At 64.7% G+C, this 41,625-nt stretch carries 36 protein-coding genes (1 of these 36 cut by a window edge); 13 read left to right on the top strand and 23 right to left on the bottom strand.

Features of this window, described 5'->3' with window-relative positions; all coding sequences use genetic code 11:
• The first annotated feature begins 280 nt into the window (after positions 1 to 280).
• Positions 281 to 1,198, top strand: coding sequence for an NADP-dependent oxidoreductase (locus GGD61_RS34025; protein WP_092259426.1), 918 nt, complete (start codon positions 281 to 283; stop codon positions 1,196 to 1,198).
• 73 nt (positions 1,199 to 1,271) lie between these two features.
• On the opposite strand, the gene GGD61_RS34020 is transcribed toward GGD61_RS34025, so the two are convergent.
• The 5 genes from GGD61_RS34020 to GGD61_RS34000 form a co-directional block, all read right to left on the bottom strand.
• Complete coding sequence (locus GGD61_RS34020; RefSeq protein WP_018315647.1) at positions 1,272 to 1,676, bottom strand: YccF domain-containing protein; 405 nt, start codon at positions 1,674 to 1,676, stop codon at positions 1,272 to 1,274.
• Positions 1,677 to 1,764: 88 nt separating this feature from the next.
• Positions 1,765 to 2,850 carry a rhomboid family intramembrane serine protease gene (locus GGD61_RS34015; RefSeq protein WP_092259429.1) on the bottom strand — a complete coding sequence of 362 codons (1,086 nt, stop codon included), beginning with the start codon at positions 2,848 to 2,850 and terminating at the stop codon, positions 1,765 to 1,767.
• Positions 2,851 to 2,937: 87 nt separating this feature from the next.
• Positions 2,938 to 3,732, bottom strand: coding sequence for an enoyl-CoA hydratase/isomerase family protein (locus tag GGD61_RS34010; protein ID WP_183231924.1), 795 nt, complete (start codon positions 3,730 to 3,732; stop codon positions 2,938 to 2,940).
• Between the two features lie 160 nt (positions 3,733 to 3,892).
• Entirely contained in the window at positions 3,893 to 5,437 is a 1,545-nt protein-coding gene (locus GGD61_RS34005; RefSeq protein WP_092259435.1) for an acyl-CoA synthetase, read from the bottom strand.
• Positions 5,438 to 5,563: 126 nt separating this feature from the next.
• Positions 5,564 to 6,373, bottom strand: coding sequence for a crotonase/enoyl-CoA hydratase family protein (locus tag GGD61_RS34000; protein ID WP_092259438.1), 810 nt, complete (start codon positions 6,371 to 6,373; stop codon positions 5,564 to 5,566).
• 116 nt (positions 6,374 to 6,489) lie between these two features.
• On the opposite strand from GGD61_RS34000, the gene GGD61_RS33995 reads away from it, so the two are divergent.
• Both GGD61_RS33995 and GGD61_RS33990 read left to right on the top strand, forming a co-directional pair.
• Positions 6,490 to 7,362: an SDR family oxidoreductase gene (locus GGD61_RS33995; protein ID WP_092259441.1), complete on the top strand. Its 873-nt coding sequence runs from the start codon at positions 6,490 to 6,492 to the stop codon at positions 7,360 to 7,362.
• 274 nt (positions 7,363 to 7,636) lie between these two features.
• The gene (locus GGD61_RS33990) at positions 7,637 to 9,214 is read left to right on the top strand and encodes a fatty acid--CoA ligase (protein WP_092259444.1); all 1,578 of its coding nucleotides are present in this window, start codon (positions 7,637 to 7,639) and stop codon (positions 9,212 to 9,214) included.
• A 150-nt stretch (positions 9,215 to 9,364) separates the two neighbouring features.
• Here GGD61_RS33990 and GGD61_RS33985 read toward each other — a convergent pair whose 3' ends face one another.
• Positions 9,365 to 10,639 carry an acyl-CoA dehydrogenase family protein gene (locus GGD61_RS33985; protein ID WP_092259447.1) on the bottom strand — a complete coding sequence of 425 codons (1,275 nt, stop codon included), beginning with the start codon at positions 10,637 to 10,639 and terminating at the stop codon, positions 9,365 to 9,367.
• Positions 10,640 to 10,852: 213 nt separating this feature from the next.
• Between GGD61_RS33985 and GGD61_RS33980 the strand changes: the two genes are divergently transcribed.
• Positions 10,853 to 11,632 (top strand): enoyl-CoA hydratase-related protein, encoded by a 780-nt coding sequence (locus GGD61_RS33980; RefSeq protein WP_092259450.1) that lies wholly within the window; start codon positions 10,853 to 10,855, stop codon positions 11,630 to 11,632.
• A 168-nt stretch (positions 11,633 to 11,800) separates the two neighbouring features.
• Here the strand turns inward: GGD61_RS33980 and GGD61_RS33975 are convergent, their stop codons facing one another.
• From GGD61_RS33975 to GGD61_RS33965, 3 genes are read right to left on the bottom strand one after another with little or no spacing between them, the layout of a single operon-like run.
• The gene (locus GGD61_RS33975) at positions 11,801 to 12,178 is read right to left on the bottom strand and encodes a DUF6285 domain-containing protein (RefSeq protein ID WP_092259453.1); all 378 of its coding nucleotides are present in this window, start codon (positions 12,176 to 12,178) and stop codon (positions 11,801 to 11,803) included.
• Positions 12,179 to 12,181: 3 nt separating this feature from the next.
• Positions 12,182 to 13,168, bottom strand: coding sequence for a phosphotransferase family protein (locus GGD61_RS33970; RefSeq protein WP_183231923.1), 987 nt, complete (start codon positions 13,166 to 13,168; stop codon positions 12,182 to 12,184).
• On the bottom strand, positions 13,165 to 13,953 hold the full coding sequence (locus GGD61_RS33965; RefSeq protein WP_038947737.1) for an enoyl-CoA hydratase/isomerase: 789 nt from the start codon (positions 13,951 to 13,953) through the stop codon (positions 13,165 to 13,167). Before GGD61_RS33965 ends, GGD61_RS33970 begins: the two co-directional genes overlap by 4 nt.
• 166 nt (positions 13,954 to 14,119) lie before the next feature.
• Between GGD61_RS33965 and GGD61_RS33960 the strand changes: the two genes are divergently transcribed.
• From GGD61_RS33960 to GGD61_RS33950, 3 genes are all read left to right on the top strand, one after another.
• Complete coding sequence (locus GGD61_RS33960) at positions 14,120 to 14,899, top strand: SDR family NAD(P)-dependent oxidoreductase (RefSeq protein WP_183231922.1); 780 nt, start codon at positions 14,120 to 14,122, stop codon at positions 14,897 to 14,899.
• A 107-nt stretch (positions 14,900 to 15,006) separates the two neighbouring features.
• The gene (locus GGD61_RS33955) at positions 15,007 to 15,387 is read left to right on the top strand and encodes a VOC family protein (RefSeq protein ID WP_092259462.1); all 381 of its coding nucleotides are present in this window, start codon (positions 15,007 to 15,009) and stop codon (positions 15,385 to 15,387) included.
• Positions 15,388 to 15,685: 298 nt separating this feature from the next.
• Positions 15,686 to 16,963 carry an acyl-CoA dehydrogenase family protein gene (locus tag GGD61_RS33950; RefSeq protein WP_028143270.1) on the top strand — a complete coding sequence of 426 codons (1,278 nt, stop codon included), beginning with the start codon at positions 15,686 to 15,688 and terminating at the stop codon, positions 16,961 to 16,963.
• 340 nt (positions 16,964 to 17,303) lie between these two features.
• On the opposite strand, the gene yghU is transcribed toward GGD61_RS33950, so the two are convergent.
• Complete coding sequence (gene yghU, locus GGD61_RS33945) at positions 17,304 to 18,185, bottom strand: glutathione-dependent disulfide-bond oxidoreductase (RefSeq protein WP_092259468.1); 882 nt, start codon at positions 18,183 to 18,185, stop codon at positions 17,304 to 17,306.
• A 316-nt stretch (positions 18,186 to 18,501) separates the two neighbouring features.
• Here yghU and GGD61_RS33940 point away from each other — a divergent pair, with 316 nt between their 5' ends.
• Both GGD61_RS33940 and GGD61_RS33935 read left to right on the top strand, forming a co-directional pair.
• On the top strand, positions 18,502 to 19,635 hold the full coding sequence (locus tag GGD61_RS33940) for a nitronate monooxygenase (RefSeq protein ID WP_018315632.1): 1,134 nt from the start codon (positions 18,502 to 18,504) through the stop codon (positions 19,633 to 19,635).
• 186 nt (positions 19,636 to 19,821) lie between these two features.
• Positions 19,822 to 21,336: an acetyl-CoA acetyltransferase gene (locus GGD61_RS33935; protein WP_183231921.1), complete on the top strand. Its 1,515-nt coding sequence runs from the start codon at positions 19,822 to 19,824 to the stop codon at positions 21,334 to 21,336.
• Positions 21,337 to 21,452: 116 nt separating this feature from the next.
• Here GGD61_RS33935 and GGD61_RS33930 read toward each other — a convergent pair whose 3' ends face one another.
• The 7 genes from GGD61_RS33930 to ltnD all read right to left on the bottom strand — a co-directional run bounded on the left by GGD61_RS33930 (position 21,453) and on the right by ltnD (position 32,767).
• Complete coding sequence (locus tag GGD61_RS33930) at positions 21,453 to 22,655, bottom strand: efflux RND transporter periplasmic adaptor subunit (protein WP_183231920.1); 1,203 nt, start codon at positions 22,653 to 22,655, stop codon at positions 21,453 to 21,455.
• Positions 22,642 to 25,821, bottom strand: a complete 3,180-nt coding sequence (locus GGD61_RS33925) for an efflux RND transporter permease subunit (protein WP_183231919.1) — start codon at positions 25,819 to 25,821, stop codon at positions 22,642 to 22,644. Before GGD61_RS33925 ends, GGD61_RS33930 begins: the two co-directional genes overlap by 14 nt.
• 168 nt (positions 25,822 to 25,989) lie before the next feature.
• Entirely contained in the window at positions 25,990 to 27,684 is a 1,695-nt protein-coding gene (locus GGD61_RS33920) for a methyl-accepting chemotaxis protein (RefSeq protein WP_092259481.1), read from the bottom strand.
• 237 nt (positions 27,685 to 27,921) lie between these two features.
• Complete coding sequence (locus GGD61_RS33915; RefSeq protein WP_092259484.1) at positions 27,922 to 29,613, bottom strand: methyl-accepting chemotaxis protein; 1,692 nt, start codon at positions 29,611 to 29,613, stop codon at positions 27,922 to 27,924.
• A 168-nt stretch (positions 29,614 to 29,781) separates the two neighbouring features.
• Entirely contained in the window at positions 29,782 to 31,056 is a 1,275-nt protein-coding gene (otnK, locus tag GGD61_RS33910; RefSeq protein WP_092259487.1) for a 3-oxo-tetronate kinase, read from the bottom strand.
• A complete protein-coding gene (gene otnI / locus GGD61_RS33905) occupies positions 31,053 to 31,835 on the bottom strand; it encodes a 2-oxo-tetronate isomerase (RefSeq protein WP_091953525.1) in 783 nt (260 codons plus the stop codon). Before otnI ends, otnK begins: the two co-directional genes overlap by 4 nt.
• A gap of 14 nt (positions 31,836 to 31,849) precedes the next feature.
• On the bottom strand, positions 31,850 to 32,767 hold the full coding sequence (gene ltnD / locus GGD61_RS33900; RefSeq protein ID WP_092259490.1) for an L-threonate dehydrogenase: 918 nt from the start codon (positions 32,765 to 32,767) through the stop codon (positions 31,850 to 31,852).
• A gap of 104 nt (positions 32,768 to 32,871) precedes the next feature.
• Here ltnD and GGD61_RS33895 point away from each other — a divergent pair, with 104 nt between their 5' ends.
• Both GGD61_RS33895 and GGD61_RS33890 read left to right on the top strand, forming a co-directional pair.
• Positions 32,872 to 33,558: an aldolase gene (locus GGD61_RS33895; RefSeq protein ID WP_177237244.1), complete on the top strand. Its 687-nt coding sequence runs from the start codon at positions 32,872 to 32,874 to the stop codon at positions 33,556 to 33,558.
• A 235-nt stretch (positions 33,559 to 33,793) separates the two neighbouring features.
• Positions 33,794 to 34,195, top strand: coding sequence for a hypothetical protein (locus GGD61_RS33890; protein WP_018315622.1), 402 nt, complete (start codon positions 33,794 to 33,796; stop codon positions 34,193 to 34,195).
• Positions 34,196 to 34,211: 16 nt separating this feature from the next.
• On the opposite strand, the gene GGD61_RS33885 is transcribed toward GGD61_RS33890, so the two are convergent.
• The 6 genes from GGD61_RS33885 to GGD61_RS33860 form a co-directional block, all read right to left on the bottom strand.
• Positions 34,212 to 34,916, bottom strand: a complete 705-nt coding sequence (locus GGD61_RS33885; protein ID WP_018315621.1) for an ABC transporter ATP-binding protein — start codon at positions 34,914 to 34,916, stop codon at positions 34,212 to 34,214.
• Positions 34,900 to 35,631: an ABC transporter ATP-binding protein gene (locus GGD61_RS33880; protein ID WP_018315620.1), complete on the bottom strand. Its 732-nt coding sequence runs from the start codon at positions 35,629 to 35,631 to the stop codon at positions 34,900 to 34,902. Before GGD61_RS33880 ends, GGD61_RS33885 begins: the two co-directional genes overlap by 17 nt.
• Positions 35,628 to 36,611, bottom strand: coding sequence for a branched-chain amino acid ABC transporter permease (locus tag GGD61_RS33875; RefSeq protein WP_018315619.1), 984 nt, complete (start codon positions 36,609 to 36,611; stop codon positions 35,628 to 35,630). The genes GGD61_RS33880 and GGD61_RS33875 overlap by 4 nt, the downstream gene beginning before the upstream one ends.
• Positions 36,611 to 37,444 carry a branched-chain amino acid ABC transporter permease gene (locus tag GGD61_RS33870; protein ID WP_244550725.1) on the bottom strand — a complete coding sequence of 278 codons (834 nt, stop codon included), beginning with the start codon at positions 37,442 to 37,444 and terminating at the stop codon, positions 36,611 to 36,613. The genes GGD61_RS33875 and GGD61_RS33870 overlap by 1 nt, the downstream gene beginning before the upstream one ends.
• Positions 37,445 to 37,640: 196 nt before the next feature.
• Complete coding sequence (locus GGD61_RS33865; RefSeq protein ID WP_092259500.1) at positions 37,641 to 38,885, bottom strand: ABC transporter substrate-binding protein; 1,245 nt, start codon at positions 38,883 to 38,885, stop codon at positions 37,641 to 37,643.
• Positions 38,886 to 38,974: 89 nt separating this feature from the next.
• Complete coding sequence (locus GGD61_RS33860) at positions 38,975 to 39,790, bottom strand: putative hydro-lyase (RefSeq protein ID WP_092259503.1); 816 nt, start codon at positions 39,788 to 39,790, stop codon at positions 38,975 to 38,977.
• A 119-nt stretch (positions 39,791 to 39,909) separates the two neighbouring features.
• Between GGD61_RS33860 and GGD61_RS33855 the strand changes: the two genes are divergently transcribed.
• A complete protein-coding gene (locus tag GGD61_RS33855; RefSeq protein WP_092259506.1) occupies positions 39,910 to 40,827 on the top strand; it encodes a LysR family transcriptional regulator in 918 nt (305 codons plus the stop codon).
• Positions 40,828 to 40,860: 33 nt separating this feature from the next.
• Positions 40,861 to 41,625: the 5' portion of a Zn-dependent hydrolase gene (locus GGD61_RS33850; RefSeq protein WP_018315614.1), read on the top strand. It continues 486 nt past the right edge of the window; 765 of the gene's 1,251 nt are visible here — the first part of the coding sequence; its start codon is at positions 40,861 to 40,863; the stop codon falls past the right edge of the window.

Raw genomic sequence — 41,625 nt, 5'->3', positions numbered from 1 at the left:
CTGTATCTGAGCCCACTGCTTGTCGTTCAGCCAGAACAGTCCTTTGCGCATCGAAGTCCCCCGTGCCGAATCAACTCGGTGCGAGGGAATCAGAAACCGCTAATTAGGTACACACCCTAGTACCACGAACGAAGCGATCCCGATCGGCAGTCTCAGTGGGAGCCCCGGTCAATGCAGACCGCGGACACTTTCACACTGTCTGGCAGTTTGTGGATAGCCGTCGCGGCTCACACTGACTGCAACCATTGGGTCAAGAGACAATGACTGAGGAGACAATCCAATGAAGGCGATCGTTGTAACGGAACAGGCCGCGGGAACGGCGGGGATGAAGCTGGTGGACCGGCCCGAGCCGCAGGCTGCGATAAACGACGTCGTGGTTCAGGTTCATGCGTCGGGATTCGTCCCGACTGAGCTGACGTGGCCTTCGACCTGGACTGATCGCCTCGATCGCGACCGAACACCATCGATCCCTGGACACGAGCTGGCCGGAGTGGTCACTGCTCTTGGCTATGGAACGACAGGGCTGGTGTTGGGACAGCGGGTGTTCGGCCTGGCGGACTGGTATCGCGACGGCACGCTGGCCGAGTATGTGGCGATCGAGGCGCGCAATCTTGCGCCGCTGCCGGGCGACGTCGAGTTCACAGTGGGGGCGAGCCTGCCGATCTCGGGGCTGACCGCATGGCAAGGGCTGTTCCAGCATGGCCGTCTCAAATCGGGGCAGAGCATCCTGGCACACGGCGCGGCCGGCGCAGTCGGGTCGATGGTGACGCAACTCGCACGAGAGGCCGGCGCCTACGTCATCGGCACCGGACGCGCCGCTGACCGTCAGATGGTGCTCGATTTGGGCGCAAACGAGTTCGTCGACCTCGACAAAGACTCCCTGCAAGACGTCGGCAAGGTCGATCTGGTGTTCGATGTCATCGGCGGTGACATACAGAAGCGGTCGGTAGAACGCATTCGAGCCGGAGGAACATTGGTGACCATCGTCGGGCCGGCCGAGGCGCGGCCCTCCGATGGATTGGCGGTCGACTTCGTCGTCGAGGCGGACCGCGCCCAACTCAGTGAGATCGTCCAGCGGGCGCGGGACGGACGACTGCGGACGAACATCGGCAAGGTCTCGACCTTCGACGATGCGGTCGCCGCCTTAAATCCGACCGGGCGACGCAAGGGAAATACGATCATTCGCGTTCGTCCCTGAGGGAGCATGCTCATTGATGTCCGCAGCGCGCAGGATGGGGTGCACTTGCGAAACCCATCCTACGAGCCACGCCTCAGGCCGGCACGATCACCTTGCCGATCGGCCACAGCGCGATGCCTGCGAGCTTGAGATGGGCCCAGGCGAAGGGGATGCCGATGATGGTGATCGCGAGCGCCAGTGCGGTCAATAAGTGGCCGAGCGCCAGCCACCAGCCGGCGAGCACGAACCAGATGATGTTGCCGATCACGCCGAGCGGCCCGGTGCCGATATCCTCGACACCGGTCACGTCGTAGCGGCTGACCGCCCGCGAGCCGAACGGCAACAGCGTGTAGACGGCGATGTTGAACGCTGCCCGCGCCCAGGGCAGGCCGATGATGGTGATCGCCATGATGACCGCGGCGATCACCCAGCCGAACGCCATCCAGGCGCCGCCGAAGAGGATCCAGAGGATGTTGAGCAGCATGGAAACGGGGGTCATGGGATGATCCGGAGGTGGATGATCCCGTGCATATAGGCATGAAATCTGTCTCTGCTAAGATGGCCCCGATGTCCGATCCCCTCCAAGCTCATAATCCGTGACGCCGGCTGCGTTCGGCGCGCAGCGATGTGCCGACAAACCCAACATCCTCGATCCCGCGCGAGATCTCCTTTGAGCAGAGCCAAAGCGTCAGCGCGGCGGCGCCGATCGCGGCCAGCCCCGAGATGACAACAGGACTAGGGCAGAATGTGGCGAGTAAGTTGTCGAGCGGGACAGACCCGGTGGGCCAGCGCGGGCTGCAAGACGATGCCAGGGCCCAACCGGACAGCATCACGGCGGCCGCGTTCACACCGGCCAAAATCGCCACGACGATCGCAAGGCCCTTCTTGACGGAGAGTGCGAGATCAATCGTCTTCACGACGGCGCAATACGCGACCACGGCGACGAGAGCCGGGACCCATCCAGAACCCCCGGCTGCGATCGCCTGGGCCTGACCGCTCCAGGCCCACAGCGCAACGACGCACCCGAGCAGTGTCAGATTGACCTTCACGGCTTCGGGAAATTTGCAGCGAAGCACCCACACATTCGCTTTCTCGATCAGGTCCAGCACTGCGCAGGCGATCAGCCCGGCCGCAAAACCACCGAGATGCACGCCCCAGTCGATCCGCGAATTGCCGAGCGCAAACGCGATGTTCAATCCGATATTGATCGCGAAGAAGTCGAACCTGACGTCGAGCTTACCGAGGATCCACAGGCAGAGCAGCGCTCCGAGGATGCCTGAGGTGGCGCCGGACGCGCCGACCGTCAAATACGGCGTCGAATGGATGCCATTGCCGATGACGGCGCCGAACACCATCGCGCACAGGTAGATGACAAGGAAATAGGCCGGCCCGACCCGCCGCTCGAGATGTGCGCCCCACAGCACCAGGCACAGCATGTTCATGGTGAGGTGGACGAAATTGACGTGCAAGAAGCCATAGGCGACGAGGCGCCAGTATTCGTGCCGCGCGATCGCGGTCGCATACATGCCGCCGTAGCGATACAGCAACTCCGCCGGCGCCGCCGGACCGCCCGCCTGGATGAAACAGAACCCCGATGCGAGGACCGTCACCGTCATCAGCACGTAGACGGCGGCATGGGGGACTTCGAAGAAACCGGCACGGTATGAGGGCATGGATGATCGCAGGGGATTGGCGTGGGAACGCCAACCTAGCCGAGCCGCTCGATGATTGCTACTCCAACGCGTACCAGACGCCCCCGGCTACCGCCCCTCGAATTTCGGCTCGCGCTTCTCCATGAACGCCTTCATGCCCTCGGCCATGTCCTGGGTTTTGAACAGCGGCAGGAGCTGGAGATAGACGTGGTGGACGTGGTCGTGGAAATTCTCGTTCAGACCCATCCGCATCATGCGCTTGGAGGCCTGCACCGCCAGCGGCGCGTTGGAGGCGATCTCACGGGCGATGGCCGTGGCGCGGGTCATCAGCTCGGCATCCGGCACGACCTCATTCGCAAGGCCCCATTCCAGGCACTCGCGCGCGCTCAGCGTGCGACCGGTGAAGATCAGCTCGGCCGCCTTGGCCCAGCCGAGCATGCGCGGCAGCAGCCATGTGCCGCCGGATTCCGGCACCACGCCGCGCTTGACGAAGGCGGCCGCGAGCTTCGAGGACTCCGCCATGATGCGGATGTCGCAGCCGAGCGCGGTGTCCATGCCATAGCCGGCCGCGCCGCCGTTGACGGCGCAGATGGTCGGCTTGTCCATCGCCTGCAACATCGTCGGCGGCGTGTTGCGCAGGTTGATCGTGGTCGGCGAGGACGCCGCGCTGAGGCCGTTGCCGTCGCGCTCCTTGCGCAGGTCGAGCCCGGCGCAGAACGCCCTGCCCTTGCCAGTGAGGATGACGACGCGGACATTCTTGTCCTCGTTGGCCTCGGTCAAAAGGCGCGCGAGGTCGTTCAGCATCGGACCGGAGATGGTGTTCATGCGCTCCGGCGCGTTCAGGGTGATGGTCGCGATGTGGTCGGCGACGGTGTAGAGGACTTCGTTGGTGGCGTCGGTCATGACAGGTGTTTCCTTGTCCCTGATCTCATAGGGTGAGCAAAGGCGCGTTTGCGCCGTGCCCACCAATCTTTCCGGATCACATTCAGAACGTGGGCACGCTTCCGCCTTCGCTCTTCGAGCTACGGCGGACCAGTCGCTTTGCCCACCCTACGGCACCGCCTCAGATCTTCCGCCCCGCCTGCTCCCAATAGGGATCGCGGAGGCGGCGCTTGAAGATCTTGCCGGAATCTTCGCGCGGCAGGCCGCTGCGGATCTCGATGTGTTTTGGAACCTTGTAATCGGCCAGATGCGCCTTCAGCGCGGCGCGGACGTCGGCGGCTGCGAGCGCGACGCCGGCTTGCGGCTCCACCACGGCCATCAGCGCCTCGCCGAATTCGGCGTCAGGGATGCCGAACACCGCGCAATCATGCACGCCGGGGACAGCGTGCAGCACCGATTCGATCTCGGCCGGGTAGATGTTGACGCCGCCCGAGATCACCATGTCGCGCTTGCGGTCGCAGATGAAGACGTAGCCGTCCTCGTCGATGTAACCGACGTCGCCTGAGGTGATGAAGCCGTCGCGGTCGATCTCCGCGCGCTTCTCCGGCTTGTTGTGATAGGTGAAATCGGCAAGCGCGGCCATGCGGGAATAGATCTCGCCGATCTCGCCGACGCCGAGCACGCGGCCGTCCTCACCGAGGAAGCGCAGCTCGGCACCGGGCGAGATTTTGCCGACCGTGCCGGGCTTCTTCAGCGCGTCCTCGGAGGTCGCGAACGTCACCGCGCTGGACTCGGTCGAGCCGTAGAATTCGTAGATCACCGGCCCCCACCATTCGATCATGGCGCGCTTGACGTCGGCCGGACATGGCGCGGCGGCGTGGATGACGTGGCGCAGCGAGGAGACGTCGTACTTCCTCCGCACCGCCTCCGGCAGCTTCATCAGGCGGATGAACATGGTCGGCACCATGAAGATGGTGTCGATCTTGTACCGCTCGATCAGCTCGAGGAACTCTTCCGCCTCGAAGCGCGGCATCAGCACCAGCGCGCCGCCGAGCTTGCCGGCGCGGATGCCGAACGAATTCGGCGCGGAATGATACAGCGGGCCCGGCAGGATCGCGCGGGCGCCGGGCTTGAGCCCATAAATCATCGCGCGCATGCGTTCGCCCGCCGCCTGCTGCTCCGGCGTCGGAGCGTTGCGGCGTACGCCCTTGGGGTGGCCTGTCGTTCCCGAGGTATAGATCATGTTCATCGGCTGCGGCACGACCGGGCCGTCATAGGGCTGGAATTGCGCGAGCCAGGATTCGAAATCAATGGCGAAATCCGGCGTCTTCAGATGATCGGGATTGATCCTGTAGCTGGACAGGATCTCCGGCGGCGTCGGCACGCTGAGCACGGTGACGCCCTCAGGGATCGCATCGCGCAGGGCATGCAGCATGTCGGCGTGCCCGATCAGCACGGACGTGCCGGTGTCGTTCAGGATGTAGGTGATCTCTTCCGGCTTGAAGTGCCAGTTGATCGGAACGCCATAGGCCCCGAGGCGCATCGCGGCGTAGGCGGCCTCCAGGAAGGCGATGTCGTTGCGCATCAGCATGCAGACGCAATCGCCTTGGCGGACACCGATCCTGGCGAGGCCGGAGGCGATGCGGTCTGCGCGGGCTCCGACCTCAGTGTGGCTGCGGCGGCGGTCGCCGGAGACGATGCCGAGGAAGTGGGACGTTTCGCTCATTGTTGTTTTTCTTCTTGCTGGAGTTGCCCCTCATGGTGAGGAGGCGCGAAGCGCCGTCTCGAACCATGAGAGCCCGTGGCCATCCCTCGAGACGCCGCTGCGCGGCTCCTCGGGATGAGGACCGAGCTAATCCGCATACTTCGCCGCGCGCTTCTCCAGATTGGAGCGCACCGCTTCGGTCTGGTTGGCGCTGCCGATCAGCTTCTGCTGCTCGACCGACTCCGCCAGCAGTGCCGGACCTGGATCGACCGAGAGATTGTTCAGCAGCCGCTTGGCCGCGCGGATCGCATCGGGGCTTTTTCCCGCGATCTCGCGCGCGACTTCGAGCGCCGCCGCGCGCGGGTCGTCGCAGATGCGCGTGGCGAGGCCGTAGGTCATCGCCTCCTGCGCGGAGAAGATGCGGCCGGTGTAAGTGAGGTCGCGCAGGATGTCGTCGCGCACGAGGCTCGCAAGGATCGGCGTGCCCGCCATGTCAGGGACGAGCCCCCATTTGATCTCCATGATCGACATCCGCGCGTCCGCGGAGAGGAAGCGCATGTCGGCGCCGAGTGACAGCTGGAAGCCGCCGCCGAAGGCGACGCCATGCACGGCCGCAATCACGGGAACCGGAAGCTGACGCCAGCCCCACACCGCCTGCTGCGGGAAGTTCGCCTGGCCGTGGGTCCGCTTGGTGAGATCGCGATTTTCGCCACCCGGAATTCCATTGCCGCCCTTCTCCTTCATGGCGGCAAAACGCCCCATGTCGAGACCGGCACAGAAGGCGCGGCCCTCGCCGGAAAGGACCACAGCGCGCACGCTCTTGTCCTTCGAAAGCCGGTCGGTTGCGGCGACAAGGGCCTCGAACATCGCCTGATCCAGCGCATTCATCTTGTCGGCGCGCACCAGGCGCACGTCGGCGACGCCTTCCGAGATCGAGATCGAGACGCGCTCTTCCATGGATCAATTCTCCCCTGGTTCTTGCCTGTTCTTGTTCAGTGCCGCTTTACAGGACGCCGGCGGCCGGATTTAGTCAATCGACCAATTAACTGACATTCCGTACGGGAGAAACAGCCATGTTCAAGGAAAATCTTCTGGCCGGACGGCGCATTCTCGTGACCGGCGGCGGCACTGGACTCGGCAAGTCGATGGCGGCCCGCTTCCTCCAGCTCGGCGCCGAGGTGCATATCTGCGGCCGGCGCAAGATCGTATGCAACGAGACCGCGACCGAGCTGATGGATCTCTATGGCGGCCGCGTCACCAGCCACGGCGTCGACATCCGCAACGCACTCGCGGTCGAGGAGATGGTGGAGACCATCTTCCGCGACGCGCCGTTGACCGACCTCATCAACAACGCCGCCGGCAATTTCATCTCGCGCAGCGAGGAGCTGTCGCCGCGCGGCTTCGACGCCGTCGCCAACATCGTCATGCACGGTACGTTCTACGTGACGCAGGCGATCGGCAAGCGCTGGATCGCGGCCAAGCAGCCCGGCAACGTGGTGTCGATTACCACGACCTGGGTGCGCAACGGCTCGCCCTACGTGGTGCCGTCGGCGATGAGCAAGTCGGCGATCCATGCCATGACGATGTCGCTCGCGGCCGAATGGGGCCGCTACGGCATCCGCCTCAACACCATCGCGCCCGGCGAGATCCCGACCGAGGGCATGAGCAAGCGCATCAAGCCGGGTGACGAGGCCGGCGCACGCACCAAGGCGATGAACCCGATGGGCCGCGTCGGCACCATGGAGGAACTGCAGAACGTCGCGGTGTTCCTGATCTCCGGCGGCTGCGACTGGATCAACGGCGAGACCATCGCCATGGATGGCGCGCAAGCGCTCGCCATGGGCGGCAATTTCTACCAGCTCCGCGACTGGAGCGACGACGACTGGAAAACCGCGCGGGAGAGCATCATGGCGCAGAACGAGAAGGACCGGGCGAAGCGGGGGTAGTTGTCTGGCGCGAATGCGGGGCATGTAAGGGGCTGACGTCTTCGCCCCACCCTCACCTGTCGTCCCCGCGAAGGCGGGGACCCATAACCACAGGGAGGAGTGTGGCGCGAGACGGTAACTCCGAGTTATCGTAAAACTTCTCCCTGTGGCTATGGATCCCGGATCTGCGCGCTTGAAGCGCGCTTGTCCGGGACGACAGCCGGGCCCCATCTTGTCTTCACCCGCGGATGACGCCAAACTCCGCGGCATAAAAACAAGACTCCACGGGAGAAACATGTCCACACAGCCATTGGCAACTCTCGCCGACATGGTGCGCGAGCGCGCCAAAAGCCGCGGCAACGCCATCGCCTATGAGTTCGAGGGCCGCACCACCAGCTTTGCCGAATTCGATGCGAGGACCAACAAGGTCGCCAACGCGCTGATTGCGATGGGCGTCAACAAGGGCGACCGCATCGCCTATCTCGGCAAGAACAGCGACCTCTATTTCGAGCTGCTGATGGGCGCGATGAAGGCCGGCGTGGTGATGGCGCCAGTGAACTGGCGGCTCGCGGGACCCGAGGTCGCCTTCATCGTCGACGATTGCAAGGCCGCGGTGCTGTTCGTCGGGCCGGAGTTCATCACTCAGGTCCGCCAGATCAGGGACCAGCTACCGGGCGTGCGCACTGTCATCACCACCGAAGGCGGCGCGCCGGAATGGCAGGATTTTCCGGCCTGGCGCGATGCGCAGAGCGGTGACGATCCCGGGGTGCCGATCGCGACGCGCGACATCGCGATCCAGCTCTACACCTCGGGCACCACGGGCAAGCCGAAGGGCGCGATGCTGAGCCACGCCAACTTCCTCAACCTGGTGCAATCAGGCAATGCCGAGGACAAGCCGGAGTGGAACCGGTGGTCGACCGACGACGTCTCGCTGGTGGCGATGCCGGTCTTCCACATCGGCGGTTCCGGCTGGGGTGTGATGGGCCTATATCACGGCGCCCGCGGCGTGATCGCGCGCGAATTCGATCCGACCAAGATTCTGGATTTCTTCGAGCAGTCGGGCATCACAAAGCTGTTCATGGTGCCGGCGGCGATGCAGTTCGTGGTGCGGCAGCCACGCGCCAGGACGGTGGACTTTTCACGATTGAAATACATGCTCTATGGCGCCTCGCCCATACCGGCGGCGCTGCTGAAGGAGTGCATCGAGGTTTTCAAATGCGGCTTCGTGCAGCTGTATGGGATGACCGAGACCACGGGCACCATCGTCGCGCTGCCGCCAGAGGATCACGTCGAGGGGCTGGAGCGGATGCGCTCGGCGGGCAAGGCGCTGCCGGGTATCGAAATCGCAATCCTCGACCTCGACGGCAAGCCGTTGCCGCCACGAGAGGTCGGCGAGATCGCGACGCGCTCGGGCTCCAACATGGCGGGCTACTGGAATTTACCGGAGGCGACCGCCGCGACGCTTCGTTCCGACGGCTGGCTGCGCACCGGCGATGCCGGCTACATGGACGAGGACGGCTATCTCTACATCCACGACCGCATCAAGGACATGATCATCTCGGGCGGCGAGAACATCTATCCCGCCGAGGTCGAGAGCGCGCTGTGCGATCATCCTGATGTCGCCGAGGCCGCGGTGATCGGCGTGCCCGACGACAAATGGGGCGAGGCGGTGAAGGCCGTCGTGGTGATGAAGCCGGGCAAAGAGGCGAGCGTCACCGACATCATCAACTTCACCCGGACGCGCATCGCCGGTTACAAGACGCCGAAGAGCGTGGAGTTCCTGCCGGCGCTGCCGCGGAATCCGAGCGGCAAGATCCTGCGGCGGCAGTTGCGCGAGCCGTATTGGGCGGGGAAGGATCGACGGGTGAATTGATCCGCGGTGCCGTAGGGTGGGCAAAGGCGCAAAGCGCCGTGCCCACCATCTCGCTCCGTATTCAAGGTGTGGTGGGCACGCTTCCGCCTACGCTCTTCGAGCTACGGCGCGACAAGTCGCTTTGCCCACCCTACGATTGCAGTGCAAGCCTCAGTGCTTCCCCGGCCCCATATAGCCGAACAGGAACCCCGCCACCTTCCGCATCTGGATCTCCTCGCTCCCCTCGGTGATGCGATACCTGCGGTGATGGCGGTAGATGTGCTCGAACGGCTTGTGGCGTGAGTAGCCCATGCCGCCATGGACCTGCATGGCGCGGTCGGCGGATTCGCAAGCGAGGCGGTTTGCCCAGTAGTTGCACATCGAGACGCGATCCGAGAGCGTGCGCTCGATCTGCTCCTCGGTGAGCTGGTCCATCTCCCAGGCGGTCTTGCGGATCAGAAGGCGCAGCATCTCGGCCTGCGTCGCAAGCTCGACCAGCGGGAACTGGATCGCCTGGTTCTCGGCGAGCGCCCGTCCGAACGGCTTGCGCTCGCGCGCGTATTTCACACTCTCGTTGATGCAATAGACGGCCGCGCCGAGCGAGCTCGCAGCTTGGCGGATACGGTTCTGATGCACGAAACACTGCGCCAGCGACAGGCCGCGGCCGACCTCGCCGAACAGCGCGTCCTCCGGTACGAACACGTCGGTAAAGCTGACGCGGGGGTGGTCGGTCGGCATGTTGAAGGTCCACATATATTCCTCGACCTTGACGCCAGGGCTCTTGGCCGGCACCAGGAAGCAGGTGATGCCGCGGGCATCGCCGTCATTACCGCCAGTGCGCGCAAACAGCGCGCAGTGGGTGGCGACGTGCATGCCCGTGGTCCACATCTTCTCGCCGTTGATGATCCAGCCCTTGACGTTGTCGCGGATCGCCGGCACCGCGCGCGTCTCCATGTGGGTGGCGTCGGAGCCGTGATGCGGCTCGGTGAGGCCGAAGGTGATGCGGTACTTGCCCCTGATCGAGCCGTCGATCATCGCCTTCTGATCGTCGCGGCCATAGCGATCGAGCATGGTGACGACGGGGAAGTTGCCGACGATGGAATGCTCGTTCTGCAGATCGTTGTGCAGGCCGAGACCTTTTGCGGCAAAATGCTCGCGGATCACCGCCATCCAGAGATTGGAGCCATCCTTGCCGCCATATTGCCTCGGCACGGGAAAGCGCAGATGGCCGGCGGCATCCGCGAGATCTTTCGCCTTGCGCAGCAAAGCCTCCCATTCATGCCGCGGCAGGCCGCCATTCTCGAAATCGGTGCGCGCCCATTCACGGCGATGATCGAAGAAGCGGATGTTGTCGTCGGCCTCTTCCAGCGGCTTGATCTCGCGTTCGATGAAACGGTCGAGCTCTCCGAGATAGGCGACGAGATCGGCTGGCAATGAGAAATCCACAGGTTCTCTCCCGGATTGATTTTATCGTTTTGCGTTAAGGCGCTAGGCGCATTTCCGCTTCGTGCGATTAAGCTGAGAAGAGCGCGTGCAAGTCAAGCAAAGCGAGGCGTGTGACGCGCGCAAGGCGCACCAGCGCAATTCGATGGTGCCCCGGCGCCGACGCGCGGTAATATGCCGGCAATATTCCTTCGGAAGAAAATGCGGGAGCGCGCGATGGAGCTGAAATTCTCAAAGGTGGAACGCAAGGGGCCGATCACGATCGTCACGCTGTCGCGTCCCGAGGTCTACAACGCGCTGCACACCGATGCGCATTTCGAGCTGCAGAAGGTGTTCGACGATTTCTCCGCGGATGCCGAGCAGTGGGTCGCGATCGTCACCGGCGCCGGCGACAAGGCGTTCTGCGCCGGCAACGATCTGAAATGGCAGGCAGCGGGAGGAAAACGCGGCTGGGACAAGGGCGGCTTTGCCGGCCTCACCGCGCGCTTCGACTGCGACAAGCCGATCATCGCCGCGGTGAACGGCGTCGCGATGGGCGGCGGCTTCGAGATCGCGCTCGCGTGCGACCTCATCATCGCCTCGGAGAATGCGACTTTCGCCCTGCCCGAGCCGCGCGTCGGCCTTGCCGCGCTCGCCGGCGGCCTGCACCGGCTGCCGCGGCAGATCGGGCTGAAGCGCGCCATGGGCATGATCCTCACCGCACGCCATGTCAGCGCCAAGGAAGGTTTTGAGCTCGGCTTCGTCAACGAGGTGGTGCCGCAGGGCGAGGCGCTGTCGGGCGCGCTGCGCTGGGCGGACATGATCACCAAGAACTCGCCGATGTCGATCCGGGCCTCCAAGCAGGCGATCCAGAAGGGGCTCGGCGTCTCGCTGGAGCAGGCGATCGAGGAGCAGCGGGACTATCCGGCGGTGAAGGCGATGGCGGCCTCGCAGGATTACATCGAGGGCCCGAAGGCGTTCTCGGAGAAGCGGCCGCCGAAATGGGTGGGGAAGTAGGACCGTCCCTCCCGTCACGACAACGGATTTCGCCAACATAACCGCTGTCATGCCCCGGCTTGACCGGGGCATCCAGCACGCCGCGGCCTCTCAGTATATCGCTGCCCTCTCTGGAATACTGGATCGCCCGGTCAAGCCGGGCGATGACAGCGGAGAATGTGGCGCTGCCTACCCGCCTCGCCCCAGCTCCCGCTTGTACGAGGCGTAGTTCGGCTGATCGACCGCCAGCTTGTCCATCGTGGTCGCCCACAGGTGCTCGGCGAGGCCCGGTGTTGCGAGGTCGAGCTCGCTCTTGGCGATGCGCTCGGCGAGCGCGTGGTTGAGATCGGCGACCGAGCCGTCGATGCCGAGCAGCGAGCGCAGGCGCTCGACCTCCGCAGCATCACTCCCCTCCTCCCGCGTCAATTGCCGCGTGACGAGATCGAGAATGTTGATAGCGACGCGCAGCTTGAAGGCCTGGTGGCCGGAGATCAGCGGGGTGATGTCGTTGCGCAAGAAATCGGCGACTGACTTGGTCAGCTCGATCGGGGTCGGTTCGTCCTGCATCGCTCAGCTCCCGCGCGGCGCCAAGAGCCGCAACAGATCGATCTCGGTCTCGCTCGCGCGGCGGCCGATCATCGCGCGTTCCATGGAATGGTCAGGCCCCTCGCGAAAGCGCTGCATCATGCCGCCGCACATGATGCCCCAGCGCAGCGTGCCCATCACTTCCCAGAATTTCACGCGCGCGGGATCGACCTGGCGGCCCGCGGCCTCATAGCCCGCGAACAGCTCCTCGCGCGAGCCAAAGCCGCCGACGGGCTTGTCGATCTCGCCGAAACGCCAGGAGTTGACGCAGACCCAGCCGAGATCCTCCATGGGATCGCCGAGATGGGCGAGCTCCCAGTCGAGCACGGCGCGGACGCCATCGCGGCCGATGATGAGATTGCCGTTGCGGAAATCGCCGTGCACCAGCGTCTCCTCGGCCGACGGACCCGGATCGTTGTCGCGCAGCCAGCGCAGCGCCAGCTCGAACACCGGCTTCGGCCAGTTCAGGCTGCGATAATCGCGCTCGAACTCGGAAATCTCCTGGGTCGCCGACCTGCTGCGCAGCTCGGGCAGCTTGTCCTTTGGCAGCCTATGAAGGCCAGCAAGAATGCCGCCGATCTGCCGCGCCAGATGCGGCCGCGCCGCCGCATATTCGTCATCGCGAAGAATCTTGCGCGCGATGGTCTCGCCCTCGACCCTTTGCATGATGAAGCCGGTGCCGAGATCATCCTCCGGCACGAGCACATGCATCACGCGCGGCGACGGCACGCCGGCCTCATAAGAGAGCTGCATCAGCTGCGCTTCAGCCGCAAGACCCGCCGCGCGCGTCGGCGCTGCGCCATAACCCTTCGGCGAGCGGCGCAGGATCGCGCCGATCCCGCCATCGGGATGCGTGATGTCGAAGCGCCAGGTTTCCTGACTGGCGCCGCCTGACAATCTGGCCGCGCCGGTGATGCCGGTCGCGCCCTTGCACCAGCGCCGGACGCTGCGTGAAAGCTCGGCTTCGATCATTTGCCTTTGAACTGCGCGGGACGCTTCTCCAGGAACGCGCCGACGCCCTCGCGGAAATCCTGGGTGTCGCCGGCCCGAAGCTGGCACTGGAATTCGAGATTGAGCTGATCCTCGAAGGAGTTTTCGGGGCTGTCCCAATAGAGCTTGCGGATCAGCGACAGCGCCACCGTCGGGCCGCTGGCAAGATCGCGCGCGAGCTTCATGGCCTCCTCCATCAGCACGCCGTCGTCATAGACGCGGTTGACGAGGCCCCATTCCAGCGCCTTCTCGGCCGGCAGCCGCTCGCCCATCAACGACAATTCGATTGAGCGCGCGCGGCCGACGAGGCGCGGCAACAGCCAGGTCGAGCCGCAATCCGGCACGAGGCCGATGCGGCGGAAAGCCTGCAGGAAGTAGGACGAACGCGCGCATAAAATCATGTCGCCGAGCAGCGCGAAGCTCATGCCGGCGCCCGCCGCCGGGCCGTTGACCGCGGTCACGATCGGGCAATGCAGATTGCGAATGCGGCGCAGGAACGGGTGAAAGCCGGTCTCCAGCGTCAGGCCGGCCTTGGTCTTCTTCGACTGGTTGTTGCGCCCTTGCAGATTGGCGCCGGTGCAGAACGCGCGGCCCGCGCCGGTCAGCACCACGCAGCGCACCTCGTCCTTCTTCTCCTCGATCGCATCGAGCGCCTCGGCGAGACCACCCAGCATGTCCACGGAGACCGCGTTCATCACCTCCTGATGGTCGAGCCTGAGGACCGCGACCGAGCCATCGAAATCGAGCGTGACGTGTTTGAACTGCATGGTTTCCTCGTGAGTTGCGGCCTGCGTCAGTTTCGCAGACCGGAATTCGTTTTGTCGGGGCGCATATTTGATTTTTGGCGCGGTCTTGTCCATGGTGATCAGAGCATAGCAAGCAATCTTGCGCGCAGCGGCTGATGCGCCGATACCCAAAAACAGGAAACGCGCCATGAACCTTTTCGACCTCTCCGGCCGCGTCGCCGTGATCACCGGCGGCAATGGCGGCATCGGCCTCGGCATTGCACAGGCGCTCGCCGGCCAGGGTTGCAACGTCTCGATCTGGGGCCGCAATGCCGACAAGAACAAGGCTGCTGCCGCGAGCATGGCGGGGCTATCAGGCAAGGTCGATGCCCGGGTCTGCGACGTTACCGATCCGGCTTCGGTCAACGCCGCGATGAAGGCGACCCTCGACATTTTCGGCCGGGTCGACGGCTGCTTCGCCAATGCCGGCATCGGCGGCGGCGGCCGGCGTTCCTTCATCGAGCGCACCGAGGAAGAATGGCGCACGATGTTTGCGACCAATCTCGACGGCGTGTTCCACGCCTTCCAGGCCGCGGCAAGACACATGACCGACCGCGCCAATGCCGGTGATCCCTTCGGCCGGCTGGTGGCAACCTCCAGCCTCGCCTCGATCTTCGGCACCGCGCGCAACGAGCATTATGCCGCGACCAAGGCCGCGATCAACGCGCTGGTGCGCGCGCTCGGCGTCGAGCTGGCGCGCCATGGCGTCACCGCGAACGCGATCCTGCCGGGCTGGATCAAGAGCGACATGACGTCGGGTCTCATGACCAACGAAAAATTCGTCGCCAACGTCATGCCCCGCATTCCGGTGCGTCGCTTCGGCGAGGCATCCGATTTCGGCGGCATCGCGGTGTATCTGATGAGCAAGGCGTCGTCGTATCATACGGCCGATACGTTCGTGATCGACGGCGGCTATACCGCGTTTTGATTTTCGTAGCCCGGATGGAGCGCAGCGCAATCCGGGACAGCCAAAAGCAAGCAAGACCCGGATTTCGCTGCGCTCCATCCGGGCTACAACATTGAGGGAATGGGCAAATGTTCTCACACATCATGATCGGCACCAACGACCTCGACAAGGCCAAGTCGTTCTACGACGACCTGCTGAGCACGCTCGAAGTGCGGCCGGCCAGGGTCGACGGCCACCGTATCTTCTACATCACCAAGACCGGCGTGTTCTCGGTGTCGAAGCCGATCAACGGCGAGCCGGCGACCTGCGCGAATGGCGGCACCATCGGCTTTGCCTGCAATTCGCCGGAGCAGGTCGATGCGTGGCACGCGGCTGGCGTCGCAGCCGGCGCAAAATCGATCGAGGATCCGCCGGGCATCCGCCAGGGCCCGGGCGGCAAACTGTATCTCGCCTATTTGCGTGACCTCGACGGCAACAAGATCTGCGCGATGCATCGGATGCCGGCGTGATCTAGCCACATCCTCGATGTCATTCCCCGCGAAAGCGGGGAATCCAGTACGCCGCGGCTTCTCGATTCAATCACTGCCGCCTCTGGGATACTGGATCGCCCGATCAAGTCGGGCGATGACAACGGAGAGTGAGGCTCGCGCCTGCCGCCTCACTCCACCCCATTCAAACAACATTTCAAACGCCCTCGCGATATTCCATCGCGTGGCATGGCTCCGCATGAAAAATGCGCGCTCGCACTTTGGCCGCGCTGCGACTATTCTTGCGCCCAGAATGATCTCAGCGTCCCCGGGAGGAACAATGACAAAACACACCTATATTCCCCGCACCACCAACTACACCCTCAATCCCGGCGACGAGCTCAACGACCTCCGGATGTCGGACCAGGTCCGGCCGCTCTACGATCACGTCAAGAAGTTCATCCGCGACACCGTCGAGCCGATGTCGATCGAGTTCGCCAAGGCCGGCGAAGGCAAGGAGGACCGCTGGAGCTTCACGCCGAAGCAGCTCGAGGTGCTGGAGAAGGCCAAGAACAAGGCCAAGCAGGAGGGCCTCTGGAACTTCTTCCTGCCCGACGACGAGACCGGCCAGGGCCTGAAGAATCTCGACTACGCCTATATCGCCTCCGAGCTCGGCAAGAGCCCGCTGGCGTCCGAGAGCATGAACTGCTCGGCGCCGGACACCGGCAACATGGAGGTGCTGGAGCGCGTCGGCACCAAGGAGCAGAAGGAGAAGTGGCTGAAGCCGCTGCTCAACGGCGAGATCCGCTCGGCCTATGTCATGACCGAGCCGAACGTCGCCTCCTCCGATGCCAAGAACATCTCGACGACGGCAAAGCTCGTCGGCGACGAATGGGTGATCAACGGCGAGAAATACTACATCTCCGGCGTCGGCGATCCCCGCTGCAAGATCCTGATCGTGATGGTGAAGACCAATCCGGACGCGGCGCCGAGCAAGCAGCAGTCGCAGATCCTGGTGCCGCGCGACACGCCCGGCGTCGAGGTGCTCGGGCCCATGTATGTGTTCGGCCAGGACCACGCCCCGCGCGGCCACATGCACATGCGCTTCAACAATGTGCGGGTGCCGAAGGAGAACATGCTGCTCGGCGAAGGCCGCGGCTTCGAGATCTCGCAGCTCCGCCTCGGACCCGGCCGCATCCATCACTGCATGCGCACCATCGGCAAGGCCGAGAAGGCGCTCGATCTGATGGTGCAGCGTGGCCTCACCCGCGAAGCCTTCGGCAAGAAGATCGCCCATCTCGGCGGCAACATGCAGATCATCGCCCAGGCGCGCTGCGAGATCGAGGCGATGCGGCTGATGGTGCTGAAGGCCGCCAAGGCGATGGACGTGCTCGGCAACAAGGAGGCCCGCGTCTGGGTCTCCATGGTCAAGGCCATGGTGCCGGAGCGCGCCTGCAAGATCATCGACCAGGCGATCCAGATGCACGGCGCCACCGGCATCTCGCACTGGACCCCGCTCGCCGAGATGTATCAGGACGTCCGCCATCTGCGCTTTGCGGACGGCCCGGACGAGGTGCACTGGATGGTGGTCGGACGCCACGAGCTGAGCATGGCGTAAAAGGTCTCTCCTCTTCCCGCTCGGGAAGAGCCGTAGGGTGGGCAAAGGCGCGCACTTCGCGCGCCGTGCCCACCGTCGCGACCTCGCAAGGAATGGTGGGCACGCTTCGCTTTGCCCACCCTACGAAGATCGTAGGGCGGATTAGCGAAGCGTAATCCGCCGAACTTTCGTGTGACGAAGATGGCGGATTACGCCTGCGGCTAATCCGCCCTACGCGCCTGGATCAGCCTTCGTAGGGTGGGCAAAGGAGCGTCAGCGACGTGCCCACCATCCCTCCATGTTGCGCTGGAAACCGTGGGCGCGCTTCGCTTTGCCCACCCTACTGCATCGGTGAGCGACGTTACGCAGTCTTCGCCGCTTCGACCTTGTCCTGCGTCTTCGTCTCGAAATCGCTCGCATCGTGCCGCTCGTGCAGCTGGCTGGCGGGATCGCCGGAGACACGGTTGACCATGCGGCCGCGTTTCACGGCGGGGCGCTGCGCGATCTGGTCGGTCCAGCGCTGCACGTTCTTGTAGTCCTGCACCGAGAGGAATTCGCCGGCGCCATAGACCAGCCCCTTGGCGAGCGCGCCGTACCAGGGCCACACCGCCATGTCGGCGATGGTATACTCCTTGCCGCCGAGATATTCGTTGTCGGCAAGGCGCCGGTCGAGCACGTCGAGCTGGCGCTTGGTCTCCATCGCGAAACGGTCGATGGCGTATTCGATCTTGAACGGCGCATAGGCGTAGAAATGGCCAAAGCCGCCGCCGAGATAGGGCGCGCTGCCCATCTGCCAGAACAGCCAGGACATCGCCTCGGTGCGGCTCTTGATGTCCTTCGGCAGGAAGGCGCCGAACTTCTCGGCGAGATAAAGCAGGATCGAGCCGGACTCGAACACCCGGATCGGCTCCGGACCGGAGCGGTCCATCAGCGCGGGGATCTTGGAGTTCGGGTTGATGTCGACGAAGCCGCTGCCGAACTGGTCGCCGTTGCCAATTCTGATCAGCCAGGCGTCGTATTCGGCCCCCTTGTGGCCGAGCGCCAGAAGCTCCTCCAGCATCACCGTGACCTTCACCCCGTTCGGCGTCGCCAGCGAATAGAGCTGGAAGGGATGCTTGCCTACCGGCAGCTCCTTGTCGTGGGTCGGACCGGCGATCGGGCGGTTGATGCTGGCGAACTGCCCGCCATTTTCCTTGTTCCAGGTCCAGACTTTGGGCGGCACGTAGGCGGGGGTATCGGTCATGCGAGGAGCTCCGGCGGAAAGATGCGCCTGCATTAATTAGCCCGCGAATGGCCGATGACAAGCCCTCCGAGTTGCATTGCCGGGCGGGGCATCTCACCGTTTCGTCATGGCAGGCTCCTCCCGTCATCCGGCCGCCCGCAGGGCGAGCTCGGAATGACGGCGTCAACTGGGACGCAGCGGCCTTCGGGTAGAGCGCGACGCCTACACACAAGATGCCTCGCCGAATCCGGCCTGTCATCGCCAGTGACGATCGGCTAGCGTCACCTTGCTTCGCGCGAAAGCAACGAGAACGCGAAGACCGCCGGGAGAGAGAGCCATGAAATCGCCGATCTGCGACATGCTGGGCATCGAGTTCCCGCTGCTGGCCTTCAGCCATTGCCGCGACGTCGTCGCCGCCGTCAGCCGCGCCGGCGGCTTCGGTGTGCTTGGTGCCACCGTGCACACGCCCGATACGCTCGAACGCGAGCTGAAATGGATCGACGATCACGTCGACGGCAAGCCCTACGGCATCGACGTGCTGATCCCCGAGAACATCTCGACCTCGGGCGAGAAGGACGTCACCTGGAAGAGCCTGGAGGCGCGCGTGCCGCAGGAGCACCGCGCCTACACGCGCGAGCTCCTGAAGAAGTACGACATCGAGCTGACGACCACGGAGGTCGCAGCCGATCAGCCGCAGCCGTTCGACGGAAAGACGGCGCTGCAATTGCTCGAGGTGTCCTTCAATCATCCGATCCGCCTGATCGCCAATGCGCTGGGCGTGCCGCCGAAGGCGATGATCGAGATGGGCAAGAAACACGGCGTGCCGGTCGCAGCGCTGGTCGGCGCCAAGGAGCACGCGCTGCGCCAGGTCGCGGCCGGCGTCGACATCCTCGTCGTGCAGGGCACCGAGGCTGGCGGGCATTGCGGCGAGGTCTCGACCATGGTGCTGGTGCCCGAGGTGATCAAGGCGATCAAGCCCATCCGCGACGTGCCGGTGCTGGCGGCCGGCGGCATCATGACGGGTCGGCAGATGGCGGCGTGCATGGCGATGGGCGCGGCCGGCGCCTGGACCGGCTCGGTGTGGCTTGCGACGGTGGAAGCCGAGACCACGGAGATCTTTCGCGAGAAGATGATCGCGGCCTCTTCCCGTGATGCAGTCCGCTCGAAAGGCCGCACCGGCAAGCCGGCGCGGCAGCTCCGCTCGGTCTGGACCGATGCCTGGGACCGCGCGCCGGACAGCCCCGGCGCACTGCCGATGCCGCTGCAGAGCATCGTCAGCCGCGATGCCTTCAATTCGATCGACCGCGCGGCGGCGAGCGGCAACGCCAAGGCGCGCGATCTCGTCAGCTATTTCGTCGGCCAGGGCGTCGGGCTCATCGACAGCGTGAAGTCGGCGGGCGCGGTGGTGCAGGAGTTCAAGGAAGATTTCGCCGAAGCCGTCGAGCACATGAATGCGCTGGTGGCGGAGTGATGGAGTGTGTAGCCCGAGTGTCGCCCGCAGCCCATCCTTCGAGGCTCGCCAAGCGCCGCAAGCGTCGCTCGGCTCGCACCTCAGGATGACGCCTCCTCCGTAGCCGTCACCCTGAGGTGGCCGCTTCTTCAGCGGCCCTCGAAGGGCGACGGCGTGCCAAGAATCTGAAACGTGAAGCAAGAAGAAATGACCAATTCCCCTACCTCCGAAGACCGCATCCCCGTCATCGTCGGCATCGGCGAGATTGTCGATCGCCCGAAAGACATCACTGACGGCCTTGAGCCGCTCGACCTGCTGGAGCAGGCACTGCGGCGCGCGGAAACAGATGCCGGCGCAAAGTTGCTCGGCGAGGTGCAGTCGCTCGACGTCGTCAACTTCCTGAGCTGGCGCTACCGCGATCCGGAGCAGCTGTTGGCGCAGCGCCTCGGCATCACGCCCGCGCATTGCTATTACGGCCCGGTCGGCGGCGAGAGCCCGATCCGCTACATCCACGAAGCCGCCAAGCGCATCGCACGCGGCGAATGCACCGTGGCCGCGGTCTGCGGTGCCGAGGCGCAGTCGACTGCAACCAAGGCGGAGCGCGCTGGCGCCAAATTGCCGTGGACGCCGTTCGCCCATGATGTCGAGGAGCCCAAGCGCGGCGCGGCATTCCAGAAGCCGCTGGCGGTGAAGCTCGGCGTGTTTCGCCCCGTCACCGTCTATCCGTTCTACGAAGCCGCCTCCTCCGCGCATTGGGGCCAGACGCCGCACGAGGCCATGGCGGAATCCGGCACGCTGTGGTCGCGCTATTCGGAAGCCGCCGCGCAAAATCCCAATGCCTGGCTGAAGCGGCGTTATGCGCCCGAGGAGATCACGACGCCGACCGCGGACAACCGGCTGATCGCGTGGCCCTACAACAAGCTGATGGTCGCCAACCCCAGCGTCAACATGGGCGGTGCGCTGCTGCTCACCAGCCTCGCCAAGGCGCGTGCGCTCGGCATCGCGGAAGACAGGCTGGTCTATCCGCTCGGCGGCGCCTCGGCGGAGGAGCCACGCGACTATCTGTTGCGCGACCAGTTCTACGAGAGCCATCCGCAGAACGCGGTGCTGAACGCGGTGATGGACCTTGCCGGCGGCGACGCCAAGAACTTCGACGCCATCGAGCTCTATAGCTGCTTCCCCTGCGTACCCAAGATGGCGCGGCGAACGCTTGGCCTTGGCGCCGACGTGCAACCGACCGTAACCGGCGGCCTCACCTTCTTCGGCGCGCCGCTCAACACCTACATGACGCATGCGGCCTGCGCGATGGTGCGGCGTGTGCGCGAGGGCGCAAAACTTGGCCTTCTCTACGGCCAGGGCGGCTTCGTTACCAAGCATCACGCGCTGGTGGTGGCGAAGGCGGGGCCGCGCCAGGCGTTGGCGCAGGAGACGAGTGTGCAGGGCGAGGCCGACCGCAACAAGCGCGCGGTGCCGGAGTTCGTGACTGAGGCAAGCGGCAAGGGCAAGGTCGAGAGCTTCACGGTGCTCTACGGCCGCGGCGGCGAGGTCGAGCATGGCGTGGTGATGCTGCGGACGGAAGATGACAGGCGCACGCTGGCGCGGATTCCGGCGGGCGATAGCGCCACGCTGGCGCATCTACTCAACATGGACCGCACGCCGGTGGGATCGCTCGGCGAGATCGCAATGGCGGCGGATGGCGTGCCGGAGTGGAAGGTTTCGTAGGGTGGGCAAGGCGGAGCGTGCCCACCGTCTTCATCTGATCAGGAAAGATTGGTGGGCACGGCGCAAGAGCGCCTTTGCCCACCCTACGAGAGCTGCGTCCGGGGCACGAGGCCGCCCTACCCCTTCGGCGCCTGCTTCTCCGACGCGGTCGTCGGCTTGCCCTTCGCACCCGCACCGACGACACGCACTGCATCGCCGTCCGACAACCCGTCCGGCGGTGCCGTGATGACGCGGTCGTCCGCGGTGATCCCCGAGGCCAGCTCGATCTCGCGGCCGAGATCGCGGGCGATGGTCACGGGTTTGAACAGCACCTTGTCGTCCGCACCGACGGTGGCAACGCGCAGGCCGCTGCTGTTGAAGATCAGCGCGCTGGCGGGGATGCTGAGCGGCGCGGAATCGCGCTGGAGGTTGAGCTTCACGCTGGCATAGCCGCCGGGCATCAGCTCGCCTGAGGAATTGTCGAGCCCGAGCTGCATGCGCGTGGTGCCGGAGGCGACGTCGACGGCCTGCGAGGACGCCTCCACCGTCGCCTGGAAAGTCCGGTTCGGATACTCGGGCAGTGTGATCGTCGCCTTGGCGCCGATCTTGATCGCCGGCACGTAATTCTGGGGCACGTTGACATAGACGCGCAGCTTGGTGATGTCGGAGATCACGAACATCGCCGGGCCCGAGCCGCCACCGGCATTGATCAACGCGCCGACATCGGTGTCGCGCGCGGTGACGACGCCGTCGAACGGCGCGGTGATCTTCTTGTAGCCAGCCAACGCTTCCAGCCGCTCGACATTGGCCTTGCCCGAATTGACGGCGGCATTCTTGTTGGAGAGATCGGCGGTGCGCTCGTCGATCTCCTGCGCCGAGACGAAGTTGGAGGCGACCAGCGTCTTGCGCCGGTTCAGCGTTGCTTCCGACAGCCTGGCGCTGGCCTGCTGGCTGGCGAGGTCGGCTCTCGCCTGGAGCAGTTGCTGATCGAGGTCCGGCGCCTCGATCTCGGCGATCACCTGCCCGGCCTTGACGCGGGCGCCGATATCGGCGCTCCAGCTCTTCAGATAGCCCGACACGCGCGCGAAGATCGGCGCGCGATAATAGGCTTCCAGCCGGCCCGGCAGATCGATGGTGGCGTTGAGCGCCTTGGCGCTGGGCTGCGCCGCCGCGACGCTGGGAACGGCCTGATCGTCGGTCCATTCCTTCAGCCTGGAGCCCTGCTCCTCGCGCGCGCGGATGCCGGTGCCGACGACGAGGCCGGCCGCGATCAGCGCCACCACGCCGAAGATGCCCAGTTTCCGGTGCGAAACCGGGGAGCGGGGGTCAGTGGGCGACATGCGGGGTCTCCAATGGGGCGGCGGCTTTGGCGCCTTGCTTTTTGTGGACCATACTGAACACCACGGGAACGAACATCAGCGTGGCGAAGGTTGCAAAGATCAGGCCGCCGATCACGGCGCGGCCGAGCGGCGCGTTCTGCTCGCCGCCCTCACCCAGCCCCAGCGCCATCGGCGCCATGCCGATGATCATGGCGAGCGCGGTCATCAGCACCGGGCGGAACCGGACGAAGCCGGCTTCGAGCGCCGCGGCGACGGGATCGCCCAGCTCCTCGTAGCGCTCGCGTGCAAAGGAGATCACCAGCACGCTGTTGGCGGTCGCAACGCCCATGCACATGATGGCGCCGGTGAGCGCCGGGACCGACAGCGTGGTCCCGGTCGCGAACAGCATCCAGACGATGCCGGCGAGCGCGGCCGGCAGCGCCGTGATGATCACGAACGGATCGGACCAGGACTGGAAGTTCACCACGATCAGGAAATAGATCAGCACGACGGCGCCGAGCAGGCCGAACAACAGGCCGGTGAAGGCGCTGTTCATGGTCTGCACCTGTCCGAGCAGCACCACGGAGGAACCCTTCGGCACCTCCTTGGCGGTATCGGCAACCACCTTGCGGATATCGGCGGAGACCGCGCCGAGATCGCGGCCCGAGGTCGTCGCAAAGATCTGCACCATCGACTGGATGTCGTATTGCGAGACAACCGCGCTCGAGCTCGAACGCTTGATGTCGGCGATGCCGCCGAGGATTGGCGACTGCGCATTGCCGGCCGCGGTGATCGGCAGCGTCTGCAGCGCGCTCAGCGAATCGATCTGGTACTGCGGCGTCTGCATCACGATCGAGTAGGACACGCCGTTCTCGGGGTTGAGATAGTAGGTCGGCGCCACCTGCGAGGAGCCGGCGAGATTGACCACGAGGCTGTTGGTGACGTCGCGCTCGGTCAGGCCGACATATTGCGCGCGGGTGCGGTCGACATCGATGTTGAAGGTCGGAGCGTTCGGCGATTGCTGGATCCGCGCATCTGCAACGCCGGGGATCCTGCGGACTTTTGCCAGCAGATTGTTGGCGTAAGCGAAATTGGCACTGAGATTGGCGCCGCGGATCTGGAGATCGATCGGCGCCGGCGCGCCGAAATTCAGGATCTGGCTGACGATGTCTGCAGGGAGGAACGCGAAGCTGACGCCGGGGAACAGCCGCGGCAATTGCTCGCGCAGCACGCGCACGTGTTCCTCGGTCGGCTTGTGGCCCTCCCTCAGCTTGATCTGGATGTCGCCGTCCTGCGGGCCGATCACGCCGGTGTTGTTGTAGGTCATGTTGATGCCGGAGATCGGCATGCCGATGTTGTCGGTCATGGTCTCGATCTCGCCGGGGATCAGCTTGCGGACCGCCTTCTGCACGTCGGCGAGCTGGTTGGCGGTCTCCTCGACACGGGTGCCGACCTGGGTGCGGACATGCATCAGGATGTTGCCGGCGTCGACCGCGGGAAAGAAATTGCGGCCGAGGAACGGCACCAGCGCGAAGGAGGCGCCGACGACACAGAGGAAGCCGATCACGAACACCGCGCGGTGCGCCAGCGCCAGCCCGAGGAAGCCATGGTAACCGCCGCGGATGCGCTCGAACCGTGCCTCGAAGCCACGCTGGAACCAGACAAAAGGATTGCGCGATTTCGGCGGCCCGCCTTCGTGATGGACATGCGCCTGCAGCAGATAGTTTGCCATGGTCGGCACCAGCGTGCGCGACAGGATGAACGACCAGATCATCGCGAACATCACGGCTTCCGCCATCGGCACGAACAGGAAGCGCGCGACGCCCGAGAGGAAGAACATCGGCACGAACACGATGCAGATGCAGAGCAGCGACACGAAGGCCGGCGTCACGATCTGGTTGGCGCCGTCGAGGATCGACTGCTCGACCGGCTTGCCCTGCTCCAGATGGTAATTGATGTTCTCGATCGTGACGGTGGCGTCGTCGACGAGGATGCCGACGGCGAGCGCGAGCCCGCCGAGCGTCATGATATTGAGCGTCTCGCCGATCGCTGACAGCATGATGATGGCGCCCAGCACCGACAGCGGGATCGACACCGCGATGATGATGGTCGAGCGCCAGCTGCCGAGGAACAACAGGATCATGACGCTGGTGAGCAGCGCCGCGATCACGCCCTCGACCGCGACGCCTTGAATCGCGCCGCGCACGAACACCGACTGGTCGCCGATGAAGCCGATCTTGAGCGCGTCCGGGAGCTGGTCCTTGACCTCGATCACCTTCTGCTTGATGCCGGCGATGATATCGAGCGTCGAGGTCGCGCCCGCCTTCAGCACCATCATCAGCACCGAGCGGTTGCCGTCGACATGGACGATGTTGGTCTGGGGCGGATTGCCGTCGCGCACGGTGGCGACGTCGCGCACATAGACCATCGCGCCGTTCACCGTCTTGATCGGAAGGTTGCCGAGCTCGTCGATCCTGAGCGGCGAGTTGTTGAGCTGGATGTTGTACTCGAACTGGCCGATCTTCTGGGTGCCGACCGGCGTGATCAGGTTCTGCGCGGCGAGCGCATTGGCGACGTCCTGGCCGGACAGGCCGCGGGCCTGCAGCGCGGTGGGATCGAGGTCGATCTGGATCTGGCGCTGCTTGCCGCCGAACGGGTACGGGATCGCCGCGCCGGGCACGGTGACCAGCGGCGTGCGGAGCTGATTGATGCCGATGTCGGCGAGGTTCTGCTCGGTGAGCCCGTCGCCCGACAGCGCCACCTGGATGATCGGGACGGTGGAGGCCGAGTAGTTCAGGATCAAGGGCGGCGTCGCGCCTGGTGGCATCTGCTTGATCAGCGTCTGCGAGATCGCGGTGACTTGCGCGTTGGCGGTACGGATGTCGACGTTGGGCTGGAAGAAGATCTTGATGATACCAAAGCCGTTATAGGAATTGGCGGTGATGTGCTCGATGTCGTTGACCGTGGTCGTCAGCGCACGCTGGAACGGCGTCGTGATGCGGCCGGACATCTGGTCGGGCGGCAGGCCGGTGTACTGCCAGACCACGCCGATCACGGGAATGCGGATGTCCGGAAAGATGTCGGTCGGGGTCCGGAGCGCCGCGAGCGGTCCGATGATCAGCAGCAGGAGTGCCAGCACGACGAACGTATAGGGCCGGCTCAGGGCAATACGGACCAGAGCAATCATGCGCCAGGCAAATCCGGGTCAAGCGAGGATACGGAATCTGCCCCCACGGCGATCCCCATTTCCCTTTACCCGAGCACCGCCGGAAACGCTAATAACCAGAACTATCCTGCATTCACTTCCCTGCTACCGCACTGCGAAATCGACATCGCAGCTATGCGGCGGCCTGTCTCAGGCGGCGCGGACGGAGTTCAGGAACTTGCCGACCTCGAACTTGAGACGGTTGGAATCGCGGGACAGCATCTGCGCCGCCGACAGCACTTGCGAGGATGCCGAGCCGGTTTCGGAGGCGCCGCGCTGGACGTCGCCGACATTGGACGAGACCTGCTGGGTGCCCTGGGCGGCCTGCTGAACGTTGCGGGCGATCTCCTGTGTGGCCGCGCCCTGTTGCTCCACGGCCGCGGCGATCGCCGCAGCAATCTCCGACAGGCGCGCGATGGTGCCGCTGATCTCGCCGATGGCACTGACCGAATCCTGCGTCGCCGCCTGAATGCCGCCGACCTGCTGGCCGATCTCGCCGGTGGCCTTGGCCGTCTGCTCGGCGAGCGCCTTGACCTCGGAGGCCACGACGGCGAAGCCGCGACCCGCCTCGCCGGCCCGCGCCGCCTCGATCGTGGCATTGAGCGCCAGCAGATTGGTTTGGCCGGCGATCGCATTGATGAGCTCGACGACGTCGCCGATCCGCGATGCGGCCCGCGACAATTCGCTGACACGTTCGGTGGTGGCATGCGCCTGGCTGACCGCCTCGCTCGCGATCCGGGAGGAGTCCTGCACCTGGCGGCCGATCTCGCGCACCGAGGACGACATCTCCTCGGCCGCCGAGGCGACCGAATGAACGTTGCTGGAGGCGGCTTCCGAGCCGGATGCGACCACTGTCGCCAACTCCTGCGCGCGGGCCGCGGTCGAGGACAGCGTCGAGGCGGCCGCCTCGAGCTCGGTTGCGGCCGACGACACGGTCTCGACGATCTCGCCGATCGCGGCCTCGAAGCCGTCGGCGAGCTGGGTCATGTCGGCCTTGCGCTGCGTCTCGGCACGGCGCTGCACCGCCTGCACCTCGTCGCGGCTGAAGCGGATGATGGTCTGCACGGTCTGGAGGTTGCGCAGCGCCTCGCCGATCTCGTCGTCGCGCTCGATCACGATGCGGTTGTCGAGCTTGTCCTGCACGAGGTTGACCAGAGTGCCGTTGAGCTGCTGCATCGGCCCCTGGATCGCGCGCATGGTTGCAAGTCCCGCGAAACCGACGACGAGGGCGCCAACGACGGCCAGCGCGGACAGCATCAGGCTGGCCGAACCGCCGGAGGCGAGCGCGCCGCCGATGCCGAGCGCGAGCATGAACAACGTCTGGAGCGCCATCGTCGTGACGAGGCGCGCCCTCAGCGTGCCGGTGAAGACGCTGAAGCGGTCGAGCCACGAGCGGCGACGGATGATGCCGGCGTCGACGCGATAACCGTGCGGCTTCTTCTCGCGGATCGCGCCGTAGACCTCCTCGGCGAGCTTGCGCTGATCGGCCGGCAGTTTTGTGCGGATCGAGGTGTAACCCTTGACCTGGCCATTCTCCCGGATCGGCGAGGCAGTCGCCAGCACCCAATAGAAGTCACCGTTCTTGCGGCGGTTCTTCACCGCGCCAAGCCACGGCTTGCCGGCCTTCAGCGTGTCCCAGAGATTGTCGAACGCCTCCGGCGGCATGTCGGGGTGGCGTACGATATTGTGCGGCTGGCCCATTAGCTCGGCCGATGTGAAGCCGGCGGCCGCGATGAAGTCCTCGTTGAAGTAGCTGAGCTTGCCCTTGAGATCGGTGCGCGAAACGATCAGCGTCTCGTCGCTGACCGGATATTCGACATCGGTGACGGGAAAATTCTTGCGCATCGGAGCCCCAAATGAATTGATTATTTGTTCATTCCAATTCGGACGGCCGCTGTTCGAGTCGTCTTTGCGTTATTCTCATAAAGCGAATTTAACCAACCATGAAAGGGGAACCCCGTGCGCCTACGGGTGCTTCCCCATGATGCTACCTTTAGGCGAGATCATGCTACCGGCAGAAAAAGAAAACGAGCGGCGCTTTTGGCGCCGCTCGTTCCTGGAGGGATAGCTGTGTGCGAGAACTTACGCCGCGCGGACGTTGGTCAGGAACTTGCTGACCTCATTCTTCAGCCGCCCCGAATCGTTCGACAGCATTTGCGCCGCCGACAGCACCTGCGAGGAGGCCGTGCCGGTCTCGGTCGCGCCGCGCTGCACGTCGGTGATGTTGGAGGAGACCTGCTGGGTGCCCTGCGCGGCCTGCTGCACATTGCGGGCGATCTCCTGCGTCGCTGCGCCCTGCTCTTCCACCGCCGCTGCAATCGCCGACGAGATCTCCGAGAGGCGCTCGATGGTCGAGGAGATTTCCTTGATAGCGCCGACGGAGTCGTTGGTCGCCGCCTGGATGCCGGAGATCTGCTGACCGATCTCGCCGGTCGCCTTGGCGGTCTGCTCGGCGAGCGCCTTCACCTCGGAGGCCACCACGGCGAAACCGCGGCCAGCTTCACCGGCACGTGCTGCTTCGATGGTCGCGTTCAGCGCCAGCAGATTGGTCTGGCCGGCGATGGTGTTGATCAGCTCGACGACATCGCCGATGCGGGACGCCGCCTTGGACAACTCGCTGACGCGCTCGGTGGTGGCGCGCGCCTGGCCGACGGCATCGCCCGCCATCCGAGCCGATTCCTGCACCTGACGGCTGATCTCGCCGACCGACGAAGCCATCTCCTCGGTCGCCGAAGCCACCGACTGCACGTTGGTCGAGGCTTCCTCCGAAGCGCCGGCAACGGTGGTCGCCAGCCGCTGCGAACGGTCGGCGGTCGAAGTCAGCGTCGAGGCGGAGGCCTCTAACTGGGTCGAGGCCGACGACACGGTCTGGACGATCTCGCCGATCATGGTTTCGAATTCGCGGGTGATGTTGTCGACGCGGCGGCCGCGCTCGATCTTGGCTTCGGCATCCGCGGCCGCAGCCTCGTCGGCGGCCTTCTTGGCGATCAGCGCCTCCTTGAAGATCTGAAGCACGTCGGCCATGGCGCCGATCTCGGTCTTATCGCCCCGGTGCGGGACTTCGGCGGACAAGTCGCCCCTGCCCAGCGCCTGCATCGGCTCGATGATCGAGTTGATGCCCTTCGAGACGTCCTGGACGAGATAGAAGCCGACGCCGATGCCGATAATGACGGCGGCGCCGAGAATGACCGAGACCAGCATGAAAGCATAGGAGTAGCTGTCCGCAGCATCCTGAGCCGCCTGATCGCCCCCCTTGGTGTTGAGCTCGATGTCCTTCATCAGGACCTCATCCGACGCAAGACCGATCTTGTTGACGGTCTTGGTATTCAGCTCCTGCGCTTCGTGCGGGACCTTGCCGGCCTCCTTGCGCGAGAGCGCCATCACCTCCTCGGTGCCCTTCTTGTAGTCGTCCCAGAGTTTTGACCACTGGTTGTAGAGCGCCCGCTCCTCCGGCGAGGTGATCATTGCCTCATACCGGCCGCGGATCTTGGCCAGCGCTTCGATCACCGTCACACCCGTCTTCTCGTTGGCGAACTTCTCGTCCAGCGTTTCAGACAGCATGTGCTGGCGGACCACGTTGCGATAGGTAATGACGCTCGCCCGAAGTTCGCCGAGCACCCGCACACTGGGCATCCAGTTCGTGGTGATGTCGGTGGTGTTGGCGTTCATCGACCGCATTTTCATGACGGCCAGGAGACCCATGCCGGCCATTGCGACAAGCAGGAACGCCACGACACTGATGATCTTGGCGCGGATGGAAATGGTGGCGAGCATAATCGGGTCTCTTTGTGCTGGCGCGGTGCGCGTCCGGAAGTTTTACGAATCAACCAAAGGGAGCGGCACCAACATCCAACACCAGGGCACCTGCGCAGATGTTAACTACGACTCCGTACGAGTACGGAGCCTCAAAGAGATGAACACGTCGCTAAAAATGCTCTGCGCTCAGCGCATGAGCCTAAGCGCATCGGAGAAAAATTCAGCGCCGCCGAAGTTTCCGGACTTCAGAGCGAGCAGCATGTCGGCTTGCGCGCCCACCGCATGCAGCACCGGGACACCTGCCGCGATTTCTACTCCCACGAGAAATCCGGGAATCTTCAACCGATCGACCACGGCACCGGAGGTCTCGCCGCCGGCAACGATCAGTCGCCGCACCCCTGATTTTACAAGGCTCTCCGCGATGTCGGCCATGGTCTGCTCGATCGCATGGCCGGCTGCGTCGCGGCCGTGCCGCGCCTGCAGCGCGGCGACCTGATCGGGCGTCGCGCTCGAGACGATCAGCACCGGACCTTCCGCAAGCCGCGGCCTCGCCCAGTCCAACGCACGCTGTGCTTCGCCGGCCCCCGTAATGATACGGTCAGGATCGAGATGAAGCACCGGCATGACGCGCTCGGCGTTGGCGATCTGCTGAAGCGTCGCCTGAGAGCAGCTTCCGGCGAGGCAGGCCGCCGGTCCACCGACGGCAGCGCCGGTCTCGCCGTTCGCCCTGGCCGATTTGACTTTACCCGTCGACACCAGCGCACGCGCGAGCCCGAGGCCGATGCCGGAGGCGCCGACCGACAGCCGGTGTTCGGCGGCAACGAGGCCGATGGTCTCGAGGTCGCGGTCGAAGACCGCGTCGATGATGGCAGCGCCGATGCCCTTGTCCGCCAGCTCGGCCAGCCGTGCCCGCACGGCGTCTGCGCCGCGGGTGACGGTGGCGAGGTCGACGAGACCGATCTGCGTCCCGCTCTGGCGCGCCAGCACGCGCACCAGGTTGGAATCGTGCATCGGGTTGAGCGGATGGTCCTTCAGCGGGCTCTCGTTGAGCGGCACGGCGCCGACGAAAAGGTTGCCCTGGTAGACGGTGCGGCCGGTCTCCGGGAAGGCTGGCGTCACCAGCACGGCACCTTCGCCGCTATCGGCACGCAGCGCGTCCATCACCGGACCGATATTGCCTGAAACGGTGGAATCGAAGGTCGAGCAGATCTTGAACAGCACGTGGCCGGCGCCGCGGCCGCGCAGCCACTGATCCGCCGCACGCGAACGCGACACGGCAAGGCCGGCCTCGATCGAGCGGCTCTTCAGCGACACCACGACGGCATCGACCTCGGGCAGCGCGAGATCGTCCGCGGGCACGCCGATGGTCTGCACGGTGCGCAGGCCCGCGCGTGTCAGAGTGTTGGCGAGATCGGAAGCGCCGGTGTAGTCGTCGGCGATGCAGCCCAACGCAAGTGTCACGGCTTCACTCCTGCATAAGGCTTGAACCAGGCAAGGCCATCGGTGGTCTTGCCGCGCGGATTGTACTCGCAGCCGACGAAGCCGGCATAGCCGAGCCGGTCGAGCTCTTCGAACAGGAACGGGTAGTTCAACTCCTCCCCGTCAGGCTCGTTACGCGAGGGGATGCTGGCGATCTGGATATGGCCGATGATCGGCATCATCTCGCGCAACCGCATCGTGACGTCGCCATGGATGATCTGGCAGTGATAGATGTCGAACTGGAGCTTGAGGTTCGGAAGCCTCAGCTCCTGGATCAGATCGCGCGCGAAGCCGAAATCGTTGAGAAAGTAGCCGGGTACGTTGCGCGCATTGATCGGCTCGAGCACGATGTCGATGCCGTGCGGGGCGAAGAACTCCGCAGCCCATGCCACCGATTTGTAGAACGCCTCGATCGCGACGCGCTCGCCGCGGTTGGCGATGCCGGCCATCAGGTGCAGGCGCTTGACGCCGGTCGCCTTGGCGTAAGGCAGCGCCGTCTCCAGGCCCGCCTTGAGATCGGAGAAGCGCGAGGGGAGCGCCGCAAAGCCCTTCTCGCCGGCGTTCCAGTCGCCCGGCGGCAGGTTGAACAGCGCCTGGGTCAGGCCGTTGCGCTTGAGGCGCTCGCCGACCGCCTCGGCGGGATGCTCATAGGGAAAGAGAAACTCGACCGCAGTGAAGCCGGCTGAAGCGGCGGCATCGAAGCGATCGAGGAACGGCACCTCGGTGAACATCATCGAGAGATTGGCGGCGAAACGGGGCATTGGAGTCCTCTTCGTTACTTGTCGCCGGGCAGCTTGACGCCGGTGACCTGCGCATACATCCGCGCCACCGAGGCGTCGTCGTCCCGGCCCATGCCGGCGGCTGATGTCATCAGAAACATCTGGAGTGCGGCAGCGGAGACCGGCACCGGGAACCTGGCACTGCGCGCCATGTCCTGGATGATGCCGAGATCCTTGACGAAAATTTCGACCGCGCTGCGCGGCGTGTAGTCGCCGTCCAGCACGTGCGGCATGCGGTTCTCGAACATCCAGGAATTGCCGGCCGAGGCCGTGATCACCTCGTAGACCTTGCGGATGTCGAGGCCCTGCTTGGCGGCGAATGCCATCGCCTCCGAGGCGGCGGCGATGTGCACGCCGGCGAGCAGCTGGTTGATCATCTTGAAGGCAGCGCCCTGGCCAGCGGCATCGCCGAGCTCGTAGAGCTTCGCGGCCATGGCATCGAGCGCGGGCCGTGCCTTCGCGAACGCTGTGGGGCTGCCGGAGGCGAGGATCGTCAGCTCGCCTTGCGCGGCGCGCTGCGCTCCGCCGGAAATCGGAGCATCCAGATAATGCCGGCCGGTTGCCTCCAGCTGCTTGGCAAGACGTCGCGCCACGTCCGGGTCCATCGTGGCGGAGGATACGAAGACGCTGCCTTCGGGCATGGTCTCGGCGGCCCCATCCTTGCCGAACAGGACGGCTTCCGTCTGCGCGGCATTGACGACGACGCTGACGACGATGTCCGCGCCCTTGGCCGCCTCGGCCGGCGTTTTGGCACCCGCACCGCCATCCTTCACGAAACGCGCCACCGCCTCGGCCGAAACGTCGTAGCCGGTGACGGCGTGACCGGCGCGCTTCAGCGAGGTCGCCATGCCAAACCCCATCGAGCCGAGCCCGATGACCGCGATGCGCTGATTTTGTGACGTGGAGGCGGACATGCAACTAACCCTTGCGAACGTTTCCCGGACGGCCGGCTTTTGCGGCGGCTCGGCGAACCGATATCACGGCTTGGCCGCGCTGCCAAAGCGTGAGACAAGCGGACATGACGGCCATGAGAACCGACACGAGCAACGAGACGAGGCTGCGCGAGGATATCTGCCGGTTCGGCCGGTCCCTGTTCGAGCGTGGTCTGACGCCGGGCTCCTCCGGCAATATCAGCGTCAGGCTCGATGGCGGCGGCTGGCTGGTGACGCCGACCAACGCCTCGCTCGGCTTTCTCGATCCCGCAAAACTGTCACGGCTGGACGACCAGGGACGGTTGGTATCGGGCGATGCGCCGACCAAGGAGGTTCCGCTCCATACCGCGCTCTACGACACGCGCGGCAGTGCGCGCGCGATCGTGCATCTGCACTCCACCCATTCGGTCGCGCTCTCGATGCTGCCCGAGATCGACCCGCGCGCCGCGCTGCCGCCGATGACGGCCTATTATCTGATGAAATGCGGCGCCACCGCGCTCGTCCCGTACTACCGCCCCGGCGATCCCGCGGTCGCCGACGCGATCAAGGGACTGGCGGGGAAATATTCATCGGTGCTGCTCGCCAATCACGGCCCGGTGGTTGCCGGCGACACGCTGGAAGCGGCGGTGTTCGCCACGGAGGAGCTGGAGGAGACGGCGAAGCTGTACCTGCTGCTGCGCGGGATGAACCCGCGCTATCTGTCGCCGGAACAGGTGGCCGATCTGGTGAAGGTGTTCGGGGTGACGCTGCCGGAGCATGGGCACGGCGATTGAGCCCCGCTCTAACCTCGTCATAACGCAGCGAGGCAAGAATCCCTCCGCGGAAAGACTCTGGATTGCTTTGCTACGCTCGCAATGACGCGGGGTGTGGCGACGGATTAGCCCACATGAGCGGAGCGATATGCGGGACCTGCGGACCGGAATTGATTTGCATTGCCGGGATCGCGAGCACATGATCCCCCTGTAATTGACTGAAGGAGTTGTTTCATCGATCGCTGGGAGAATTGTCATGGATTTCAAAGTATCCTGCGCCTTCCTCTCTGCCGCCTGCTTTATTGTCTTGTCACTTTCCGCAAACGCCCAGACGTCCGGGCGCGGCGGCGTCCCCGATCTCAAGGTCGAGGCCAACTGCAAGGCAACTCAGGAGATCGACAAGTCGCTGACCGAGCCGCAGTCCTACGAGGCCTGCATGAGCGACGAGCAGACCGCACAGCAACAGCTCGGGTCCATCTGGACGACAACGCCGGAGACAATTCGCATCCAATGCTACACCGAGGCCTCCGCCGGTGGCATCGAAAGCTATGTCGACCTGCTCTCATGCATTCAGATGAATGGCTTCGGGCAACCTTCGGCACCAGCGCCGACGCTGCGTGGCGCAAGCAAGAACCGGAACAAGAAACAATCAGGATAGGGATCGTAGCGAGCGGCTACAATCCGAGATACGCCTTCCTCACGTCGGGATTGCCCCTGATCTCAGCCGCGGGGCCCTGCATCAGCACGCGGCCGGTTTGCAGGATGTAGGCGCGGTCGGCGATCTCCAGGCACTCGGCCATGCGCTGCTCGACGATCAGAACGGTCATGCCGGCATCGCGGATGCGCTTTACGGCCTGAAAAATCTCGTCGACCAATTTCGGCATGATGCCCTGCGAGGGCTCGTCCAGCATCAACAGGCGCGGGCGCGTCATCAGCGCGCGGCCGATCGCCAGCATCTGCTGCTCGCCGCCGCTGAGCGTTTCGGCGCGCTGCTCCAGGCGTTCAGCCAGGCGTGGAAACAGCTGGAAGACGAGATCGAGCGGTCCTTCGCGGTTCGCCTCGCCACGGTAGAGATAGCTGCCGAGACGCAGATTGTCGCGCACCGACAGGCGCGGGAACAGGCGGCGATTCTCCGGCACATAGGCAATGCCGGTCGCCGTGATGTGGTGCTGCGCCATGCCGTCGAGGCGCTTGCCGTCGAACGTCACGGTGCCTGAGCGCGGACGCTCGGCACCGGCGATGGATTTGAGCAGCGTCGACTTGCCCGCGCCATTGGCGCCGGCGACGCAGACGATCTCGCCCTTCTGAACCTCGATCGAGATCGAGGAGATCGCGACTAGGCCTTGATAGGCGGTCGTGACTTCACGCACCGACAGCATGACGATCTCCCAGATATGCGCTGATCACCTTGGGATCGCGAACGACATCGGCGGGCTTGCCCTCGACCAGCACCTTGCCGAGATCGAGCACGATGGCGCGGTCGACCAACGGCATCACGATTTCCATGACATGCTCGACCATCAACACGGTGATGCCGGCATCGCGCACCTTGCGCACCAGCGCGACACCGGTCTGCGCCTCGGTCGGCGTCAGCCCGGTGAGGACTTCGTCGAGCAGCAGCAGTTTCGGCTCGGTCGCGAGCGCACGGGCGACTTCGAGCCGGCGTTTCTCGGCGGGCACGAGGTCGCTGGCAAGCACGTCGGCGCGCGCAGCGAGGCCGGTGAACTCCAAGACCTCATGCGCCTTGCGACGGGCTTCGCGCATCACGGTGTTGCGCACCAGCGCACCGACGATGACGTTGTCGATGACAGTCATGGTCTCGAAGCTCTTGACCACCTGGAAGGTGCGCCCTACCCCGCGCTGGCAGCGTTCGGCCGCCGGCATGTGGGTGACATCCTCGCCGTCGAATAGAATCGAGCCTTGCGTCGGCGGCAGAACGCCGGCGATGAGATTGAACAGCGTCGACTTGCCGGCGCCGTTCGGGCCGATCAGGCCGACGATCTCACCGCGGCCGACCGAGATCGAGACGTCGCTGTTGGCGACGAGGCCGCCGAACCGCTGCCAGACGCCGCGGGTTTCAAGAAGCGCGGTCATCGTGCGGCCCCCGTCTTCTTCGGGCGTGAGAACAGGCTGAGCAGTCCCCGCGGCAAGGCCAGCGAGATCAGGACGATCAGCGTGCCATAGACGATGAGGTCGACGCCGCGCCCGGAGCCCCCGAACTTGAAGCGGGTCAGCTCCGTCAGCGGGATCAGAATGGCGGCGCCGAGCACCGGGCCCCACAGGGTGCCGATGCCGCCGAGCACGGCGGGCAGCGCCATTAAGAGCGAAAACTGGAAGCCCATGACGCTTTCAGGATCGATGTAGGAGACGAACTGGGCATAGAAGCTGCCACCCACCGCGACCAGGAAGGCGGAGACGGCGGCCGCGCCCATCTTGGAATTGAAGACGTCGACACCGAGGCTTTCGGCCGCCTCCGGATTGTCCTTCACCGCCCGCCACCAAAATCCCCATTTGGAGTTCTCCAGCCACCAGGTGACGAACCAGGCGAGGCAGCACAGCGCCAGCGCGAAATAGAAGTACGGCAGCTTGGTGCGCAGAAACTGGAATTTCAGCCAGCTGTCGCCGCGGATCGGGATGGTGATGCCCATCGCGGCGCCGGCCCATTCCCAGTTGTGGAACAGAAGCAAGCCGATCTCGGCGATGACGATGGTGGCGATCACGAAGTAATGGCCGCGCAGGCGGAAGAAAGGATAACCGAGCCCCATCGCGATCAGCGCCGACACCACGCCGCCCGCCAGCATGCCGAACCAGGGCAGCACGCCGAACTTCGTGAACAGCAGCTCGGTGGTGTAGGCACCCAGGCCGAAATACAGCGCGTGCCCGAGCGAGATCTGCCCGCAATAGCCGGACAGGATGTTCCAGCTCTGCGACAGCCCCGCATACATCAGGGTCAGGATCAGGATGTTCTGGACGACGACGTCCTTCACGAACAATGGCGTCAGCGCGGCAATCACGGCGAGCACCGCGGCGATGATGAGGTCGCGGCGGCGCCGCGCAGCAAAATCCTTGTCCATCAGATCGATCCGAACAGGCCGCGCGGCCGGATGAAGACGACCAGCAGGTAAACCGCGTAGATGCCGACCGATTTCAGCGACGGCGGCAGCACCAGCGCGGTGACCGCTTCGACGAGGCCGACGATGATGCCGCCGGCAAAGGCGCCGAACACGCTGCCGAAGCCGCCGAGCGCCACCGTGACATAGGCGATCAGCGCAAAGGACGCGCCGACATCGGGATAGATATAGAAGAAGCTTGCCATGATCGCTCCGGCGAGACCGACCAGCGCGGCACCGAGGCCCCAGCCGAACGCGAACACGCGGTTCTTGTCGATGCCGACCAGCGCGACCGCACCGGGATCTTCACGGGTGGCTTCCAGCGCGCGGCCGAAATCGGTGCGATGGATGAAGAAGTAGAGGCCGGCAAAGGCGAGAATCGAGACCAGCGCGCCGACCAGCTGCGGCTCCGGCAGGAAGATGCCGGCGACCGAGATGGTTTTGCCGCCGAGCCAGGATTGCGGAATGCTGCGATAATCCGGCGTGAAGAAGAACTGCGCCAGGCCCCGCATCACGATGGCAAGGCCGAAGGTGGTGAAGATCTGCACCATGCCGGCGTTGGCCTTGGCCCGCATGGCAAAGCGTACAATGAGCAGGTAGATCACCGCTCCGAAGATAAAGAGCGCCGCGGCGACCAACGGCGCCGACAGCAAGGGGTCGATCGCGAAGAACGCGAACAGGAAGAAGGACAGGTACATCGCGATCATCAGGAACTCGCCATGGGCGAAGTTCGTGACGTCCATCAGGCCGAAGATCAGCGCGAGGCCGACCGCGATCAGTCCGTACAGCAGGCCCATCAGAAGGCCGCTGGCAAGACTCTGAATAATGGCTTGGGCTGTCAAAAGTCTGTCCCCCGAAATAGATCCTCATCCCGAGGAGCGCGCACAAGCGCGCGTCTCGAAGGATGGCCCAGCCCTCGTCCTTCGAGACGCGGGCTACGCCCGCTTCTCAGGATGAGGGCGGGAGCTGCATCTGAGCTCCCGCGTCCCAGTCTTACTTCATCGGCCAGACCGCTTCCGCGATCGCGGCCTGCGGCGGGAAGATGGTGACGAACTTGCCGCCGATATACTGCAGCAGAACCGGGTCGGCGTCGTTGTTCTGGCCCATCTCGTCGAACTTGACGCGCTTCCAGGGCATGATGGTCTGCTCGCCCGGGATGTCGGTCGCGGCCAGCGCATCACGGATCTTCTCGCCGTCGGTCGACTTGGCGCGGCTGATGGCGTCGGCAAGGATGATCAGGCCCATGAACTGGCGCGAGGTGAGGTCGTTGAAGTCCTTGCCCGACCGCGTCTTGAACATCTCGTTGATCTTGCCGACCATCGGGCGCTTCTGCGCGAGGTCGAGCGAGAACGTGCCGCGCGAAATCACGCCTTCGAGCTTGTCGCCGACGGCATCGTACAGCGCCTTCTCGGAGAAGCCGGCGTCCTGCGCCACGATCGCGTTCGGCTTGTAGCCGAGCTCGGCCATGGTCTTGACCAGGAGGATGCCGTCGGTGGTGTAGCTCGAGGGCATCAGCACGTCGGCATTCGCGGACTTGAGCTGCTGCACCTCGGCCGAGAGCGAGGGCGAGTTGGCGCGATACTTGATGTCGGTGACGATCTTGTAGGCGCGCTCGCCGGCGATCTTGGCCTGGGCGTTGCCGGAATCGGTGCCGAAGATCGTGTCCTCGTGGAACAGCGACAGCGTCTCGATCTTGGTGCCCTTCTTCTTCATGGCGTCGAAGAAGTCGAACATCGCGGCCGAATACATCTCGTCATGCGGCGCGGCGCGGAAATAATACTTCAGGCCGCGGCGATGCAGGCTCGGCGAGGAGTTGTCGGCGGACACGAACGGGACCTGGTAGCGCTCGCAGATCTGGCTGACGGTGACGGCGACGGCGCTCTGATAGGTGCCGATGATGGCGGAGACCTTCTCCTGCGTGATCAGGCGCTCGGCTTCGGCTCGGCCCTTCTGCGGATCGGCCTGGTGATCGGCGAACACGAGGCGGACTTTTGCGCCGCCGAGGCCCGGCAGGCCCTCGCCCTTCGCCAGCGGCAGGTCGAAATCGGTGTCCTTGTTGATGACCTCGAGCGAGGTCTCATAGGCTTTCTGCGCGTCGACGCCCTGCTGCGCGCTGCCGCCGGAGAACGGATAGATGACGCCGATCACGACTTCCGAAGTCTGTGCGCGCGCCGCCAGCGGCACAAGTGCAGCGGTCGCGGTGGCTCCCAACAACACGTCGCGGCGAGTGATCGTCATGGCAAAGTCCCCTGTTACTGAATTTCGTCTGATCGGATGAAGCGATTGATGGATGCGGTAAAGCCCGAAGAAGCAGCAAACGCTGCCCCCTAAATCACGGCCATGGTCCTGTTCTTGAGATCCGTCACCAGCATCAGGCCGGGCGAATGCGTGATCGCGAACGGAAGCTTGGCGGCGTTGATCACCGATTGCGGCGTCACGCCGCAGGCCCAGAACACCGGAATCTCGTCGTCGGCGACCGGCACCGGATCGCCGTAGTCCGGCTTGGCAATGTCCTTGATGCCGATCAGATGCGGATGGCCGAGATGGACCGGCGCGCCGTGCACGGCGGGATAGCGCGAGGTGATCTGCACCGCGCGGATCGCATCCGCCGGCTTGAAGGGACGCATCGAGACCACCATGGGACCAGCGAACGGACCGGCCTCGCCGCAGGCGATGTTGGTACGATACATCGGCACGCGCACATTGCGCTCGATGTGCCGGATCGGCATGCCCTCGTCGAGCAAGGCTTCTTCGAACGAGAAGGAGCAGCCGAGCACGAAGGTCACGAGATCATCGCGCCAATGCTTCGTCACATCGGTCGGCTCGTCGACGACCTCGCCGTCGCGCCAGACGCGGTAGCGCGGCACGTCGGTGCGGATGTCGAGATCGGCGCCGAGCGAAGGGATGTGCGGACTGCCGACATCGGACATGCCGATGATCGGGCACGGCTTCGGATTGAGCTGGCAGAAGCGATGAAAGGCGCTGGCATATTCCGCCGGCAGGATCGCCAGATTGCCCTGGACGAAGCCGGGGGCGACGCCGGCGGTGGAGGCGACCAGCCCTTGCCGATAGGCAAGCCGCGCCTTGCGGCTCGGAAGGGCGTCGGGCGTTTCAGTTTGCTGCACTGCCACCAAAACAGTCATGTAATCGACCTGCCTATAAACTCGACAAAGACAGCCAACACCAAGCGTGCTATAAAGTCTAATCGTCCTTTCTAATCGATATCGATAAATTCATTTTATCGACGAGGAAAATCCTTCCAATGCTGGACTTCAGGTCGATCGAGACTTTTCTCTGGGTCGTAAAGCTCGGCAGCTTCCGTGGCGCTGCAGCACGGCTCAATACGACCCAGCCGGCAATCTCCCAGCGCATTGCCCAGCTCGAGCGCGAGATGGGCGTGAAGCTCCTCAACCGCGACCACCGCGTCGCCTCGCCGACACCGAGCGGCCGGCAGATGATGGTCTATGCGGAGAAGCTGATCGGCCTGCGCGCCCAGATGATGGCGGAGATCGGCGATCGTTCGGCGATGCGGGGCGTGATGCGGCTCGGCGTCGCCGAGACCATCGTGCACACCTGGCTGCCGCGCCTGGTGAAGAGCGTGAACCAGGTCTATCCGAACCTGTCGCTGGAGATCGAGGTCGACATCACGCCCAACCTCACCGCGCGCCTGCTCGCGCAGGAGATCGAGCTTGCCTTCGTGGTCGGACCGCTGTCGGCGTCCGGCGTGCATAATCGCGTGCTCGCCGATTACCCGATCGGCTTCCTCGCAAGCCCTTCGCTCGGCCTCGGCAAAGGCCGGGTGACACCGGCGGAGCTTGCTCGGTTTCCGATCATCACCTTCCCGCGCAAGACCAAGCCTTACGAGGTCGTGCGCGAGGTGTTCGACCGGCCGGAGCTGCCGCCGATCCGGCTGCACGCGTCCGCATCGCTCGCGACCGTCATCCACATGGCGGTCGAAGGCCTCGGCGTCGCCGTGATCCCCGACGCGATCGTCGAGAGCGAGCTCGCCGACGGCCGGCTGCAGCTGCTCGACACCGATCTTGCGATCGCACCGCTGACGTTCACCGCAAGCTGGCTCGCCTCGCCCGACGTCGTCGCCGTGGAGCGCGTCGCCGAGCTTGCACGGCAGATTGCGCAGAGCAGCCTCGCAGTTGACGCGCCCGCGCTGGCGCGTCATTGAAAAAGGCGCCGGACAATCGAGAGACCCCACCGCATGAGCCGAGCCGCCACCAATCTGCAAATCGATTCCGCCCGCCTCTGGGGCTCCATCCACGAGACCGCGCAATTCGGCGCGACGGCCAAAGGCGGCGTGCGGCGGCTGACACTGAGCAGCGAAGACAAGCTGGTGCGCGACTGGTTCCGCAAGGCATGCGAGGACGCCGGGCTCGAAGTGCACACCGACGCACTCGGCTCGCAATTCGGCCTGCGCAAGGGCCGCGACATGTCGAAGCCGCCTGTCGGCATCGGCTCGCATCTCGACACCCAGCCGACCGGCGGCAAGTATGACGGCATTCTGGGCACGCTCGGCGCACTTGAAGTGATCCGCACGCTGAACGATGCCGGCATCGAGACCGAAGCGCCGATCTGCGTCGTCAACTGGACCAACGAGGAAGGCTCGCGCTTCGCACCCGCGATGATGGCCTCCGCCGCCTATGTCGGCGACTTCACCACCGACGATATTTTGTCGCGCAAGGACGCCGAGGGCACGACCGTCGGCCAGGCGCTGGACAGCATCGGCTATCGCGGCGACAAGCCGGTCGGCTTCCAGAAGCTCGGCTGTTTCGTCGAGCTGCATATCGAGCAGGGCCCGATTTTGGAGGCCGAAGGCAAGACCATCGGCGTGGTCGATTCCGGCCAGGGCGTGCTGTGGTACGACGGCAAGATCTCCGGTTTCGAGAGCCATGCCGGATCGACGCCGATGCCGCTGCGGCGCGACGCGCTGGCGACGTTGTCGGAGATCGTGCTGGCGATGGAATCC

The sequence above is a fragment of the Bradyrhizobium sp. SBR1B genome (genome assembly GCF_014198205.1).
Classification (GTDB): domain Bacteria; phylum Pseudomonadota; class Alphaproteobacteria; order Rhizobiales; family Xanthobacteraceae; genus Bradyrhizobium.
This window is presented reverse-complemented; position numbering and strand designations above follow the sequence as displayed.

Excerpts from the sequence above, each read along its gene's own strand:
- GGD61_RS34025 (WP_092259426.1), top strand. The coding sequence starts at position 281 with ATGAAGGCGATCGTTGTAACGGAACAGGCCGCGGGAACGGCGGGGATG.
- GGD61_RS34020 (WP_018315647.1), bottom strand. The coding sequence starts at position 1,676 with ATGACCCCCGTTTCCATGCTGCTCAACATCCTCTGGATCCTCTTCGGC.
- GGD61_RS34015 (WP_092259429.1), bottom strand. The coding sequence starts at position 2,850 with ATGCCCTCATACCGTGCCGGTTTCTTCGAAGTCCCCCATGCCGCCGTC.
- GGD61_RS34010 (WP_183231924.1), bottom strand. The coding sequence starts at position 3,732 with ATGACCGACGCCACCAACGAAGTCCTCTACACCGTCGCCGACCACATC.
- GGD61_RS34005 (WP_092259435.1), bottom strand. The coding sequence starts at position 5,437 with ATGAGCGAAACGTCCCACTTCCTCGGCATCGTCTCCGGCGACCGCCGC.
- GGD61_RS34000 (WP_092259438.1), bottom strand. The coding sequence starts at position 6,373 with ATGGAAGAGCGCGTCTCGATCTCGATCTCGGAAGGCGTCGCCGACGTG.
- GGD61_RS33995 (WP_092259441.1), top strand. The coding sequence starts at position 6,490 with ATGTTCAAGGAAAATCTTCTGGCCGGACGGCGCATTCTCGTGACCGGC.
- GGD61_RS33990 (WP_092259444.1), top strand. The coding sequence starts at position 7,637 with ATGTCCACACAGCCATTGGCAACTCTCGCCGACATGGTGCGCGAGCGC.
- GGD61_RS33980 (WP_092259450.1), top strand. The coding sequence starts at position 10,853 with ATGGAGCTGAAATTCTCAAAGGTGGAACGCAAGGGGCCGATCACGATC.
- GGD61_RS33975 (WP_092259453.1), bottom strand. The coding sequence starts at position 12,178 with ATGCAGGACGAACCGACCCCGATCGAGCTGACCAAGTCAGTCGCCGAT.
- GGD61_RS33970 (WP_183231923.1), bottom strand. The coding sequence starts at position 13,168 with ATGATCGAAGCCGAGCTTTCACGCAGCGTCCGGCGCTGGTGCAAGGGC.
- GGD61_RS33965 (WP_038947737.1), bottom strand. The coding sequence starts at position 13,953 with ATGCAGTTCAAACACGTCACGCTCGATTTCGATGGCTCGGTCGCGGTC.
- GGD61_RS33960 (WP_183231922.1), top strand. The coding sequence starts at position 14,120 with ATGAACCTTTTCGACCTCTCCGGCCGCGTCGCCGTGATCACCGGCGGC.
- GGD61_RS33955 (WP_092259462.1), top strand. The coding sequence starts at position 15,007 with ATGTTCTCACACATCATGATCGGCACCAACGACCTCGACAAGGCCAAG.
- GGD61_RS33950 (WP_028143270.1), top strand. The coding sequence starts at position 15,686 with ATGACAAAACACACCTATATTCCCCGCACCACCAACTACACCCTCAAT.
- yghU (WP_092259468.1), bottom strand. The coding sequence starts at position 18,185 with ATGACCGATACCCCCGCCTACGTGCCGCCCAAAGTCTGGACCTGGAAC.
- GGD61_RS33940 (WP_018315632.1), top strand. The coding sequence starts at position 18,502 with ATGAAATCGCCGATCTGCGACATGCTGGGCATCGAGTTCCCGCTGCTG.
- GGD61_RS33935 (WP_183231921.1), top strand. The coding sequence starts at position 19,822 with ATGACCAATTCCCCTACCTCCGAAGACCGCATCCCCGTCATCGTCGGC.
- GGD61_RS33930 (WP_183231920.1), bottom strand. The coding sequence starts at position 22,655 with ATGTCGCCCACTGACCCCCGCTCCCCGGTTTCGCACCGGAAACTGGGC.
- GGD61_RS33925 (WP_183231919.1), bottom strand. The coding sequence starts at position 25,821 with ATGATTGCTCTGGTCCGTATTGCCCTGAGCCGGCCCTATACGTTCGTC.
- GGD61_RS33920 (WP_092259481.1), bottom strand. The coding sequence starts at position 27,684 with ATGCGCAAGAATTTTCCCGTCACCGATGTCGAATATCCGGTCAGCGAC.
- GGD61_RS33915 (WP_092259484.1), bottom strand. The coding sequence starts at position 29,613 with ATGCTCGCCACCATTTCCATCCGCGCCAAGATCATCAGTGTCGTGGCG.
- otnI (WP_091953525.1), bottom strand. The coding sequence starts at position 31,835 with ATGCCCCGTTTCGCCGCCAATCTCTCGATGATGTTCACCGAGGTGCCG.
- ltnD (WP_092259490.1), bottom strand. The coding sequence starts at position 32,767 with ATGTCCGCCTCCACGTCACAAAATCAGCGCATCGCGGTCATCGGGCTC.
- GGD61_RS33895 (WP_177237244.1), top strand. The coding sequence starts at position 32,872 with ATGACGGCCATGAGAACCGACACGAGCAACGAGACGAGGCTGCGCGAG.
- GGD61_RS33890 (WP_018315622.1), top strand. The coding sequence starts at position 33,794 with ATGGATTTCAAAGTATCCTGCGCCTTCCTCTCTGCCGCCTGCTTTATT.
- GGD61_RS33885 (WP_018315621.1), bottom strand. The coding sequence starts at position 34,916 with ATGCTGTCGGTGCGTGAAGTCACGACCGCCTATCAAGGCCTAGTCGCG.
- GGD61_RS33880 (WP_018315620.1), bottom strand. The coding sequence starts at position 35,631 with ATGACCGCGCTTCTTGAAACCCGCGGCGTCTGGCAGCGGTTCGGCGGC.
- GGD61_RS33875 (WP_018315619.1), bottom strand. The coding sequence starts at position 36,611 with ATGGACAAGGATTTTGCTGCGCGGCGCCGCCGCGACCTCATCATCGCC.
- GGD61_RS33870 (WP_244550725.1), bottom strand. The coding sequence starts at position 37,444 with ATGGGCCTGCTGTACGGACTGATCGCGGTCGGCCTCGCGCTGATCTTC.
- GGD61_RS33865 (WP_092259500.1), bottom strand. The coding sequence starts at position 38,885 with ATGACGATCACTCGCCGCGACGTGTTGTTGGGAGCCACCGCGACCGCT.
- GGD61_RS33860 (WP_092259503.1), bottom strand. The coding sequence starts at position 39,790 with ATGACTGTTTTGGTGGCAGTGCAGCAAACTGAAACGCCCGACGCCCTT.
- GGD61_RS33855 (WP_092259506.1), top strand. The coding sequence starts at position 39,910 with ATGCTGGACTTCAGGTCGATCGAGACTTTTCTCTGGGTCGTAAAGCTC.